The sequence below is a fragment of the Campylobacter gracilis genome (assembly GCF_001190745.1).
GTDB classification, from domain to species: Bacteria; Campylobacterota; Campylobacteria; order Campylobacterales; family Campylobacteraceae; genus Campylobacter_B; species Campylobacter_B gracilis.
The window spans coordinates 906,022-963,692 of sequence record NZ_CP012196.1; the positions used below are offsets into that span (position 1 = coordinate 906,022).

Sequence of the window (57,671 nt, forward strand, 5' to 3'; positions counted from 1 at the left end):
GGCAGAAGATCGTATCGAATTTGTGCTCGTAAAAGGGCAGATGCTCCACGCCCAAAAGCTCGAATTTCGCGCCGCTGCGGAGGAATTTCTCGATGAAGCGAAACTGCATATAAAATAGCGCGCTCGGATCAAACCCCACTAGCCGCGCAGGCGCTAGCTCGCTTGCGCGAAACATGTAGTAGCCGTTGTTACAGCCCACGTCGGCGACGGTTTTGTCGCTCAGATTTAAAAACGGTCGCAGCAGGTTAAATTTCACGAAGCTTTGCCATTCGGCGTCGATAAAAAGATCGTTCAGCGCAAAAGGCCCCTTGCGCCACGGCTTTAGCGCTCGCGCGATACGCAAAATTTCATCTCTTTGCTCCGCGCTTGCGTTAAAACTCGCCCGCACAACGTCGCCGCACTCGCAGTCGCACTTGTCTATTTGCAGCGCCTCGATCGCGCTTAAAATTTCGCGGTTTTGCCCGCTTTGCAGCTTTTTAAAGTTTTCGTCTCTGATTTTTTGCAGATCCATTTTAATCCTAAAATTTCAAAATTTAGCGCCATTTTAACATAAAATTTTATCCATTTTAAGGCGCAAAGAGATAAAATCGACTTGCAATTTAAGCAAAGGAGCAAAAATGCAAGAAGCAAAAACGAGAAAATTTAGTCTCAGGTTTAATCACGAAATTTCAAGTAGCGGCGCAGAGGTACGGCTTTGGTTGCCGTTAGTGTTGCAAGAGCCGTATCAGAGGTTGCTTGGCGAATATCATGCCCGCTCAAATGCACAAGAGTCGGCTATCTGCGGAGATCATATAAGCACGTACTACGCGTGCTTCGCACCCGATAAAGAGGCAAGAGCGGGCGTCGGCAAATACGGCGAGCAAGGTGTCGTAGGCGAAGATGACGATTATTTTGAGCTTAGCTTCGATATTGAAATTTCGGAGCGAAACACCGATTTTAGCAAGGTAAGTTTTAATGAAAACGAGCGCTTGAGCCCTGAGATCGAGGAGTTTTTAAAGCCATCAAAGCTAATTCCAGTAGAAGGCGCTGCGAAACAAAAATCAGACGAGATCACCGGCTCGCTTAAAGGCGATCTGGAAAAGGCGCGCGCGATTTATGAGTGGGTCGCAAAAAATATGAGCCGCGATAATAGCGTGATCGCATGCGGCAGCGGCGATGCAGCGGCGATTTTAAGCAGCGGCAAGCTAAGCGGCAAATGCGCCGATATTAATAGCGTGTTCGTTGCGCTCTGCAGGGCAGCTGGCATTCCTGCGCGCGCTATTTACGGCATCCGCACGGGCGCGGCGCAGAAATTTTCGCCTGAAATGGGCGTCATGGGCGCTCTAAGCGGCGGTGCGCTTGAAATTTCCGGCGCGCAGCATTGCAGAGCGGAATTTTATCTAAAAGGCCACGGCTGGATCCCGGTTGATCCCGCGGACGTTACAAAGGTGCGATTGGGCGAGAACTTAAGCGAGGATGATTCCAAGCTGGCGCGGGTGCGCGAGTATCTTTTCGGTAACTGGGAGCCGTGCTGGCTGGGCTTTAACTACGCTCGCGAAATCGTGCTAAATCCGCGCCCGGCGCACGTTCCGATCGAAATTTTTTCGCATCCGTATTGCGAAGTGGGCGGCACGCCGAAAGATCCGTACTCGCCTAAAAATTTTATCTACGAGTATTTTTCGCGAGAAATTTAATCCTCTGGTGGCTTGCATTTTACCGCCGCATTTTGCTTAAGCTAAGCTACCGCGCTTCGTCGAAGCTTAACCGTTTCATCGAAGCGCACGCTTGGCTTTGCGACAGCGGCGCTTTTGCGTGGTTTTGCCTACGCCGCCGTATACCGCCTGCGCGCCTAGTTTGCGGGCTATCATACCCGCTTTGGCGAAATTTCGCGCTATGTCTTTGGGCGAAATTTTGAAATTTTAAATATGGATAGAATTTTAAAATTTACGGCTTGCGGAATTTTAAATTTAGCGATTTCAAAGCCGCAAAAGGCTAAAATCAGCGCGTAAATTAGGGCTAAGGCTTGGCCATTTTATTTTGAAGGCATTTCATGCAAAGACGCGATTTTTTAAGAAACACTGCGATTTTAGGCGCCGTTATGGCAACTCCGAGTACCATTTTGGGCGGGGAAAAAGTCATTGGCAAAAAGAGAACTTTCGGGCTATCGCTAAATCACGAAATTTTGGAAGAGGGCAAGCAGACGCGGCTTTGGATACCGCTTCCTCTTATCACGAAATATCAAAAGGTAAGCGACGTAAAATTTGACGGCAATTTCAACGATCCGTCCGTGGACTATGGCGAAATTCCGACGCTCTATGCCGGCTACGTCGGTGTGGCAAAGCCCACGCTAAATATTAAATTTAGCGTCGAGACCTTTGAGCGAAATACCGACTTTAGCAAGGTAAAATTTAATCCGAACGAAAAGCTTAACCCCGAGGTAGCGAAGTTTTTAGAGCCTAGTGCGCAGATTCAAATCGACGGCGTCGTTAAGCAAAAATCAGACGAGATCGCAGGCGGCATCAAGGGCGATCTGGAAAAGGCGCGCGCGATTTATACGTGGGTGGCAAACACTATGCAGCGCGATAACAGCGTGCTAGGCTGCGGGCTAGGGGACGTGAAGCAAATTTTAAGCAGCGGCAAGTTAAGTGGCAAATGCACCGACATAAATAGCGTTTTCGTCGCACTTTGCCGCGCGCAGGGCATCGCCGCAAGAGAGATGTTCGGCATCCGCGTCGGTGCGTCGAGATTTAGCGCTCAAATGGGCGCCGCGCCTAAAGACGGCGTCAGCCATATCTCGGGCGCGCAGCACTGCAGGGCGGAATTTTATCTAAAAGGCCACGGCTGGATCCCGGTCGATCCTGCGGACGTTACAAAGGTGCGATTGGGCGAGAAGCTAAGCAATGACGACAGCAAGCTCGCTAAAATCCGCGAGTATTTATTCGGCAACTGGGAGATGTGCTGGATCGGCTTTAACTACGGCAGAGACTTCACGCTAAGCCCACGCCCAGCGCAGTTTCCGATCAATAATTTCGGCTATCCTTACGGCGAAGTGGACGGCAACACGCTAAATTACTATTCGCCGAAAGATTTCAGCTACGATTACAGATCGAAAGAGTTGTAGCGGTTCGCGTTTTGCTATGCGGCACGTCGAACTACTTGAGCTTTTTGAGTAGGTATACAAGAAAGGCTTCCCGCTAGACGACTTTGGGCGGATGTGTAAAAGCGCGCCTAATCTACGTGCTGCCGCGTCTGCATTGGAAAAAAATTCTGCGCTTTATTTGGCGTGGAATTTTAAAATTTTTTAGAATTTTGTGAGCGGCGAAATTTTAAAATTCCAAGATGAATAAAATTTTGAAATTTTTCGGCGCGCAAAATTCTGGAATTTACGGCTTGCAGAATTTAAAATTTCGCCTCTTTGCGCGAAATTTTGCGGCGGATTTGCGAGTAAATTTCGCGTGCTGGACTAGCGGCGGCACGGCAATACCTATACTGAAAGGTAAAATTTGAAAACCGAACTAGAAAATCCCGCGCAAGAAACCCCAGCGCAAAAGCGAGAATATCCTGGCAAAAATCGCTTCAGCACGCGCAGTCTGTGGCTGATATTCGCCGCGATTTTTAGCGCGGTTGCGGCGACGTTTTGCTGCCTGCCCGCGCTTTTATTTTTGATTTTCGGCGCGAGCTTTTCCATTTTTTCAGGCGCGGAGGCGCTGGAAGGTTACCGCGCGCCACTCTCTGTGCTAGCGCTTTTTTGCTTCGCGCTCTCGGCGTTTTTCTTTTTCAAAAAGCCGCGCGCATGCTCGCTGCAAAGCAGGCGCAAAAAATGGATTCTGATCTACGCGCTTTTAGGAGCCTTGCTTGCCTTTATGCTTACATATCCCGAAATTTTAGGAGGGCTTTATGCGTAAAATTTTGTTTTTGATGCTTGGATTTACGGCGCTTTTTGCCGACAAAGAGGTTAAAATTTACGTGGAAAAAATCCACTGCCCGCTCTGCACTACGATCGTGCGAAAGGCGCTTTTGCAAACGCCAGGCGTGATAAGCGCGAAGGTTTCGCAGCAGAGCAAAACCGCGACCGTCGCGGCAAAGGATGATGCAAACGAGACCGCGATGCTTGAGGCGATCGCTAAAACGGGCTATGAAGGCGTAATCGTAAAATAAAAATCCCCGGCAAAATTCTGACTAAATTTTAAATAAAATTCTTGCTAAATTTCGGTAAAATTCATGCGACTTTGCATAAAATTTCATTTTGCGCGGCTTGCCTGCAGCGTAAGCTAGCGCGATTGAAATTCTGCGCGTATTTTGCGGAAGCGCTATGTCGGCGCGGTCGCGTTTAAATTTAGCAGAATTTCGCAAGCGCTTAAGCGAGTGCGGTTGCTTTTAAATTCAACGGGCGTGTCGCAATAACGCGCGAATATAATAAATTCAAAAGGAGCAAACATGCAAAAAAACGAGGTTATGAATGATTTTAAAAAGCTGTGCGAGATACCTCACTGTAGCTGCGAAACGGAGCAGATGAGGGGGTTTTTAGCGGATTTTGCGCGCTCCCAGGGCTTTAGCGTAAACGTCGATGAGGCGGGTAACATCCACGCCGTAAAGGGCGAGCCTAAAATCTGTCTGCAAAGCCACTACGACATGGTTTGCGTGGGCGCAGCGCCGAATTTGCAGCTCATCGAAGAAAACGGCATCCTAAGGGCGAAAAACTCGAGCTTGGGCGCTGACGACGGTATCGGCGTGGCGATGATGATGGGCGCGATGCGGGAGTTTGCGAACTTAGAGTGCCTATTTACCAACGACGAAGAGGTCGGGCTCGTGGGCGCAAACGCATTTAAGGGTAAAATTCTATCGCCTAATCTGCTAAATTTAGACAGCGAAGAGGACGACCGCGTGACGCTGGGCTGCGCCGGAGGCATAAACGTAAGCGCAAAAATCAGCGCGCAGACTGTCAAAAAGAGCGGTAAAATTTACGAGATCGGCGTCACCGGGCTTAGCGGTGGGCACTCGGGTAACGAAATACACAAAAATATCCCAAATGCGACGAAGCTGCTAGCGAAATTTCTCGCCGAGGAGGGCTGTGAGCTAATCAGTCTGGATTTTGGTGAGAGGAGCAACTCGATCCCCGCAAACGCCGTGTGCAAGGCGCTCTGTACGCATGAACCAAAGCAGCGCGGCCTCGCGTGGGTAAAGAGCCTGGGCGAGGGCGAAGCGGACGTGCTGGTAAATAGCGGCAAAATTTTGGCGCTCATCAACTCTTTTGCCCAGGGCGTGCGCAGCTACGATACCGAGCTTAATATGGTAAATGAAAGCATAAATCTCTCGACCGTTAAGCAAAAAGAGGGCGTGATCGAGTTTGACTTTTTTGGACGCGCGATGAAGCGCGAAGGGCTCGAAAATCTAGGCTTTGAGACCGCTACGCTGGCTGGCGCGCTTGGTTTTGAGGTCAGAGTAGCCGACCGCTCGGCGAACTGGGCGCCGTGCATCAGCGACTTCGCGCATCTAGTACTTGAGGAACTGCAAAAACAAAAGCCGCAGGCTAAATTTGCCGCCGTGCACGCAGGCCTTGAGTGCGGCGTACTGGTCGCAAAACAGCCCGAGCTGCAAGCCTGCTCCATAGGCCCAAATATCCACTCGCCTCACTCCGTAAACGAGCACTGTGAGATAGCGTCGGTGGAGATGATAGCGGAAGTCGTAAGAAGCATCATTGCTAGACTACAATAAATTTAGCGGCTTGTCTTTTTTCTTTATACGTCGTTGGAAACTCGGTCGGCTTCGGTCACGTATTGCGTATACGCTTCCTCGCCTCCGTCGTTTCCGCCTAGTCTAAAGAAAAAATACTTCGCCATTAAAATTTAACGGCGACTCCTCTTTTGAGCGTCTTTATAGAAATTACGCTTGCGGCGTCGCTACGCTGATTTTGAAATAAATTTTGAAAATTTTAATCTAAGATAGGCTTTATGCCTAGCCTTAATTAAAATTTTCTGCACGACTTTCAAAACGACCTCACGATACTTTGTCTTAGCTTCTTGCATTACAAATTTGATTTTAAAATTTGCAGCGATTTTTATAAAATACAGATCATAATAAACACAGCTACCAAGAATCAAAATTCTAAAATTCCGTCAAATTTAAGCCCGTAAATTTAAGCTCGCATCTGCAGGCCAAAATTTTACGGAAAATTCTTATCCTTGCTGCTGCACAGCTCGTTTAAAAAGCACTCCTTGCAGTTCGGCTTTATCGCTTTACAAGTGTAGCGGCCGAAAAGCACCATGCCTTGATGCAGCTTGCCAAGATCCGTCTTAAAAGCCTCGCTTAGATCGCGCTCCGTAAGCTCGGGCGTCTTTGCACGGCTCAGCCCCAGGCGATGCGCGACGCGAAAGACGTGCGTATCCACCGCCATCACGTTTGCGCCCGCGCCCTCTAAAAGCACGACGTGAGCGGTCTTTTGCCCCACGCCCGCAAGAGATTTTAGCCCCGCTTCATCAAGCGGCACGACGCCGTCAAAGTCGCGAACCACCGCTTGCGCCATTTTGATTAAATTTACCGCTTTGTTGTTGTAGAAATTGCACGAGCTAATTAGCAGCTTTACGCTTGCCAGATTGGCTTTTGCAAGCTCTGCAACGCTAGGAAATTCCGCAAAAAAGCGCGGCGTGATCAAATTTACCCGCTTGTCGGTACACTGCGCGCTAAGCATCACACAGACCAAAAGCTGATAGTTATCTTTAAATTTCAGCTCGCTGCGCTCTTCTGCGAAGTTTTGCAAAATCCTCTTTTTTATCTCTAAAATATCTTTTTTACTTCTCATTTGCATTTCCTCAAGGTGGAATTCTACCCTAAAATTCTAAAGTACAGTTTGATTGTTAACAACTTTGAGTTATAATCGTCATTAAAATTTTTTTAAGGAATTATGATGAAAAAAGTTTTATTTACAGCACTTAGTTTGGCTGCCGCTATCAGCCTTAACGCTACCGTTTACGCTACCGTAAATGGCAAAGACGTAACCGAAAAAGAGCTTGCTCCGCTACTTCAAGGCATAGGCAATGTAGATATTGCCGCTCTTAATGCAGAGCAAAAAAAGGAGCTTATCGATAAAGGCATCGATCTGATGCTGCTAACGGATGAAGCTAAAAAATCTGGCGTTATGGACGAAGACGTTTATAAAAAAGAGCTTGAAATCGTAAAAGATAACTTAGCACTTCGCGTATGGCAGGCTAAAGAAGCCAGCAAAATAAATATCGACGATAAAGAAATAGCCGATTTTTATAACAAAAACAAAGCGCGCTTTACCGAGCCTGCGAGAATCAAAGCGGCTCAGATCGTAGTTAAAACCGAAGCTGAGGCAAACGATATTATTAAGCAGTTAAAAGGGCTTAGCGACAGTGCGCTATTTACTAAATTTGCAGAGCTTGCCAAAGCTAAATCTATCGATCCGCAGGCCAAACAAACTAGCGGCGAGCTAGGCTGGATGCCTAGTGATCAGGTCAAGCCTTTTGCCGATGCGATCTCTAAGATAAAAGATGGTCAAATCACTACTAAAGCGATTAGAAGCAGAGTCGGATATCACGTCGTGTTAAAAGAGGAGTCTCAAGCTAAAAAGCAGTTAAGTCAAAGCGAGGCAAAGCCTTTTATTGAGCGCGTGCTTAGACAGCAAAAAGCGGCAAAAGTAGTCGAGCAAAAAGCGGCAGATCTTCACAAAAACGCTAAAATCGAGTATAAATAATATAGGAGCTAAAAATGGGCGTTTTAGATATAGTAAAACCGGGCGTTTTAAGCGGCGATGACGTAAGTAAGGTCTATGCGTATGCGAAGCAGCAGGGCTTTGCGATCCCTGCGGTAAACGTAGTGGGATCAAATTCCATAAACGCCGTCTTGGAAAGCGCTAAAATCGCAAATTCGCCCGTAATAATTCAGTTTAGCAACGGCGGCGCAGCGTTTTATGCGGGTGCTGCTTGCCCTAATGCCGCAGTTTTGGGCGCTATCGCAGGCGCGCATCAAGTGCATGCTCTGGCGGCTCATTACGGCGTTGCGGTGATTTTACATACCGATCATGCTGCAAGAAAGCTGCTTCCGTGGATCGACGAGCTTATCAAAGCTAATACCACTCATAAAAAAGCTCACGGCGTGCCGCTTTTTAGCTCGCACATGCTCGATCTTAGCGAGGATGATTTGGAGCTAAATTTAGCGACCTGCGAGAAGTATTTGGAAATTTTAAGCGATCTTGGAATTTCGCTTGAGATCGAGCTTGGCGTCACAGGCGGCGAAGAGGATGGCGTCGATAATACCGGTGTCGATAACACGCGGCTTTACACCCAGCCCGCAGATGTCGCACTCGCCTATGAGCGACTTGGCAAAATCAGTGATAGATTCAGCATTGCAGCGAGCTTCGGTAACGTCCACGGCGTGTATAAGCCGGGCAACGTCGTGCTGAGACCTGAAATTTTGAAAAATTCGCAAAAATTCGTGCGCGAGAAATTTAACCTACAATCTGAAAAGCCCGTAAATTTCGTCTTTCATGGCGGCAGCGGCAGCGAGACCTCTGACATCAAAGCGGCCGTTAGCTACGGCGTCGTTAAGATGAATATCGACACTGACACGCAGTGGGCGTTTTGGGACGGCGTGCGCGCTTATGAGGCCAAAAATCGCGGCTATTTGCAAGCTCAAATCGGCAATCCGGAAGGTGAGGATAAACCGAATAAAAAATTCTACGATCCTCGCAAATGGCTGAGAGCAGGCGAGCAGAGTATGGTGGCGCGCTTGCAGGTCGCATTTGACAATCTAAATTGCCTAAATAGGAACTAATATGGATCGCCCAAATAACGAAGTGCTCGATATTACGCTACCTGAGGCGAAGGAGCGCTCGCTAGCGGGCGTTTTTTTTAAGATCGCAGCTCTGCCGATCGCGGTTTTTGTGGTGTTTTTGCTGGGCTATTTGGGGCTTATCGGGCTGAAGGTAGAGACGCACTCGATCCTGATGCTTGCGGTTTTGCTCATTATTGCACTAATTTTAGCTCGTCATAATGCAGAATATGGTTGCTTAAATTTTCAAAATAATATCGATGATTTCAAGCGCGAGCTAAAGAATTACATCGTCGCCAATCTTCTAAGCATTGGTGGTAAGAAAAAATCAGATGCTAGCTTTGATCTTTTTGTGGACGAATACGGCTACTCGCTGCGTAATCAAAACTACGCTTCCGTCGCATCGGCAGTCTTTCCGATGCTTGGAATTTTAGGAACTTTCATCTCGATTGCGATTTCGATGCCGCACTTTTCCTCAAACAACATCGATGGGCTCGAAACCGAGATCGCGCAGCTTCTAGGCGGCGTAGGTACGGCGTTTTACGTCTCGATCTATGGAATTTTTTTAGCGCTTTGGTGGATATATTTTGAGAAAAAGGGCATTAGCAAATATGAGCGACTGCTCATCAAATACAAAAATTCCACTAAAAATTTTTTCTGGAACAAAGACGAAATAACACAGGGCTATCTGAGTGAAATTTTAAACGCTAATTCTGAAATTTCGCGCTCGTTTGCAATGATGAGCTCTACGAATTTTACCGAAAGACTAAACCGCCTAATTGATGAAAAAATCGGCGCTTTTGAAAGCGTGATGGAAGCCGAGAAGCGAAGTATGGCGATTACACAAGAAGAGCTTGAAAAAGCAGGAGAGATGATCCAAAGGACAAATCTCGCTCACGGTGAGCTAGATAAGAGCTTCGCTCAAATTTTATCTGCGCTTAAGTCCGTGTCTGCAAGCCTAATCGAAATTCAAAATGGAATTTCCGCGCAGTATCTAAGCCAGTCTAAGGCTTTAACGGACGGGCAAGGCGAGCTGGCTAACGTTACGAGTGCATTAAGCGCTCAAATCAAGAGCCTAAATGCCTCCTTAGGCGGGTTTGCGGGCGAAATTTCAAGTTCGCAGAATGCTTACGCTGCTAAAATTGACGCTAGCTTTAAGGGGCTAAGCGCGGATTTGAAGGCACTTTTAGCTGGAGAGGACACTGCGCGGACGAGCAACGAAAGCATCATCGAAGAGCTTCGAAAAACGCTTGCGAGCATCGATGAAAAAGCACTTTTAGATGAAAACGAATAACGAAGAAAAAGAGACCTTTTGGATCGCGTATGCCGATTTGATGGCGGGGCTGCTTTTTGTTTTCGTGCTTTTAGTAGGCGGCATCATCGTCAAATACTTCCTCACGCAAAGCAACCTGCAGGAGAAAGAAAGCCAAATTTCAAGCGCGCTAGCAAGCCTTCAAAGCCAGGAGAAAAAAAGCGCCGAGCTTGAGGCGCTGAATAAAATTTTTAGCGACCAGCTCGAGAAGCTAAACATCGAAAACACCGACCTTCGCAAGCAAAATTCCATCTATTTCATACAGATCGAAGATCTAACCGAGATGGCGGAAAAGCTGAAAAAAGAAAATTTAGACATCAACTCGCTTCTGCAAAAAGCGCGCGAGGACGCCAACGCTACGATCAGCCAAAACGAACTTAAAATCGCCTTTTTGCTTGATCAGCTCACGAAGAAGGAGAGCGATTTTAATAAAATTTTACAAGACCTCAACGTCACGAAAAACCGCATCCGTAACCTAACCGGAATGAAGGTTAAGATCATCGCCGATCTGAAGGAGAAGCTGGGCGGCAAGATCCGCATCGATAACGAAAGCGGCGCGATGACGCTAAGCTCGTCGATCCTTTTCGACAAGGGCTCAAGCGAGCTGAAAGAGGGCGCCAAAGAGACGCTCCGCTCGACGCTACAGAGCTATTTCGCTGCGCTTTTGAATAACGACGAAATTCGCGAAAATTTAGATCAGATCATCATCGAAGGGCACACGGACAGCGACGGCGGGTATTTGTACAACCTTGAGCTCTCGCAAAATAGGGCGTTTGCCGTGATGGATTTCATCAACTCGTGGAATAAAGATGAGCGGCTGCAAAAATATCTCATCGCCAGCGGTCGCAGCTACACGCAGCCCGTGATGCGCAGAGGCGTCGAGGACAAGGACGCCAGCCGCCGCATCGAGATAAAATTTACCCTTTCAAACAAAGAGGCGATGGATGAGATCAGGAAATTTTTGCAGTTCGACGCGAACGCTACGAATTAGCGGCTCGCCTTTAACGGCTCGCTCGAAATTTTAGCCCGCAAAGGGGAGGCTTAAAATTTTAAAATTCTTAAAGAATTAACGGCTCATCTGAAATTTTAACGGCGGCGAAACGCATCCTTTTATTTTGGCGCAAATATCGTAAATAGCGCGCGCTAAATTTTACGCAGCGCCTACGCAGCGCCTACGCAGCATCTGCCGCGGCAAAAAGAGTTTAAATTTAGACTCGCGCATTTTGACGCGCTTTTAGTACCGCCGCGCGGATAATATAGTCTAAATTTATACTTTTAATTTAAGCCACAAATTTAAGCGAACTTCGCGAGCGGCTTCAAATTTAAATGAATTAAAATCCTTGCTCGTTTAATTTTTTATAGGTGTAGCAACTACGCTTGATCCCTAGATTGCAGGCTTTACCATAGTATTTTTTCGCCATACTCTTATCTTTTTTTACCCCTTTGCCAGATTCATATAAATATCCAAGATTATTGCACCCTTCGGCAATTTCTAAATCACAAGCCTTGGAAAATAATTTATTTGCTATTCGGTAATCTTGTTTTACACCTTTACCAGATTCATATAGATGTCCGAGGCCATCACACCCTTCACCGGCTTCTAAATCACAAGCCTTAGAAAACAATTCGCTCGCTTTTTCGTAATCTTGCTTTGTGCCTGCGCCTGAATAATATAAAAATCCAAGATTATGACATCCTATACCATATTCTAAATCACAAGCTTTGGAATATAGTTCACTTGCTTTTTTATAGTCTTGGTTTACACCGTAGCCTGAATGATATAAAAATCCTAGATTGTAGCACCCTTCGGCAATTTCTAAATCACAAGCCTTGGAAAATAATTTATTTGCTATTTGGTAATCTTGTTTTACACCTTCTCCCTGTTCATATAAAGCTCCTAAGTTGACACACCCTAGTCCATCTCCAAGATTGCAAGCTTTAGAATACAGGTCTTTTGCTTTTTCAAAGTCTTGTTTTACACCTTTACCAGACTCATATAGAACCCCGAGACTATTGCAACCTTCACCGACATCCAAATCGCAAGCCTTAGAATATAGTTCATTTGCTTTGTTATGGTTTTGCTCTATGACTTTCCCTTGCTCATATAAAACTCCTAGATCGCTACATCCTAGCCCGTTTCCCAAATCGCAAGCTTTGGAATATAGTTCACTTGCTTTCTTGTAGTCCTGTTTTGCACTTTCGCTGGAACTATACAAAACTCCTAGACTATAGCATCCTGTGCTATGCCCTAAATCGCAAGCTCTAGAATATAAATTTATTGCTTTTTCAAAGTCTTGTTCTATGCCTTCGCCTGAGGCATACCAAAACCCTAGAGCATAGCATCCTATGCTATATCCTAAATCACAAGTCCTAGAAAACAATTCATTTGCTTTCTTATAGTCCTGCTTTGTATGATTACCCAAATAGTATGAAGCTCCAAGATTGTAACATCCTTCGGCAACTTCTAAATCGCAAGCTTTAGAATAGAATTGATCCGCTTTTTGGTAGCTTTGTTTTACGCCTTCCCCTTTTTCATATAAAATTCCAAGATTATGGCAGCTTTCGCCATGTTTTAAATCGCAAGCTTTCAAATATAGCTCGCTTGCTTTTTTATAATCCTGTTTTGCGCCTTCGCCCGAGGCATATAAAAGCCCGAGATTGTAGCATCCGCGGCCTTCTTGCAAATCGCAAGCTTTGGAAAGCAGTTCGGTTGCTTTTTTGTAATCTTGCTTTACTCCTTTGCCTGAGTAGTATAAAACACCCAGATTGCCGCAAGCTATGCTATTTTTTAAGTCGCAGGCTTTAGAATATAGTTCAGTTGCTTTTTTATAATCTTGCTCCGCGCCCTTGCCGTATTCATATGACGCCCCTAAGGTGGTACAACCCCAGCCGTCGCCCAAATTACAGGCTTTGGAGTTTAGCTCCTTAGATTTTTCATAATCCTGCTTCACACCATCCCCTGAATAGTATGCCATGGCGAGATTTACGCATGCTAAGGTGTTGTTATTATCGCATTTGCTTCGCAACTTGCTTATACCGGGATCCTCTTGTTCCGTCGATGACAAAGCTGTGGCTTCTGCTAGCGATAAAACCGCCGTGGCGATCAGCGCCAAAAATATCTTTTTCATACATCGCTCCGTTTAAAATTTTGGCTATTTTATTTCATTTTCGCTTAATCTTTTGAAAATCGGTGAGCTGTAAATTTACGCAGTCGTAAGCTTAAAGGCAAAATTTAGCAAAAAGCGTTAAAATTCCAAGCAAAACAAGGAGCGAAAATGAAAATTTTAAGAAGCACGGACGCAAATTTCAAAGAGGAATTTGCGAGGTTGGTGCGCCGCGGCGAGACAGATATGAGATCGGTAACGCCCGTTGTTAGCGGCATCATCGAGGAGATCAGAGCGCGCGGCGATGAGGCGCTAGTTGAACAGATTGAGAAATTTGATAGATGGCGCGTACAGGGCGATTTGGCTATCACGCAAGAGCAGATGAGCCGTGCATATGAAGGCTTAACTGCAGAGCTAAAAAATGCGCTTCAGATCGCATACGAGCGCATCTACGCCTATCACGAAAAGCAGCTTGAGAGAAGCTGGTTTAGCTTCGATCCAAGCGGCGCGATGCTTGGGCAACAGATTACGCCGGTAGATCGCGCGGGGCTGTATATCCCGGGCGGTAAGGCGGCGTATCCGAGCTCGCTTCTTATGAATGCGATCCCAGCAATCGTCGCGGGCGTGGAGGATATCAGCGTCTGCACCCCTGCCGTGGGCGATGTCGTAAACGAGCTACTGCTTGCGGCGATGCATGTACTGGGGATCAAAAAAGCCTACAAGGTGGGCGGCGCCAGCGCGATCGCGGCGATGGCATACGGCACACGCACGATCGGTAAGGTCGACGTCATCACGGGCCCCGGGAATATCTTCGTCGCAACCGCTAAAAAGCTCGTATTCGGCGACGTAAATATCGATATGATCGCGGGCCCTAGCGAAGTGGGTATCATCGCAAACGCCGCGGCAAATCCGCGCAACATCGCCGTGGATCTACTCAGCCAAGCCGAGCACGACGAGATCGCGAGCAGCTTTTTGATAAGCGACGATGAAAAATTCGCTCTTGCCGTTGCAGAGCACATCGAGCGCGAGCTTCCTACGCTCGCGCGTGAGCCGATCGCCCGCGCCAGCGTGCAAAACAAAGGCGCGATCATCATCGCGCGCGATATGAACGAATGCGTGGAGCTGATGAACGAGCTTGCAGTCGAGCACCTCGAGATCGCGACCGAGAACGCCTACGAGCTGCTTCCGCGCATACGCCACGCAGGCGCGATATTTTTGGGTCACTACACGCCAGAAGCGATGGGCGATTACCTAGCAGGTCCCAACCATACGCTGCCGACCGGCGGAAGTGCGCGATTTTTCTCGCCTCTGGGGGTTTATAACTTCATCAAACGAAGCTCGATCATAGCGCTAAATAAGTGCGCCATAGACGAGCTAGGCGGCGCGTGCATGGCGCTAGCAGATGCCGAAGGGCTGGGCGCGCACAAAAAATCGGTGCAGATTAGATTTGAGGAGAAGTGATTTTGCAGCGGTAGCGAAATTGCGAAATGAAATTTTAAAAAAGCGGCTCAGGGCTTAAAATTTGCCCGCATGTAGCTTAAAGCGGTTCGCATGCAGCTTAAAAATTGCGAAGCGAAATTTTAAAAAGCACCGGCGGCAGTTGCGAAACCAAGAGCTTAAATTTTAAAATTTAAAGACAAGTTAAATTTTAAAAAACGTAAGCGTCGCGGCGAGAGTAAAATTTTAAAATTTCAAAAGCGCTATAAATTTAAAAAAACGGTCGTATTTGATTAAAATTTAAGGCAAATTTACTAAGCGAAATGATATACTTTCGCTGATTTTTTACAAGGAGAGAAAAATGAAAAAATCACTTTTAGTTTTGGCTAGTTTTGGCTTTGCGCTAAGTCTTAGCGCCGCAGATCTTTCAGATAGCTGCAAAGAGTATTTCGCAGATCTTGATAAGATGGTCGATACCTACAAACAAGCCGGTCAAGAGCAGCAGGTCAAGATGTATGAGGATCAAAAAAAGCAGTCTATGGATCAGATCAGCGCGCTTCCTAAGGAGCAGCAAGAGGCCACTTGCAAGCAAGCTAAAGAAATGTTTAAGCAGATGATGGATCAGATGAAACAACAAGGCGTTATGAAATAAATACCTTCGCGGGCACGATGATGCCTTCTTCAGTCGCGGCGATGCGATATCGTCGCGATTAATTCTTTTTAAACTCACACTTTTATTTTAAAAATTTTTAAATTTTAAAATTTGGATGTTTTATCCTCGTTGCTTTCAGGGCGCACTAAGAATTTCAGATTTTGATATTTAGCTTGTTGCAGGAAGTCAAAACCAATAAAGCGCTCGCCGTCGTTAAAATGCTCCGTAAGGCGATGCATCTTGGCATGGTGCCTGCAGCGCACTTAAGATTTACGAGCCGTTTTGGCGCGGCTCGAAACAGCGCCTCATCAATGTGACGAATTCAAGGCTCGGTTTAAGCGTTATTTTATCGCGATTTGAAATAGCCGTGGCTCATAGATAGAGCGAATTCACGTCTCAGTTTACGGCTCTGCCTATGAAATTTACGGCCAAAAACATCTCGCAAAATCGCCTCGGATTTTAATCCTTAGTAACGATCGCGCCGTTTTTTATTTCGTGCACGCAGGTATTTCCGTGCAGCTCCTTACCGGCATCTAAAGTATAGTAGTGCGTTGTTACTGTGCAGCGTAAATTGGCGTCGATAACAAACTCCTGCTTGGCGCGCATCGGCGGCTTGCTTTTACCGCAGTGCACGTAATCGGCGTAAATTTCGCGACAATCGCTTATGCGAAATGCGTCGTTTAAAAGGCACATAAAAACGTATTCGTGCCCGCGTTCGCTATCTTGAAAATCCATCAGATAAAGCCTTAGCAGAATTGTTTTAGCGCTCTTTTCGGGCAAACGACAAGCTCTTATGTCTTTGATCCTCTTCCGATACGCGCTTAGATTGTCGATTAAAAAATTCTTCTTTGCGAACGAAAACAGCTCATTTTTATCAAGTAAATTTTTATCGATAGCCGCTAAGGGCGAAATTTCTCCCGGATAGCGCATTGGCAGTTGCGCGATCGGTAGATCGTCGTAAATATATTTCATACTCTGATAAATCTCTAGCCGCGGCGCATCGTCTCCCTTAGCCGCGGCATTTTCCATGCCGCATAGCGCAAGTAGGCACAGCAAAGATATCCACACCTTCTTCATAGCATTCCCCCTTGTTTCGGTCGTGATCCCTTTTCTCCTAATCATACTGCAAATTTTAAAGCCTTAATATGAAGAAAAAGATCAAAAATCAAAGCGCCGCTTTTACAGCCATCCTTAGCCGTCTTTTTTTCTATTCTGCCCTTGCTTTTGGGCCAATTTAATCCGAGTCCTCTTGTTCTTGTGTGAAACGGACGATGCGCGGCTATTCGCCTTCCGTAGCCTTTTCGGTGAAGCTAACAATGTGCGGAGCTGCGATGCGCGCGTAATCCTGTGCGTTTAGGATGATCGAGTGATCGAGCAAGCCCGCGTTGAAAGCGATCTCTTCAAAGCGTCCGAACAGCGACGGATCGGCGATTAGCAGCAGCTTGTCGTGGAAGCTAAAGGGCGGCACCGAGCCGATGACGCAGTCCGTGAGATCGCCCACTTCATCGGGGCTTACGAGCGATGCTTTCGTGCCGCCGAGCCCCTGTGCCAGGCGCTTTAGATCTGTTTTGTGATCGGCTGCGAAGACCGCTAGGACGTAGATCCTGCCGTTTCTGCCCGCGGGTTTGTCGCTAGGAAGCTTCAGCTGCTGCGGCACGTTTGCGCAAATTTGATCGGCGGTTAAAGTTAAATTTCCCGCGCAGGCGCCATTTTCGCAGCCTTGAGCGCTCGCAACGCAGGAAGCGTTGGGGTTTTGCGCGTTATCCGCTAAATTTAAATTTTGCGCGAAAGAAATTTGCCCGTCCTTAAAGCCCTTGATCGTGCAAACCAGCGCCTTTGCGCCTTGACCTAGCTGCGTGCCGCGGATTTTGGCGACTTCGGCGGAGGTGCCCGCGCTTTCGTGAGCTACGAGGCGGAAGCACGCCCCCTGCTGCGTCAAAAGCTCTTTTAGGCTTTCAAAAATTCTCTCTGACATGCTCTCTCCTTGTTTTTGCGAAATTATACTAAAATTTTAACCAAACGACGCATCGGCGCCAAATTTTGCAGCCTTGTCGCCTTCACCGGCGCAATGCTGGCCGCCGCCGCGCGAGCTATGTATGTCGCGCATTTTACGGCTAAATTTTTAAAATTTAAAAAGCGGATAGGCTAGGGCTCGCTAAATTGCGATGTACAGATCAAGGGCGCTAAATTTTGGCGCACAGGCGAGAAAAGGAGGGCTGCTAAATTTTACGGACGCAATCTACGCAAAAGTGCGATGAAATTCTACCGCACGCAAAATTTGCGCACAGATGCAGCAAAATTTCGCGATTAAAATTTACGCAAAGGCGTAGCCTGGTTTTTAAAAATGGCGGTTAAATTTTCTGCGCGCAGTTCGGCTAGCTAGCTCGTTTGCGAACGGCTAGGCTTTTCTGCGGCGCGGACATCTATCGGCGGGTCTCAAAAGCGGACCGTATATCTCATTTGCAGGCGGCTAGGCTTTTCTGCGTGCACGCACCCGCGCGACGACCTGCCAGAGCCCCGCATCGCTTCGCAGCTCCTTCCGCCACGAAAACGACGCCTCGCTCATCTGTGAAAAGAGATAGCGCATCGCCCCCTCGCCGTTTTGCACGAGCACGATCTATTCCGCTTCCTTGTGCGCAGTTAGGCGAAGTGCCGTGCCGACACAGCCGTAAAAAATATCCCACGTCCCGTTTGCGGGCTCATAAATCCTTATCGTCGTGCCGTATTCGGCGTCCGCTTGCGGATTTGCGAGCCGTTGCGCGCGCGAGGGCACGATAAACACGTCCTGCACCGCGGATCCGTCCAAAACTCGCGCGAAGAGCCACTCGCCTCTGACTTCGCGCGGCGTGCCGCTCTGCAGACCGTCCGTCCACCATATATCCCAATCGCCGATGAGCGGTGCGAAAAAATCGTGCTCGCTCGGTATCTTTGCGCTCCGCGCGTCGCTGCACAGAGCCTTTGCAAATCCGCTTTTTTGCATTAACACTCCTGCAAAATCATTTCATCTTGCGGATTTTAGGCTCTTTGCTCTCTACGAGCTCGTAAATTTTAAGCTCGACCTTGACGTCTTTGGGCGCCAAAATTCTAATTTCGCCACCGTCGTAGGCGAATGGATGCGTGAGCTCGTAATAGATCCGCCTCTTTTGCTTCTTGCCGTCGCAGAGCATCAGCGTCTGAGCAAGCTCATCGCCGCCGCTAAACTCGTAATAAAGCCCGTCCGAGCCCTCTTTTTGCTCTATTTTGCCGCCGATCAGATACGCGTCGTTGCAATCGGCTTTGATCTCTTTCGAAAAGATCGCTTCGACTTTAAATTGCTGCGGCGGCATCTTTGACGGCGTTAGCTGAAAGACGTTTAGCTGCTTTTGCGCCTCGCCGCCGAATAAAAACAGCGGCAACAAAAAGAAAAATACGCTTTTTCTCATTTTTTGCTCCTTGAAAAGATATTTTTATTCAAAATTTTAGCGAAATTTTTACTCATTAGTCTGAAATTTTAATCGACTTCGTTTTTTCCTATAATACAGATGATGTTTTTTAGCGCCTCCGTCTCTGATTTTAACGCCTCGCTATCGGTTTTTTGCGCGGCACTCTTTTTGTTTGCTAAATTTTTGCTAGAGCTTTTCGGCGAGGGCTTTTCGCGCGAGTTTAAAGCCTTGACGGCGTTGCGCGATATTTCGCCCTGCGTCTGCACGGCGGAAATTTCGCCGCTAGCCTCGCCAGCCTTGCTCGCGTGGCGGCTTAGCACGCTTTTGACGCGTATCTTTTCGCCTGCGTAAAACGCCTCGCAAAGCCCTCTTTGCGCCTCATAGTCGGTTACTTTGACGCCGCCTTCTTGAAATTTATAAAATTTTACCCGTTTTGCTCCTCGTAGCTCCCGGGCTCCGCCCCATACGCCGGCCTCCGCGTCCAGATCCGCGAGCGAAAATGCGCCGTCTGCCGCCTTATACATATTGCCGAGCCTTATCGGTATGCGTTCGCCGCTCTTTTTGGTAAGCACGAAGCCGATCTTTTCGCCCTCTTTTGGGTGCGGGCGGAATTGCTTGGAGAAAAACGCCGTGAAAAACGCGACCTCCTTGACCTCGCCGTCGGTGTCTAGGTATCTCGTCCAGCCATCTTCGGGCACGTCGATCTCGGCGACGTCTCGTCCGTCTTTTGCGCCGCATTTTAAGCTCGCGCAGCCGCTAAGCGCTAATGCCGCAAGCGCGGCTAGAAATAGGTTTTTCATATCTTCCCTTCAAATAAATTTTGGCTCAGAGTAGGGCGCTCAGGCACGTAATCCGTAGGGCATTATTTTAGGCTTGCGGGATAGCCGCTAAATTTTTCGATCCAGCCGTCCTCGCCGTAGAGCTCGCCGCAAAGCCCGTCCGAGAGCTCGGCTAGATTTTCGCCCGCCTCGTCCACAAGCCGCCAGCGCTCGCTTTGCTCGAAAAAGCTTAGCGTCTCATGCAGGACGTGATCGGTAAGATGCGCGCAAAGCGTCCTTAGCGTCTCCCTCTGCTGCGGCGAAAAGTCCGCTATCGATGCATATAGTCGCTCGCATCGCGCTCCTTTCATCCGCCCGTTCATGACCCCGTCCAACCACGCCAGCGACCCGTCTCTGAGCTGCCGCACATACTCTCGCCCGAAACTCTGCAAAACATCCATTTTTCACTCCTTGCATTTAAATTTTAAAATTTTTGGTACCTCGCCTAAATTTAGATCGAAATTTACTCCCTAAGCTCGTTTAAGCTTTTTGCGTCCTAAATACGGCGCGCCGCATTCAACTTTTATAAAATTCTACTTAGCGAGCGCCGTTTTTTATCGTTTGCGCTGCTATTTTATCGCGCCGCAAAATTCGCGCTGCACCTCAAAGCCCAGCGTCGTTTAAATTTTAAAATCCGAAAGCTCGCGACCGAAATTTTAAAATTTAGGGCTTGATGAAATGCGTTTCGGCGCGACGGTATGCGCCGCTTGAAACTTTAAATTTTAAAAACTCGCACTTCGCCTCAAAGCCCGCTAGCGGGGCTAAATTTATCAAGCCGATGTCGCCCAGATACGTAGAAATCGCTGTCCGCTCGCCTCAAACGAGCACTCCTGCCAATCCCAGTCGTTCTCGCCGCCCATTGCGAAATTACGAGGCTCGTCTGATAGAGCCGCCGCGCTCAAAGCAGCCGCTATACGCTCTTTCATAAAATCATCGGGCTCGCAGGGCGTAAATTTTTCAAATTTTATCTCGTAAAGGGAAGCGAGCCCAAAGTCCGCGCGCACGAGCTTGCCGCACTGCTGCGCGAACTCCGCCGCGCTATGTTCGTGCTTTGGGGCGTAGTACCAAACCTCCAGCTCCTCGATGCTCTCGCCCTCAAATTTTATGGATTTTATCATTTCGTCTCCCATTTCGCTAGTCGCGGCGGTTTAAATTTCGTCGCTTAAAATTTCACTTGCTCCCATACGGCGCAGGTCTTACGCGCAAGATAAAACCTTCGCCATTCGGCGCAAGCGCGCTGCGCGGTCAAATTTTAAATTTATCCGCCGCGTTTTAAATTCAGACGCCGAAGTCCGCCCGCATCCCCTCTTTGCCCCTCGGCGTAAAATAGCAAACGACGTAGCAGAGCATTCGGTCTTTGCAATCGTATTTGGCTTCGAGGCCACGGGTAATGCTCGCAAATTCCTGCGGCGGCTTGTCCGCAAAGGCGCCTCGCAGCTCCTCTGCGGCGATATGTCTTGGACTAAGGAGCAGATACGCTGCGCCGCCGTCCCCGTCCTCGCTGATGGCGCGTAAAATTTCATCGCTTGCGCGAATGCCCCTTGCCGTCCCACTCTCGCAGGCTCAAAAAGGTCGTGCCGCCGTCAGCGTCCAAAGCCTTTTCTGTTGGAATTTGAGCGCGTAAGGTGCCTTCATTTAAGCTCTCCTCGCTCGCGACCTCGATAAAAACGTCCGTGCCGAGCAGATAGCTGGTCCGCTCAAACTCGCTTTCGTACTCCCAGCCGTCAAATTTAGCGGCAAATTCGCGCACCCTCTCGTCCGCTTCGCAGCCGAACATCATCGCGTCGCTATCTGAAATTTTAACGATATAAGGCTCGTTCATGAGGTTTTCCAAAATTTTATTGCGGCTCGCACTTTCCGTAAACCCACTCGCGAGTTTCGTTTAGCTTATACTCGCCGTCCTTTAGAAAATACTGCTTGCTGCTTTTGATCGCGTTTTCGCCCGTAGCTATGTAGTCGCCGATGAAGCCGCGATCCAGGACGTCGCGCGCTAAAATTTCAGGCTCAAAGACGTTTTGCGTCCTTTGCGTCTCGTGCCATTTGCCGCTCTCATCAGGCTCGCGCAGGATGATCGAGATGTTATTGCCCGCCTCGTCGTAGTCGTAGATGTACTCGTACTGCTTGCCGTCGGAGGCCGTGCGATTTTTTATCACGTTGCCGCTCGCGTCGTAGCTAAACTCGTTTTCAAACACGACCTCCCAGCGCTGCGACTCCTCCCGCCAAAGCGCGGTTTGCTCGCGTAGAGGCCTGCTCTCCTCGGTCTCCTCGTGCACGTTTTTGTAGTACTCTCTCCACTCGCTTTTTGCGGCGTCCCAGCGCGATCTTAGCTCGCTAAAGCGCCTATACTTGGGCTCGATCTTGCGCAAGATCTTTTCATCGCGCCCCCAGGCGCCGTCGCGCCACACAAAATTTATCTCGCTGCGCGTCCCGTCCGTGGCCGTAAAGACGGTATGTTTTGTAAGCGGTACCCATTTGTCGCGCCACGCGTAGCCTTCGGAGCCCGTGTAAACGTCGCCGTTGTAGTGATATATCGATTTTTCGTACGGCATCCATTTTTTCGCTTTGGCGTTCCATTCATAGGTCGATACGAAATTGTTTCTGTCGCTTTCATCGACAATCCTTTTTGTAAGGTATGTCGGCGTCCATCTACCCTTTTTTAGCGTGAAATTTTGCAAAATTTCCGTTTTGCCCTCGCGCTTTTCGACGACTTTTTCCCCATCGTATGGCTTGCCGTCCTTGCTTTGCAGGCTGAAATAAATTTTTGAGCCGTCCTTTGCGATCTCCTGCTTGCTTATCGCCGTTTCGCGAAATTTGTTTGTATTCGCGTCCCAGTCGTATTCGACATTTTCGATCTCGCGCTCGCCGCTTTCGTCAAATTTGCTAAAGCTTTTCGATACGGACGCTCCCTCTTCGCTGCTTTTTCTGTAAATTTTTTCTAAGCGGCGGGTTTTGGCGTCGTAGTTTTGGCTCACTTCATATTCATAGCGCGGCACGGCTCCGCCTTCTGTTTTATAGCTCGTCTTTTGCAGGCAAATTTTATTCGCCGCCGAGTGTTTTGCTGCCGCCTCGGTCGCGCCCGCAGGCATCGCGAGCGCTAATGTCGCCGCCAAAATAGAGCCTGCTAAAACTGCCGTCCGCGCCCGAAGCTTGTCTGCCGAAACCGCCGTCTGCACCCCAAAAGCACCCGCCGAAATAATCGCTCGCGCCTTTAAATTTGCCGCCGCAAAATCTGCCGCATCCTTGGGTGAAATTTTAAAAACACCTCTCATGACCGCTCCTTTTATTGTCTAAATTTTAATCCATGCTACGTCCGCTAAATTTAAACGCAAAGCTCGCGCAACGCCGCGTCCGCATAAATAGCGCCGATTTAACCGCGACGTTCGCGCGACGCCACGCCTGTCAAATTTAAACGCGACGCCGCACCTGCTAAATCTAACCGCGCAGCACTCGTAGATCGCGCAGATAAAATTTAGCCGCGAAATTTTACCTGCGCATCTTCAAACGCTACTTTATCTTTTTATATTTCCACGTCTGCTCCGTTATGAGCTCGGACTTGCCGTCTTTAAGCTTAAATTCCTTAAAGCTCGTTATCGCGTAGATGCTAGGCATCTCAAACATCATCAGCGCGGCTCCGTATCCCACGCTATCAGCCGGGATTTGGGTATCGTAAGTGGCCTCCGAGCGCCCGGTTTGCACCCATTTGCCGCTCGCGTCGAGTTTGTAGATATCCATCGCGGTATTGCTGCCGTGCTTGTCGTAGCTATAGACGTATTTGCCGCTACTGGAATTTGATTCGTGGCTTTGCACGAGCGGGCGCTCGCCCGATTTATCGTAAATTTCGCCGTTTGAGTAGCTTTTGACCCAATCTTTAAGCTGCTCATCCCACAGATAAGAGGTCATATTAAGATCCGCGCCCTTCTTGATAGCGGTCTGTTTGCTCATATTATCCCACGCGCGCTTCTCGTCGTTCCAGATGAAGCTCGTAACGATCTCCTCGCCCTTTGCGGCATCCAGCTCGTGCTTGCTCATCGTCGCGTTTTGCCATGCGCCGTTTTGGAAAGTGCTGCGGATCTGCTCGTAGCTGCCGTTTCGATCGCCGTTAAGCATCTCTCGCTCGCTGTTTTGCCACGCGCCATTTGCAAACTCGTAGGTTACGTATCCGCTCATCTCTCCTGAGCCGTCGTAGAAAATTTCGGTCTTATCTTTGGGCTGCCAGCTCTTGCCGTCCCATTTGAAGCTTATCGTAAGCTCCTCCTTATCCCACGCGTTTTTTACGGATCTGTTCATACTCTCTTTCTGCCATTTGCCCTTTGCAAGCTTATATCGCACATCTTCGGTCGCGTTGCCGTCGTAGCTGGAGACGGTTTTGCTGGCATTGCGCGTGCCATCATCCGCTATCGAATTGCTCTCGCGCGTCGTGATGCCGTCTTTGACACTTTCCGTGTAGTCTTCTATTTTTTTCCACTTGCCGCTTTTAAGATCGAGGCCAAATACTTCAAATTTAACCATATCCCCCTTTTCGTCAAAGTAGCTGATCTCTTTGTAGCTAGAGCCCAGGCCGTCCGAGGAGTTCGTATCTCTTACCTGCTCTAGCTTGCGCGCCGCCGCGTCGTAGCTTAGATGCGTGCTCTCCTTGCGCTGTCCGAGTGAGCTGTAGCTCATGCTTTGCACCATATACTCATACTCCTTGGCAAACGCCGCCGCACAGAGCAGCGCAAGTATCGTAGCGAGCTTTTTCATCCTCTCTCCTTGGAAAAAATTTTGATAATTATATAATGTTCGTATATAAAAACGGATAAAATTTCGCCGCGCGGCTAAATTTAAAAAACTTCGATTTTTAGGCGGTAGCGGTGAAATTTTACGTCGCCAAACTGCTGGAATTTTAGTAATATTTTGATCTGATTTTGCGTTAGTTGTCGATATAATTTATGCGAAATAGAATTGCGTGCGAGCTTCTGCTAAATTTTAAACAGATCTAGGCTGATTTATATCAAAGCTTCACTGCGTGCCGTTAGTGATAAAATTCTACGTAATAAAATTTTAAATTCACGCGCAGATCCGTTTGAGGAGATAAAAATGCAATACTAAATTTTTGGCAGCTCAAAATTTCAAATAATGCCGGTTTTTAAAGAGTGCCGCTGATTAGGCGATACTAATCGCAGAAGCGCTTATCCGCGTTATTTGCTTTGCGCTTGGCTAGGAAGTCCGCCTTTTTAGCGGGGTCTGCGAAAAACTCGTCCTGCCTAAGTAGCGCGGCGTCCATTTTGTCCTCGGCTGCCTTGAGCGCGGCGGCGCGATCTACGAAGCGAGACGGAAATTTCTCATCAAATATCGCTTTATACGGGTGCGCCTTGACCCAGTCCCTAGCGCGTGCCGCCGCATCGCGCTGTTTAGCGAGATCGCAGAATGCGTATGGATTTACCACGTTGCCGACGAGCTGTAAAAACGCCGCATTCGCGGACTCGGTCTGGCGAAACATCTCGTCCTTGATGTCGATGACGCGAGCGAAGGTTAGGAATCGATTTTTGCCTGCGTAGAACCAAAACACCGCATCGTCCTTAAGCCCTAGATCATAAGCGCGCGCAGCGACCGTCATCAGCGTGGTCGGAGCGACCATATCCGGGGCGTCTTCGATAATTTTGATCGCCTTTTTTAGGCTCGCCACGTCGTTTTTCATCAACAGATCGTCGATCGGCTCGTAAACGTGCACGTATTCGGGCTTGCCCTCCTTAGCCGAATAAAACGGCGAAATATAGATGTCGATCGAAGTGATTTTTTCTACTTTATCCTCACCCTGGGCGCTCAAAGTCGCAGCCGCCGCACAGAGCAGCAATGAGCGAAATTTTTTCATGGTCTCTCCTTCGGTTAAATTTTGTAAATTTCCTCGTAATTATACCCTTAAATTTAAGAGCGCGAGCTTGATTTTTAACGAATATATTTTTGCGGAATTTTAATTTTTGCAGCAGCTCTATTTTCTTTTGATTCGGCTTCAACGCGACGCTTTACGCGGCTGAATTTAAGCCTTGCTAGTCGTAAAATTTAGCTTATAATTTAGATCGTATGAAATCGCTCGAAGCCTTACTAAAATTTTAAAATTTTACTCTTTTAAGCATCGTATGCTAGTCATTTATCGCTGAATGCGGCTATAAACTGGTCGTGGCGCGCCGTGCAGTATCGCACAAGAAAATTTGCCAGTCCGCGGTAAGCCATGAAATCAAAGGCATAAGTGTTCTCGTGCTGGTTCTTGATATGCGCGAAATAAAGCCACCGAAGCGCCACCAAAGTTTTAGTTGCTAGAAAATACTGCTCCGTCATTTCGCAATGGAATTAAATTTAGCAAATTATATCACGACATAAACGCGACGTTGCTGCTCGTAATCTCGTAGCGAAATTAAATTTATCTGCAGCCTCTGACTTTACGGTCTTTGGCTACGCTTTAAATTTTACTTTCAAAGCCCGTTTCTGCCGCGTCGCGGTAGAAATCGATCTGATCTTTTTTGATGATGCGGATGTAGTCGGTACTGCCCGGATGTCCGCTTTGAAAGCCCGCCGTCATCACGTAGGTGCCGCCTTCTTCGATGAGCCCGCGCTGCAGAGCCTCGCTTATGATACGTGCGAGCAGCGAGTTGATGCTCGTTTTTTCCTTAACCATCGCGGGATTTACGCCCCACACGAGACTTAGCGCGTGCGCGGTCTGCTCGTCGTGCGCGATTGCGATGATGTCGATTTTGGCGCGGTTGCGTGCGAGTTTGATCGCCGAGCGCCCCGAGCCCGTGATCGAAAGTATCGCGCCCGCGCCCAGCCTTGCGGCAAGCGCTGCGGTGCTTGAAGTGATCATATCGGTCTCGTCGTAGAAGTCGTAATCGTTAAATTTATCGTAAGGATAGATCTTTTCGGTCTCGCGGATCGTCTTGCTCATCGCGGCGACTACGGCTGCGGGGTTTTTGCCGATAGCGCTTTCCTCGCTTAGCATCACGGCGTCGGTGCCGTCTAGCACGGCATTTGCGACGTCGCTGATCTCGGCTCTAGTGGCGCGCTCGTGCTCGGTCATGCTAAGCATCATCTGCGTGGCGGTGATGACGGGCTTTGAGCGGGCGTTGGCTAACGCTATGATGCGCTTTTGGATGCGCGGGATCTCATAAAACGGCATCTCGATGCCCAGATCTCCGCGCGCGACCATTATGCCGTCGCTTGCCTCGATGATCTGCTCTATATTTTCGACCGCGTCGAATTTCTCGATCTTGGCGTAAATTTTAGCTTTTGAGCCCAGCGAGTTTAAAATTTCGCGCACGCGCAGGATGTCGTTTTGAGACTGCACGAAGGAGATGCCTACGAAATTTACGCCGTGCGCCGCGCCCCAGCGCAGATCCGCGAGGTCTTTTTGCGTGATGACGTCGATATTTAGGCGGGTGTTTGGGAAGTTCACCCCCTTATTCGAGCTCAAAAAGCCGTCGTTTTCAAGCACTGCTTGCACGCCTTGCTCGCTTACCGCGACTACTTTGGCGCGGATCGAGCCGTCGTAGAGGTAGATAAACTCACCCGTCTTCATCAGCGGCAAAATTTCAGGGTGGTTGATACACAGCTCGTATTCGCCCGGGGCGGTCTTTTTGCCGATGATTTCGCGAGGAAGGAAGGTGATCTTATCGCCCGTTTTTAGTTTGAAATTTTCCTCGAGTTTGCCGACGCGGATTTTTGGGCCGCTGATGTCCTGAAAGACGCCTACACGCACGCCCAGACTTTTTTCTACGGCGCGAATTTTGTTTAAATTTGCCTCGTGATACTCGTGCGTGCCGTGGCTGAAGTTCATCCTAAAGGCGTTGCAGCCCGCCTTTACCATCGCGCTCATCATCTCTTCGCTGTCGCTTGCGGGCCCGATGGTCGCTAGGATTTTAGTTTTTTTAAGCATCTTTTCTCCTTTAAATTTAAAATTTATCGCCGCATTAGGCGAAATTTTGCGCAAAATTTTGAAATTTCTAAATTTTAAAATTCGCTAGGCGAAGGAATTTTAAAATTTTATGGCGCGAGAGAATTTTAGAATTCCAAGGCACGGCGAAATTTTAAAATTTCATAGCTTGCGGTGCAGGTTAAATTCTAAAAATTCGCGTTTGAATGAAATTTTTAAAATTCCCTATATACGTAAAGCGCGAGCAAAATTCTAAAATCCTCGCCGAAGTAAAATTTCAAAATTCTTGCCCGAGCGAAATTTAAAAATTCCTCTTTATTGCATCATTTCCGCGTCAAATTTTGCATCATCAAAGCTCACTCCTAAATATTCGCAGGCACTTTTTGCGTCGCGAAGTGCGTTGCCTAGGCAGCTCGTAGCGCCGGGACTTGGGGTCATATTAAAGATAATCCCTGGATTTTCGCCTATTCTAGCTTCGCCTAAAAGCAGCTTTTTTTGCGAGTGTGAGATTACTTGCGGGCGCACGCCGCCAAAGCCCTTGGCATAGTAAATATCCTCCTCGCGGATGCTAGGTATGATTTTGCGCGCATTTTTTACGAAAAGCTTTTTGCCTAAAATCGGTATCTCAAAACCTATATTGCGGATTAAGAAATCCCTTACCTCGCTATCGCCAAAATTTTGCCAAATGACCTTGGCTACGTCCATGTCAAAATTTAATGACTGAAAAAATTCCGGCACCGAACGACAGCCCTTGTAGCGCTCGAGCTTCGGCATCGTAAGTGCGGTAGGACCAAATCTCGTGCAGCCGTCTGCCAAAAGATCGGGGTCGCCGTGAAGCGCGGCAAATGGAAGCTTTGGGTTTTGCACCATGTAAACCTTGCCGTTTAGAAGCTTTTGCTTGGTTAGATAGAAGCTGCCCGCGATGCAAATCGTGCTAAGATCCTGCCCAAGCCCCATTTTGTGCGCTAGCCACAGCGAGTGAGCGCCTGCATCTACGACTACGAAATCAGCGCTTAGCGAGAGTCTATTTGCTGTGCGGATATAGAGCTTATCGCCTACTTTAGTGATGTTTTGCACCTCGGTGTTTAGGTATAGATCGCAGGTTTTGCCCTCCACGTTTTTAGCGTTTTGCACGAAGGAATTCGCCATCGCGCCGTAATCGATCGTCGTGTAAACTTCCGATTGCACGCCCATTGCTACGATATCCTCCGCTCGCTCCTCGCCGCGCCCGTCAAAAACTAGCTTAGGCTCGATTTTTTTGAGCTCTTCTTTGCCAAAAAGCTGCAGATACGGATAAAGCTCTTTAAATTTCTCAAAGCGCTCTTTAATTAGCTCTACCTCGCTTTCGCCCACGCCAAGAGCCATTTTCTGCCCCTGAAATAAAAATTTATTCTCATATCCGTGCTTTTGGCAATATTTCACGATCATATCCGCCTTGCGCTTGACTTCGGTCGCTTTTTGCAGATCGTAGTTGGTCTCGATGTCGCCGCAATGAATCGTCTGAGAGTTTGCGCTGGCTTTAGAATTTAGCGTCGCAAGCCCTTCGTATTTTTCAAGTAGAGCAATATTTTCGATCCCGCTAAATTCTGCCAGCACGTACGCTAGCGCACTGCCCGTTATACCGCCGCCTATGATGATTACGTCGTAATGTCTTTCTTGCATGCCCTTTCCTTATCGAATTTGGTTGCAATTGTGCGAAAATTTCGCTTAAAAGCTAGTTATAAAAGCGTGAATTTAGATGATTTTATATAAAATTCGCACCATTTCATTTTGGGAGTAGTATATGAAAAAATCGATTCTTGTCGGATTAAGTTTGATTATAGCCACGTCGCTGTGGGGCGCGGATAAGAAAGTTTATCGCCTCAAGCTAGCTCAGACTTACGAGCTTAGTATGCCTATCGTAGGCGATGTCGCCAAGCGTATGGCAGATCTTGCAGATAGTATGTCTGATGGCAGACTAAAAATCAGCATTGACGCGCCTAGCAAGCATAAAGCGCCTTTTGCAATCTATGACATGGTTAAAAATGGACAATACGATTTAGGCTATACTGCGAGTTACTATTATAAAGGCAAAAATAGCGCGAATATGCTGTTTACGACGGTGCCTTTTGGTATGACGAAAGACGAACAGCACGCTTGGTATTACTTTGGCGGGGGTAAGGAGCTAGCGGATAAATTCTATGCTAAAAGTAATCTAAAGGTCTTTAATATCCTAAATAGCGGCATGCAGATGGGTGGCTGGTTTAAAAAAGAGATTAATACGCTAGATGATCTAAAAGGGCTTAAATTTAGAATTCCAAGCTTTGGCGGAGAGGTTATGAGCCGCCTTGGCGTCGCAGTCGCTACGATACCGGTAGGTGAGCTATATATGGCGCTAGAGATGGGTACCATCGATGCGGTCGAGTGGGCAAGCCCCAGCTTTGATATACCTCTAGGCTTTCATAAGGTCGCAAATTACTATTATACGGGATGGCAAGAACCCGCTAGCGAGCAGCAGATCGTGATAAATCTACAAACTTGGCAGAAGCTTCCTAAGGATTTGCAAAATATCCTAGAGGCTTCGATCGCAAAGGCGCGCGAATACGCAGAAAACGAGACGTTTTATAAAAACGTAATAATTTGGGACGAGATCAAAAAGAAATATCCGAACGTTCAGATTCGCTCTTTTTCGCCTGAGATTATGCGTGCGCTTCGCAAGGCGACGGATGAAATTTTAGCCGAAGAAAGCGAGAAAAATCCCGATTTTAAAGAGATTTGGGAGAGCCAAAAGGCGTTTTTAGCTAAAGCTAGAACGTGGACGAAGATGGGTGATTTTACATATATCGAAAAAACTGGCGATGTTGAAGCCGAGCAGAATTTTACTGCTTCGGTGAAAAAAATCTCTGTTCCTGAGCCCGTAAATAGCGCAGCCAGCGAGATAAATGCAAGCACTGCCGCACCAAAAAACGAGGATAATCAAACGAAATAGTGCTTCGCTTTAAGTCGCGTATCAAAACCTAGCATCAAGCCAAGAAGTGGCTTAAATTCGGTCGGCGATTTAAGAGATTTAGGCTTAAGTGCAGGCGATTTACTTATTTGCAGCTGCGTAGCTCGGGCGTATCTTTAAAATTTTAATTTATGAAAACGGTGATGAAATTTTATCGCCGCTTTAGCATTTAAGTTAAGGCGCGTAATTTGCATCACTGCGTTTAAAGCCCAATTTAAAAGCCGCTCGGTTGCCGCCGCACAAGGTTAGAATTTTATCAAGCTCCAAGCCCCTTCTATTTTTGCTTTATTCTTTTATCTTTTGCGTTATTTAAGCTTGATATTTCGCCGTGCTTGCTTGCGGGCGACATTGAGCGAGAGAGAATTTAATCTTACTTTTTCATTTTACGTAGTTAGCGGAGGAGCTTTGGCGGAGTGCGCTAATCTGAGATTTTAAATCGGTAGCGCTCATAAATTTTTCATTTTAAAATTTTGGTGCTCTTATGCCGATACGACTTTTAAATGAAATTTACTTCGGGTTAGCAGTGAACTTCAAATAAAATGGCAAAATTTTAAAATTTACACGCTTAAATATCACAAGCAATGAGAATTTAAAATTTTGTCTTTCGTAGATTAGGCACGAAGCATGTTAGAAAAAATTTTATAGGTCAAATTTCATTTTAAGCGATTGCGAATTTAAAAGCTTGCGTGCCAATTTTTTTTAAAGCCTGCTCTAGTTAGAATTTATCGCTAAACTAGACGGGCTCAGCCTTGGAATTTTGCCGTGTCGATTTTAAAATTCTGTGCGAGTTGGGCTTAAAATTTTAAAATTCAATTCTACCTGCGAAAACTCTTCAATTTCACGGCTTAGAATTTTGATACAGAATTTTGCCGCAACGCTATTTCTTGGGATGCGATAAAACTACACGACATGCGAAGCCGCGTAGAATATTGAGCTAGGCTCGCTGCTGCAAGCTTAGCGAATGTCGTAAGCTAAAAAGAGCGCTACTGCAAAGCGTAAATTTTATTTCAAAGCCTTAAAAAGCTCCACGCTATCGAGCTTCTCCCACGGGTATTCGTCGTTTCCGACCTGTCCGCGTGCGGCTACGTCGGCGTAGAGAAAGCTTTCTTTGCCCGGGCGATCAAGGCCGAATTTATCGATGATCCAGCGCGGCGTGAGCGGGAATTTTTCAAGCACGAAAGCAGATAGCTCATCGTCGCTCGCCGCGCCTAAATTCGTTCCCATACAATCGACGCTGACGCTGACGGGCTTTGCGACGCCGATTGCGTAGCTGAGCTGGACGATGCATTTTTTCGCAAGCCCCGCCGCGACGATGTTTTTGGCGATATAGCGCGCCGCATAAAGCCCGCTGCGATCGACCTTGGTGTAGTCCTTGCTGCTTTGAGCGCCGCCGCCTATAGGGCTGTAGCCGCCGAAGCTATCTACGATTAGTTTGCGCCCCGTTAGACCGCTGTCGTGAAGCGAGCTATGATTTACGTAGCGGCCGGTCGGATTGATGTAGATGATAGTCTTGCTTTTGTCATAAAGCTCCTTCGGAAGCCCTGCAGAATCGATTAAATTTCCGATCAGATCTCGGACGCGCTCGATGCTCATACTCTCGACGCATGGCGCGGAAACCACGATCGTATGGATGCTTTGCGGCTTGCACTCCTCAAAATTGCTCTTCGTGCCGTAATCGACGCTAACCTGCGTCTTAATATCGACGCCAAGCTCGTTAGGATGAGACTTTGCATAGGCATAAACGTGATCGCAAAGAAGCCTCGCGTAGGTGATCGCCGCCGGCATAAAATTTTTCGTCTCGCAGCTTGCGAAGCCGAACATTATGCCCTGATCTCCCGCTCCGATCTCGCCGCCCTCTTGATCGACGCCTTGGTTGATGTCGGGGCTTTGCTGGTTTAAAAATACGTCCACTTGCAGATCCTGCGGATGCAGGCACTGCGCGCGTGTGAAATGAGGGTTGTCGTTGTAGCCGATCTCGCTAAGCGCGCCCTTTACGATGTGGCGGTAATCGTCATGGGTAAAATCGATCTTGGCGTTTACTTCGCCGCCGATTACTACGTGTTTGCCCGCGATAAAAACCTCCGCTGCGACGCGCCCGTTTGGATCTTGCTTTAAAATTTCATCCACGATGCTGTCTGCGATGATATCGGCGCATTTATCGGGATGTCCTGGGCTTACTACTTCGCTTGTGAAAAGATACATATCTGCTCCTGATTAAAATTTCGCGTCATTTTATCTAACGAGGTTTTAAGATTGACTAAAAATCACAAAATTCCGCTCAAATTTAAATGCGCTTAAATAAAATTTCGATATATTTCAAACGACGTTTTGATTGAAAGGTAAAAAATGAGTTCGATTCAAAAATTAGTAGCCAGCTACAAAGATAAAAATCTAGTTCTGCGCATAGTTACCGGCTTGATAATAGGCGCTATTTTGGGCTTTGTTGCGCGTTCGGCGGCAGGCGATATTGCGGCAGAGCACAATTCGTTTTTAATAAACGTAGTAGCTTTTGGGGAAATTTTAGGAAATTTATTCGTAGGTGCTCTTAAAGCGGTAGCTCCGATTTTAGTTTTTATCTTGATTTTAAGCTCGATCGTAAATAAACAATACGGCAGTGCAAGCGGCTTAAAACGCGTGGTTGTTCTATATATCGTAGGCACCTTTTTAGCCTCGTGCGTGGGGGTAGCAGCCAGCTTTTTATTCCCTACGGAGCTTGCTCTAAGTAATGTTGGCGCGGCGGAAAATACCGCTCCTGCGAGCGTTTGGATCGTGCTAAAAGATCTGCTTTTTAAGGTCGTAGATAATCCGCTAAACGCTATCGCGCATGGAAACTACGTAGGAATTTTAACCTGGGCGATAGGTCTTGGCGTCGCGCTTAAATTTTGCACTAATGAAACAAAGAAAATTTTTACCGATCTGAGCGAAGCGGTAACTAAAATCGTGCAGTTTGTAATCCAGCTTGCGCCGTTTGGAATTTTCGGTCTAGTAGCTTCTACTGTGTATCAAACCGGCGTCGATGCGCTGCTTGGATACGTGCGAATCGTAGTCGTGCTAGTAGGTGCGATGGCGTTCGTAGCCCTCGTGGTAAATCCGCTCATCGTCTTTGCGGTAATCAAGAAAAATCCGTATCCGCTCGTATTTACCTGCCTGCGCGAAAGCGGCCTCACGGCGTTTTTCACCCGCAGCTCGGCGGCGAATATCCCGGTAAATTTAAATTTATGTAAAAAGCTCGGCATCAGCGACGAGCTAAGCTCGATCTCGATCCCTTTGGGAGCTACGATAAATATGGCGGGCGCTGCGGTGGTAATCGCGATCTTGGCGCTTGCTGCGGCTCATACGCTTGGCGTGCGCCCCGATTTTTGGACGGCGCTACTGCTTTGCGTGGTCTCGGCAGTCGGTGCGTGCGGCGCTAGCGGCGTGCCTGGCGGCTCATTGATGCTGATACCGCTTGCGTGTTCGCTCTTTAATATCTCAAACGATATCGCAATGCAGGTAGTCGCGATCGGCTTCATCATCGGCGTAATCCAAGACTCTGTAGAAACTGCGATCAATAGCTCCACGGACGTGATTTTTACGGCGATCGCGTCGCAAAGTATGCAAAAATAACTAACCTTAAAATTTTACCGCGAATTCCGCTTAGACGGCGGATTTTGCGGTTTTTAAAATTTTACTTATTCTTTTTTGATAAAATTATCCAAAAATTTTAAAAGGAAATCGATGAATTGGAATTTAGGCGAGCTGTTTGCAAACGAAGCGGAATTTAGCGGCGCGATAGATAGCGCCTCCGCGCAGGCTAGGGATTTTGAGCTTAAATTTAAAGATAAGCTGCACGCCCTTAGCGCGGAGGAGTTTTTAGACGCGCTTGAGCTTTATGAGAGCATCAGCGAGCAGATCGGCAAAATAATGAGCTTTGCGCATCTTAGATTCGCGCGAGATACGAGCCTTGGGGCGCAGCAGGCCAAGACAGAGCAGGCTTGCAACGACATTTCGCAGAGCCTGCTTTTTTTCGAGCTTGAGTTTAACGAGCTTGACGCCGCAAAACAGGACGAGTTTATCGCAGGGGGCGGGAGATTTAGATACTATTTGAGCCTACTTAAGCGGCGCAAGGCTCACCAGCTAAGCTTGCCGCAAGAAAGCGTGCTTTTAAAAACTTCACCCGTAAGCGGTGAGGCGTTTTCGCGACTTTTTGACGAGAGCATGGCGCGGATGAGCTTTGATTTTCGCGGGCAAAAGCTTGGCGAGGAGGAAATTTTAAGCCTGCTTCATAGCTCCGATCGCGAGGTGCGAAAGGACGCCGCAGCCTCGCTAAGTGCGGTGCTAGAGCAAAATTCCCACCTGCTTGGCTACATCTACAATATGATCAAAACCGATCTTAAAATTCGCTGCGAGCTGCGCGGCTACGATAAAGCCGAGGCGGTGATGCACGAGGAAAATCAGATAAACATCGCAAGCGTCGATGCGCTGATCGCAGAGACGGAACGAAGCTTCGCTCTAGTCGGCAAATTTTACGCTAAAAAGCGCGAAATTTTAGGCTACGACGCGCTGTATGATTACGACAGATACGCGCCGCTTGGGGGCGATGAGAGCGAGTTTAGCTTCGGGCAGGCTAAGCAGATCGTGCTTGCGGCATTTGAAAAATTTAGCCCGAAATTTAAGCAGATCGCGCTGATCGCGTTTGAGCGAAACTGGATCGACGCGATGCCTACGCAAAATAAGCAAAGCGGCGCATTTTCGCATTCGGGCTCGCGCGATACGCACCCTTTCGTGCTTTTAAATTTCACGCGCAAGCGCCGCGACGTATTTACCCTCGCGCACGAGCTGGGGCACGCGATACATCAGTATCTAAGCTACGGCGTGGGCTATTTTAACTCCTTTACGCCGCTAACGACGGCAGAGACTGCGTCGGTTTTCTGCGAGATGCTGGTGTTTGATTATATGCGCGAAAATTTTTCAAATTTAAACGGTTTGTCGAATTTCAAAAGCACCGCCGCCTTGGACGGCTCGCAAAATTTTAAATGTAGCGCTTCGCAAGAGGCTCAGGGCGGTGAAATTCCAAACGAGCGCGCCGTAAAAAACTCCGCCTCGCAAGACTCTGCGGGTTCGTGCGAGCTTGCTGCGAGCGATACGGATACGCCCTCGCAGACTGCAAACGATAAAGCCGCGCTGCGAGCGATGCTTGCGGCAAAGATCGAGGATATCTTCGCTACGCTTTACCGCCAGATCGGATTTACGACCTTTGAGCGGCGCGTGCATGCAAGCGCGGATGAGCTAAGCATCGAGCGGCTGGGTGAGCTGTGGATGGAGGAGTCGCGCAAGATGTTTGCCGGCGAGCTAATCTTGCAGGATCATTACAAAAGCTGGTGGAGCTACATTCCGCACTTCGTTCACACGCCGTTTTACTGCTACTCCTATGCCTACGCGCAGCTTTTGGTGCTCGCGTTTTACGGGCTGTATAAGAGCGGCAGGCTCGAAAATTTCGTTCAAATTTACACTGAGTTTTTAAGCTCGGGCGGCAGCGACGCGCCGCAAAAGCTGGTGGCAAAATTCGGCTTTGACATCAATAAAAGCGAGTTTTGGCGCATCGGCATAGAACAGGTCGCGGCGCTTGTAGATGAGTTTGTGAGGGGTTAGGATGATAGATAAAATTTTAAAAGACGATAAATTTATCGCTGCGAGTAGTGCAAATATAGGCGCGGTTTTGGATTACGTTTTGGCTCTTGGATATGGATTTGGCATCGTTGCGAGGACGGATCAGATAAAATTTGACCCGCCGCTGCCGGAGGAAATTTTAAAAAGCTTCAAAATGCCCGCGATCTTTTTGCAGCTGGAGGAATACACGCTTTCTAGCGCGCATCTTAGCAAGGATGAGCTGGTTTTCGAGGCGGGATTTGGGCCGCAGGATTTTGCAAGCACGCTTAGCGTGCCGTTTTACGCGGTCTTGCAGATCGTCGTGGACGGCAAGCCTATCGCGGTAAATTTCTCCCAGCCCGAGTCCGAGTGGCTTAAACGCGAAAAATCGCGTAAAATTTTCTCAAAATGAGTGATATTTTAGAGGGTCTTAATCCTACTCAGCGCGAGGCTGCGAGCCACGTGGATGGAGCGATGCTAATCTTAGCGGGTGCTGGTAGCGGCAAAACTAAAACGATCACCGCGCGTCTTGCCTATCTGCTATCAAACGGCGTGCCTCCGGGAAATACTCTCACGCTTACGTTTACGAACAAAGCCGCCACCGAGATGCGCTCGCGAGCGCTTAATCTGATAAGCGGGTTAAATTTAAGCGGAGTGCCGCTTCTGTGCACATTTCATAAATTCGGGCTTTTGTTTTTGAAATTTCATATTAGCGAGCTTGGGCGCAGCGCAAACTTCCAAGTAATCGATACCGACGATAAGAAAAAGATCATCAAGGGCTTTGAGATAAATTTGCCCACATCGCTATTGGCAGCTAAAATTTCAACTTACAAAAATTCTCTAATCGGCCCCAAAGATATCGACGAGCTTCTAAAGGGCGAAGAGGACGAGCTAAGCAGGATGTATAGCGGATTTTACGCGCATTGCGCTGATGCATATAAGCGCTACGAGGCGTATTTGGCGGCGAATAATCTTGTAGATTTCGATGATCTGCTGATATTGCCGTATAAAATTTTAAGCGCCAATGAGCGGCTATGCGATGAAATTTCGCGCCGTTACGTCTATATCACGGTGGATGAGTATCAGGACACCAACGACATTCAATTCAAACTGCTGCAAAAGCTTTGTGCCGCGCACGAAAACCTCGTGGTGGTGGGTGATGACGATCAGAGTATCTACGGCTGGCGCGGCGCACGGATAGAAAATATCTTAAATTTTAAAGATCAGTTCTCAAACGTAAAATTTATCAAACTCGAGCAGAATTACCGCTCCACAGATGAAATTTTATCTGCTGCCAACGAGCTCATCTCGCATAACAAAAACCGCCTCGGCAAGAGCCTTACTAGCATGAACGGCGGCGGCGAAAAGATCGAAATTTTGCGTTCAGACGAGGAGAGTATCGAGGCGGCAAAGATCGCAGAAGCTATCAAAAAGCTACTTTCAAGCGGAGTAGCGCCCTCTCAAATCGCCGTGCTTTACCGCGTAAACGCTCTGTCGCGCGCGCTGGAAGAGGGGCTGAATCGCGCCAAAATCCCGTATAAAATGGTAGGCGGCGTGAAATTTTACGAGCGCGCCGAGATCAAGGATACGATCGCCTATCTGCGCTTAGTAAACGACGAGCACGACGACTTTTCGATGAGGCGGATCATAAACGTGCCCAAGCGCGGCATCGGCAAGGTCTCGCTGGCAAAGCTCGAGGAGCTTTCGCGCCTGCGACTCATCAGTCTATTTGATGCGTTTAGTGAGCCTGATGCGGGGCTTAGCGCCAAGGCGGCGCAGGCTCTAGCGGAGCTTAAAAGCGGCATCGCTTCTATTTCCGCACTAGCCGATACTATCAAAAAAATAGAGGCGCTAGAGCCCACTTTCGGGCTAAAGGCTTACTACGCCTCGCTTCCGGACGGCGCCGATCGGGTAGCGAACATCGACGAGTTTTTAGCTATGCTAAAGGACGAAGCTAGCAATAAACCCGATTTTGATCTGGCGGAATTTTTAAACGAGCTAAGCCTTCTTAGCGATCAGGACGCCATCATGGGCGATGCGATAAACATAATGAGCGTGCATGCTAGCAAAGGGCTTGAGTTCGAGCATCTTTTCGTAATCGGGCTGGAGGAGGGGTTTTTCCCGCTTTTGGGCGACAGCAATGACATCGAGGAGGAGCGCAGACTCGCATACGTAGCGATTACGCGCGCCAAGCGCACGCTTACGCTTAGCTTTGCTGCTAGCCGCTTTTATCGCGGCAAGCGCGAGAGGCTGGACGCTAGCAGGTTTATAGCCGAGGCGGGTTTGGTAGCCAAAGAGCCGCCGCGCGAGCAAAGTAGCGGCTTTAGCAAGGGCGAGCTGATCAAACACAAACTCTTTGGTATCGGACAGATCACGGCGGTAAACGGCGACCGACTCACTATAAATTTCGGCGGAATTTCGCGCGTGATAATGTCAAATTTCGTAGAAAAGATCGGCTCTTATGAATAGATTGTTTTTGGCGGACAAGCCCGCGGGCATCGGCAGCAATAAATTTTTAAGCGCTCTTAAGCGCAAATACGGCGTGAAAAAGGCTGGCTTTAGCGGCACGCTCGATCCTTTCGCGAGCGGCGCGCTGATTGTCGCGTTCGGGCAATACGCGCGCTTTTTTAGATTTTTAAAAAAGGAGCCAAAAATCTACGCTGCGACGCTGTGGCTGGGCGCGCAAAGCCCAAGCGGAGATAATGAAAATATCGAGCGTGTGGAACAAATCCCGCCGCTTTCGCGCAAGGTTTTAGATGCCGCGATAGCGCAAATGCGCGGTGAGATAAAATTTATCCCGCCCGCTTTCAGCGCCAAGAAAATTGACGGTGTGCGCGCATACAAGCTCGCTCGCGCAGGCGAAGAGGTGAGCCTAAAAGAGAGCTCGATGCGGGTTTTTGATGCCGAAATTTTAAGCTACGCTCATCCATTCGTGAGCTTTCGCGTTGCGCTTAGCGAGGGCGGCTACGTGCGCTCTTTTGCGCAAATTTTAGCAGAAAAACTAGGCGTTTGCGGTACGCTAAGCGCGCTTAGGCGGGAGAGCGAGGGGGCTTTCGATTTGAAAGATCCGCGTTTTGCGGATGAGGCGGCGCTAAATCCGCTCGAGTTTTTGGACCTCGCGCCGAACTTTTACGACGGCGACGCGCGCGACGTGATCTTGGGTAAAAAGCTTGCCGCAAAGGATCTGGCGAGCCGCGCAGACGGGCGCTATCTGCTTATCTGCGGCGATTTTTACTCGATCATCGAGATAAGCTCGGGCGAGGTGCGCTATCTTTGGAACGACGTTCCGATCGCAGGCGGCGCGTTTTAATCAGCGGCTCTAGCCTGCGGCGGAATTTTGATCGGGCGGCCCTGGCTTGAAATTTGAGCGGTTATAAATACGGCGCGTTTTAAATTTACTTGCATAGCGCGCTGCTATGTGCGGTTAAATTCTATCGCAGACGGCGGCGACTCGAGTGATCGCGCTCTTTTGTTGTGCACGGATCGCAAAATCTGCCTCAGGCGGTGTAAATTTAAACGCGCGGCTAGGCGGGCGGCGCTCGCTTGTGAAAAGGCATAAATCCGCGGGGGCTAAATTTAAACGCGGCGAATCCGGCGGAGCGGCGTTTCGATTTGCTTTTCGGTGCGCGATGACGGCTCGCTGCGAGATTAAAATTTCGCGATTTACAAAGCGCGCAGGTCGGGGCTTATCGCGGCGCGCCAAGCGCCTCTGCCGAATGAAATTCTAGCTTGCGGCGGTGCGTAGTCTGCGCCGATAGGTTTGATTTTACGGCGGGCGGCGTACTGCTAAACTAAATTTATGATCTAGTGTGGCGTGCAGCGACGCGGCTAGAATTTTGCCGGCTTGGAATTTTAATCGCTAAGATAGATTTGCGCCGCGAGTTGAAATTTAGCTGCGTGCGTTGCGGATTAAAATTTCGCGCTTTATAAAATTTACGTATCGGGTGCCGCGATCGCGGGCTAAATTCCGCGGCGCGCACTTTACGGCACGCGGTTTTAAATTTTGATCGCACTGGACGGGGCGTGCCGCAGGCTGAAATTTAACTCGCGTACGGATTGAAATTTTAATCGCGCTAAATGGGCTTGCGGCGGGCTAAATTTAACGAAAATGTGCCAAATAGCGGCAAAGGAGTAAAATTTTGAAGGCCTATGCAAAGATCAATGTTTTTTTAAAAGTCGTCGGCACGCGCGGCGGTTACCACGAGATCGCCTCGCGTTTTGTACTGCGCAGAGAGCTTTTTGATGAGATAAGCTTTGAGCGCGCGAGCGGCTTTGCGCTTGAATGCGACGCCGCACAGATCGCGGACAATATAATTTTAAAAGCCAAGGCGGCGCTTGAGCGGGCGGGCTTTGCGCGCGAGCTTGCGGAGTTTTTCAGCTCGCACAAGATCGTGCTTAAAAAGCGAATTCCGATCGGCGCGGGTCTTGGGGGCGGCAGTAGCGACGCGGCGGCGTTTTTGCGGCTTGCGAACGAGGAATTAAATTTAAAAATTTCGCGCGAGCGGCTTACCAAAATCGCGCAAAATATCGGCGCGGACGTCGCGTTTTTTGTTAGCGGGCTTGAGGCCGCAAACGTGCGCGGTATCGGCGAGATCATTGAGCCTTTCGAGGACAGCTTGCCCGCGATCGAAATTTTAACGCCCGCGATCTTTTGCTCTACCGGCGCGGTTTATAATGAGTTTCGCGCAAGCTTTATGCAAAATATAGACGCCACACAGGCTCGGCAGATGCTTAGCCTAAGCAGCGAGCAGCTGCTGGCGCAATATGGCGGCTTTCAGCTAAACGATCTTTTCGCGCCGTGCATAAAGCTATATCCGCAGATGGATAGGTATCGCGATATGTTTCTAAGCGGCAGCGGCAGCAGCGTGTTTTTCTTAAAATAAGAATTCCAAGGCGCGCGGTTAAAATTTAAAAGCTAAATTTAAAGATAAAATTTAAAATTCGCTCGCCCGCTTTTAAATTTAAGCAAAAACGGGCTAAGCTTAGGACTAAATTTAGAAGGAAAAAGATGAAAGAACTGAGTAAAAATCGCAAGGCATTTCACGATTTTACGATACTTGAAAGCTTTGAGGCGGGCATCGTTCTAAAGGGCAGCGAGGTCAAAGCTTTGCGCGCGGGCAGGGGCAATCTCAAAGATAGTTTTTGTCGCGTGATCCGCGGCGAGCTGTTTTTGCTAAATGCCCATATCAGCTATCTTGAAAGCACTAACGCGCATTTTCGTCCAGACGAAGGAGCCGCGCGAAAGCTTTTAATGCACCGAAAACAGATCGACAAGCTTTTAGGCGCGGTTAGCAAAGAGGGCCTTACCATCGTGGTTTTGTCGCTGTATCTGAATGATAAAAACCGCGTAAAGGCGCGTATCGCTTTGGCAAAAGGCAAAAATCTGCACGACAAGCGTGAATCGCTAAAGCGCAAGGAAGCCGACCGCGAAGCGCAAAGCGCGATGAAGCGATACGACAAGCATTCATTTTAAATTCACAAAACTTTGGTTAAAATGCGGGCTTAAATTTAAACTCCAAGGAAATTGAATGAAAAAATTTTTACTATTATGCTTGGCGATTTTTGTCTTAAGCGGCTGCGGAGATGATTCGCAGAAAAAGACGGGCTCTGCGGGAGAGAATCCTGCCGCGAGCGAGAATCAGATAGTAAAAAATTCCGCTCAAGATAAAAATGGCGAGCGTATTGGTGGAGAGAGCGGCGAGGAGGTAGCTTTTACGCCGTTTAAAACGGGCGAGCGATTTACGCTTAAAAGCGTCGTAGGCGGCGAGGTAACGATTGAGCGGACAGAAAAGGGCTTTAAGCTAGCGGACAGCGATAAAATTTTAATGTTTGATATTTTTGGTACTTACTGCCAGCCGTGCCGCATCGAAGCGCCGCATCTGATGGACTTTCAGCTAAAAAATTCCGCGGATTTTCTGATGGTCGGGCTAATCTATTTCGAGGATATTACCGATGCGCAAGTGATCGAAAATTTTACGAAAAAGTTTAATGCCTATTATTTCATCTCCAATTCAAAACAAAACGAGCGTATAGTAGGTCAAATTTTAAGCGACATCGGTTATCGTCACGCGCTTTCGATCCCTTTTAAGGTAGTACTTAAAGATGGAAAATATCAAAGGCTTACCGACATTAACGAGGGTGATGAGCGGGGCAAGCCGTATTACTTAGGCATGGTCGATACTGATGTGATAAAAAGCGATATCGCCAGGATAAAAAATGGCAACTAAAACCGGCGTGCAGATTCGCACTCGCGCCAAAACAAAATCTTTCGTGCCTCGCCCGTATAAGGTGATTTTACTAAACGACGACGTGACGACGATGGATTTCGTGGTTTATATTTTGATGGAGATTTTCGCCAAAAACTTTAACGACGCCGTAGATTTAATGATGAAAGTGCACAAGCAGGGTCGCGCGGTTTGCGGCGCGTATCCTAAAGAGATAGCCGAGTGCAAGCAACAAGCGGTTTTACAAGCGGCAAAGGCCGCAGGATTCCCTCTTAGATGTGAGATCGAAGAGGATTAAATTTAAAGGAAAGCAATGATAGGATTTTTTTTAAACAAACATTTTGAACAAGCAATCAGCGTTGCAAACGACGGCGAGGACGAATATATCACCACTTCGCACGTAGTTTATGCGATTTTTAAATACAATAAGCCCTTTCATGGGCTCATCGCCAAAGAAATTCCGGATATTAACTACCTAAATATCTTGGATAATCTGGGCGGGCTTTTGGATATGATGCCTAAATCAAGCGGCAAGGCTCCGGCGCAGACGATAGAATTTAAGCAGTTCTATACTGAATTAAATAATGCTAAAGAGCCTAAAAATGAGCTCGATTTTATGCTTAAAATTCTAAATGATAAGGAAAACGACTGCACTAAAATTTTAAATCACTACGGTATCAATGCTGCGATTTTTGAGCTCATCGTGAGAAAGTACAAATCCGCTTTCGATCACCGTGATGAGGTCGTTTCTCGCGATGAAGCCGCAGCGATTAAGCTAAACTCATACGATATCGACGATATCACGCATGCGATGAATTATGACGAAAGCCGTAAGCAGTGGCAGAATACGGAATTTGAGCCTGCGTTTGAGGGCGAAAAGGACGCCATAAACGAGCGCGATATTAAAAAGGATTCGCCTAGCTCGCTTTATACAGCAAACCTCAATAAAATCGCGCTTGAGGGTAAGATCGATCCACTCATCGGACGCGAAAAAGAGATCGAAAAGACGCTGCAAACCCTCTGTCGCCGCAAGAAAAACAATCCTATCTTAGTGGGCGAAGCAGGAGTTGGTAAAACCGCGATCATCGAGGGTATCGCGCTAAAAATCGTCCGCGGCGAAGTGCCAGAGAAGCTAAAAAATAAGGTAATTTACGCCCTTGATGCTGGCGCGCTGATCGCAGGAACTACGCTGCGTGGGGAGTTTGAAGAGAGACTAAAAGATCTCATAGACGAGTTTAGCGCTAATCAAAACGCGATTTTATTTATCGATGAAATTCACACGATCGTTGGTGCAGGCACGGGCAATCGCAACGAACTTGATATGTCAAACATCCTAAAACCTTCGCTTGCAAGCGGCGAGCTATCGGTCATCGGCGCTACTACATACGGCGAATACCGCTCGTTTTCGCAGGATAAAGCGCTTAGCCGCAGGTTTTGCAAGATCGACGTGAGCGAGCCTAGTATCGACGATAGCGTTGAAATTTTAAAAGGCGTAGCCAAAAAATATGAGGAATTTCATGGCGTAAAATTTAGCGACGAAATTTTGCGTGATAGCGTAACGCTTGCTAAAAAATATCAAAGCGATAAATTCCTTCCCGATAGTGCCATTGATCTTATTGACGAGGTGGGCGCGAGCTTTGCGTTTAAACCGCACGAAGCTCCGCTTGAAATCAGCAAGGATGATTTAGTAAATACACTTTCGATTAGCGCGAATATCGCAAATTTAAGTAGTAGTGTCGATAATAAACAGGTACTAAAAAATCTAGAAGCCAATATCAAGCGTGAAATTTTCGGTCAAGACGAGGCGGTTAGCAGCCTTTGCAAGGCGCTTTTGCGCTCTTACGCCGGGCTTGGAGGCGCAAGCTCCCCAATCGGCGTATTTTTGTTCGCAGGTAGTAGCGGCGTGGGCAAAAGTGAGCTAGCCAAGGTCTTAGCCGCGCAGCTTGGAGTACATTTTGAGCGCTACGATATGAGTGAATATATGGAAGCTCACAGCGTCTCGAGGCTCATTGGCGCGCCTCCCGGATACGTGGGCTTTGAAAATGGCGGAATTTTAACGAATAATATCAAAAAGCACCCATATAGCGTCATTTTATTTGATGAGGTAGAAAAAGCTCATCCTAGCATGACGAATATTTTTTTAGGAATTTTCGATAACGCGAGTCTTACCGATAACAACGGCGTTACGACCGATTTTAAAAATACGATCATAATAATGAGCTCGAATTTAGGCACGAAAGAAGCGCCGCAAGTTGGATTTACGAAGGACGAGAGCTACAAAGTAGATAGCGCCATAAAAAGCTTCTTTGCGCCGGAATTTCGTAACCGCATCGATAAAATCATAAATTTTAACCGCTTAAGCGGCGAAATTTTAGAAAAGATCGTGGATAAGACTATCGGCGAGCTGGAGTCGCAGCTAAAAAACGTAAAGATTAGTCTAAACAAGGAAGCAAAAGATTTGATTATCTCGCGCGGCTATTCAGACGAGTTTGGCGCGCGAAATTTAAAGCGCGAGATCAGCTCTCAGATCAGCGATCATATAAGCGGCGAGCTGCTTTTTGGCGCGCTACAAGAGGGCGGCTTAGTTAGCGTGAGCGTAAAAGATGGCGAGCTAAGCTTTAGCTTTGCTTCTACGCCTTTGCCACAGATAGAAAAAAAGCAACCCGCACTAGCTCAAAGCAGTGTCGTTAAATAATGGCTCGGTTTTACGATTTTCCAGATCCTATGGATGCGCCCGATTTTGCGCCGCTTGCAAGTGGCGGCGATCTGAGCGAGAATTGCTTGCTTAGCGCTTATAGCGCAGGGATATTTCCGTGGTTTAATGAGGATGAGCCGATTTTATGGTGGTCGCCCGATCCGCGCGCAGTGCTTGATCCGCGTGAAGTGCGCGTGCAAAAGTCCATCAAGCCCTATCTTAAGCGATATGAAGTAAAATTTGACGCAAATTTTAAGGGATTCATCGAGCGCTGCAAAGACGTGCGCAAAAAAGAGAGCGACGGCACGTGGATCAGCGAGCAGATCGTGCAGGCTTACTCGCGTTTGGCAGCAGACGGTTACGCTCACAGCGTCGAAGCATACGAGGACGGCGAGCTTGTGGGTGGGCTATACGGGCTAATTTTTGGGCGGGTATTTTGCGGCGAGAGTATGCTGAGCCTAAAGAGCAACGCTTCGAAAGTCGCGCTGATTAGGCTTTGTGAGGTGCTTGCAAATTTCGGCTTTCTAATCGACTGCCAGATTATGAACGAGCATCTGAAATTTATGGGCGCTAAAGAGATGCCGCGAGCGGAATTCCTCGCTCTATTTGCTGAGCTTAGCGCGCAAGATAGCGGCTTTGAGCGCTTTGCGGATCTTAAAGTTCCGCGCGGAGCGTAGCATTGAGCCAAAGCTTGAAATGCAGCAGCGTAAAAAATACGCGGAATTTAGAATTTTAAAGAAATAAGATGTGGCAAAGAGATAAAAGCTCCTCAGTCGGTATGATTATCGTGATGTTTATATTCGTGCCGGCGGCGCTTTTCGTATTTTTGGCGATTTTATATTTTTGGGGCAGCACCGAACGCAAATTACCGCGCCTGGATGTTAATGAAACCAACAGCGCGATCCGCGGCGCGATAATCGCAAAAGACAACTACGTCGCGGCAAATTCCGTCAAACTCTACAAAGTTAGCGTCGATGCGCGAAGCATCGATAAAAACAAGCTTGATCTTTTCGTGCGGCTCTATTGCATTTATACGGGCGATAGCGAAAAGCGTGTCAAAAGCGCGATCGAGGGCTCTGGCGGCACGACCGTGCTGTCGTATAAGATCGACGCCAAAACCGCCGTGCATCTAAAAGAGCTTGCGTATAAGCTAAATTTAAAAAAGGTATTCGTTAGCTTCATGGGCTCAAACGGCAGGCTAAATCCGCCTATTCGCATGAGCGTGAGCGAAAGCGGCGAGAAGCGCAGCTACAATGTCGGCGATTCACTCACTCCGTTAATCGGCTATATCAATAAAAAAGAGGTTGATGGTATCACCAAGGTTAGCGGAATTAAGGGGATCGAGAAGTACTATGAGTATTATCTAGCGCCCGTTAGAGATGAGTTTATCGTGGGTCCGCGCGATATCGGCGGCAACATCATTCTAGAGCGCAGTAGCAAAAAAACGGGCAGGATCGACGGCTACAATGTCCGTCTAAGCGTGCCGCTAACGCTGCAAAGAAAGATAGAGCGCCTAAGCGATGAGGGCGCTGATAATTACGATGCGCGAGAAATCGTGGTAGGCATTATGAACTCTAAAACGGGCAAAATTTTATCCCTCGCGACCAACGCCCGCTATGATCCCTCAAACATCACAAAAAACGATCTTAAGAATTTAAATTTTACCGCGAGCGAATACGCCTACGAAGTGGGCTCGATTATGAAGCCGATAATTTTCGCAATCGCCTACGACGCCAAAGCTGTCAAACCGGGCGAGATTATCAATACCCATAACGGCAGCTATAAGCTTGGTACTCGTACGATCCGCGACACGCACCCGGCTAAGCAGATGAGCGGCGAGGAGATCATCATCCACAGCTCAAACATCGGAATGATTAAAATTTCAGAGCGGCTGGAGGGGCAGGCTATTTATGATGGGCTTATGAATTTTGGTATGTCGCAAAAAACGGGCATTGATCTGCCGTATGAGCAAAGCGGAAATATCCCAAGCATCAAAAGCCTGAATAATAAAATTTACAAAGCCACGATCAGCTACGGCTACGGCGCACAGATGACTTTCCTTCAGATGCTCAATGCCTACACCGTCTTTAACAACGGCGGTGTCATGATTAGCCCGCGCCTAGTCGAAAATCTAGAAAATAACGGCAAAACTTACATCGTCAACGAAAGCGAAACCCGCCAGGTCATCTCTAAACCTACCGCTGATGTAATAAAAGGAATTTTAATCAAAACGGTTGAGAGTGGCACGGGGCGCAAGGGGCGAGTGGCGGGGCTGCAAATCGGTGGCAAGACGGGCACTGCGCGCATCGCCAAGGGAGGCGGCTATTCGAGCGCCTATAACAGCTCGTTTTTTGGCTTTGCCAACGACGCGGACACCAGCTACACGATCGGCGTTTTGGTGCGCGAGCCTAAAAGGGGCAGCTACTACGCCGCTCAAAATGCGCTGCCGATCTTTAAGCGGGCGGTAGGAATTTTGATTGAGGAGGGCTATCTAAAGCCCGCAGCCGACGCAAACGCCACGCAAAAGGTCGAAATCAAGGATGAGGCAGTTGAAATTAAAGATTAAATTTGCTAAATTTCGCGAGGTTTTTTGAAATTTTGCGGCTTGCGGCGACGAAAATTCGTGGAATTAGGCGCGGCTTTTTGAAATTTTACGGCGTTTAAATTTTTGCGACGCGGAATTTTGGCGGCATAGAATTTCGCGGCGCAAATTTTAACGGTACGGAGATGGAATTTTATCGCGATGCGGGATTTTGGCGCGGCAGTAAAATTTTATCACGGCTTGGAATTTTGCATGGCGCCGCTCGCTGAGCTAAGGCATTGGAATTTTATCGCGATACGGAATTTTGCCACGGCGTAAAATTCCGTATCAAGGCAAAATTTTAAATTTGCCGTCGCGCAAGTAGCGCAAGTAAAACGGCGAGCGAGCTTAGCTGCTTAAATTTAAAGACGCAACGCTATAAATTCGCGCCGTATGTCTGCGCAACTGCGAAATTTAGCGAGTTCGGCTGCGGAATTTAACGATGAAATTTAACGCAAAGAAAAGAGGAAAATATGAAAGCAAATGAGGGAAAAATGAAAATAGCGATAATCGGGCTTGGCTACGTTGGGCTTCCTTTGGCGGCAGCGTTTGCCGCGAAACACGAGGTCGTGGGCTTTGACGTCTCGCAGGAGCGCATAGACGAGCTGCGCGGCGGGCACGATCGCACACTGGAGCTTAGCGACGAGGAGCTTGCTGCGGCGATTCAAAACGGGCTTAAATTTAGCGCAAAGTTAGATGATATGAGGCAGAGCAATTTTTATATCGTGTGCGTGCCGACGCCCGTAGATAGGCTAAATCGTCCCGATCTCACGCCGCTAATCAAGGCCAGCGAAAGCGTCGGAGCCGTGCTTAAAAAGGGCGACATCGTCGTGTATGAAAGCACCGTCTATCCGGGCGCTACGGAGGAGGACTGCGTGCCGGTTTTAGAGCGCGTAAGCGGGCTAAAATTTAACCGCGATTTTTTCTGCGGATATTCGCCCGAGCGGATCAATCCGGGCGATAAAATTCACACCGTCACTAAGATTAAAAAGATCGTCTCGGCAAGCACCCTGGAGGCTTTAGACGTCGTAGATAGCGTCTATCTTAGCATCCTGCAAAACGGCACCTTTCGCGCTAGCAGCATAAAGGTCGCCGAGGCCGCGAAGGTGATCGAAAACACCCAGCGCGACATCAATATCGGCTTTATCAACGAGCTTGCGATCCTGTTCGGCAAGCTCGGTATCAACACCAACGACGTCATCGACGCGGCGGCTACGAAGTGGAATTTCTTAAGCTTCCGTCCGGGGCTCGTGGGCGGGCACTGCATCGGCATCGATCCGTATTATCTGGCGCAGAAAGCGACCGAGGTGGGCTATCACCCAGAAATCATCCTCTCAAGCCGCCGCATCAACGATAATATGGGAAGCTACGTCGCTACGGAGGTCGTTAAGATGATGATAAAATACGACGAAAAGGTAAAGGGCGCGAAGGTCTTGATCTTGGGGCTGACGTTTAAAGAAAACTGCCCCGACACCCGCAATACGCGCGTCGTGGATATGATAAACGAGCTTAAAAATTTCGGCTGCGAGGTAAGCGTCTATGATCCTTGGGCGAGCGCTGCCGACGCTAAGAGATACTACGACATCGATCTGCTGCAAAAGCCCGATTTGCGCAAATTTGACTGCGTCGTAATCGCCGTGGCGCATAAGCAATTTTTCGAGCTTGATTACGCAGGCTCGCTGGTTTACGACGTGAAAAACGTCTATAAAGGTGCGCAAGGAAAGCTCTGAAATTTAGCTTGGGGGTTAAATTTAGATTTTATCAATGTAGTTTGCTTTTTAAGTTTGAAGCTCAAACACGATGCTAAGCTACAAAAATAGATAAAATTTTTTGGTATAAGTGAAAGTTAATCCTCATCGTTATATAATCGCGGCACTTTCGGGGAACAAAACGAGTTGTCGCTTTAGGTTTTGCTTAAAAGCTAAAGCTATTTACAGGCTAGTGTTTTAAGGCTAAAGGATCAAATTTGAAGACCTTTTTGAAGACCTTGCTTAAAATCATAAAAAACATCTTCAAAGGCATATTTTATACAGCCGTTTTTATAGGCCTTTTTGCTTTAGCACTCAAAGTTCAGACCGGCAGATTTAAATCAACCTCCTCTCACTATACCGTCACTGCAAATACCAAAGTAGATCCTAACTCCGAGCTAGCCAAATACGTAACGCAAAAGGAGATAAACGCAGTCGGCTATAGATATTGGGATATAGACGAAGAGGAGGTCAGAGATAATCCCACGATGGAACTTTTGCGCAGGAGTTTAAAATCAAAAGATACGGATAAAATTTTAAAATTTATGCAGGATAATAATATAAGCGTAGATACCCCTCTTCATTTCGGCGTTACCCCTTTGATGTATGCTAGCTTTTACGATGATGAAAAAACCGCAAAAAAGCTGATAGAGATGGGTGCCGATCCTCATAAGAAAGATAATTACGAGCTATCTCCTATGGCATACGCTATGGAAAATAACGCCACTAAGTCGGTTAGGCTTTTGCTAGATAGCGGAGTTAAGTTTGACGAAGTAGAGATCGTGCAGGAAACCTACGGCATTATGGACGTCGAAAACTGGATAGATTCTGTAAGCTTTGACGAAAACGCTACTCCGATCATACATTACCGCACGAAAGAGGTTCTTTTTAGCGGCGGAGGCGAGCCGTATTATTTTATCAGCCACCTAGTTAGAAACAATATGTACGATATAATGAAAATGGTGCTAGAGAGCGGTTATAGACCATATACCTACTCCACTTTCAATATGGGAGAGGTCTCCGTTTCAAATAAACTAGAGGAGATACCCGGCTATAAAAATATAAAAAATACTAATAAGGAGTATGGGGTAGAGGAGTTTAGACTTTATATGTCGGTATATGGAGGGTTGCTGGACGTACCCGAGCCCGGCGCTATGATAGATCTACTTTTGCAATACGATATCGGCGGAATACCGAACGATGAATTTTTAAAAAGAATGTATGATGATAAGTGCTATGAAACATATAGGTATGATATAGCCGTAGGATACTATAAAATGGGAAGTATGTTTGACTCGGCATTTTTGCAAAAACATTGTTCCGACAAGAACGCTACCTTTAAAAATATCAAAGAGTATATACTATTTGCGGTAGGGCAAAAAAAATTGATGAAATAGAATTTGCAGCAAATAGAAAGCATATAAAAAACCCCAACTTTCATATATCTAAAGAGGAAGTCGAGAGGCTAACTAACGACTATAAAGAATATAAAAGAAATTTATTTAGTAAAGAAGCGGAAGGTCAAAAATAATAGGCGGCTACGCAACTCGCTGCGAAATAATTAAATTTTAAAATTCTATCCAATTAACAAAAGATAAAATTTCGCCGATTTTATTGGCATTGTGTTAGGCTTGCAAACTCCGCAAAAAGTTTAAAAGACTCGAATAGAAAAGCTAAATTTAATCTCTAAATTTACAACGCTTGCGCGAGTATAAATTTCGCAAAATCCTCGCGGGAGTTCGGGCATTTGCACACTTCGTAGTATTCGTAGCCCAGCTCGCGCGCCTGGGCCCTATAAAAAATATCCAGCTCGAAATCGGTCTCGGAGTTATCCACGCAAAATGCGATCGGAAATATGAGCGCTTTTTTGCTCTGCAGATCTCGCAAGACGTCCGCGACATTAGGCTCTAGCCACTTCACGGGACCCAGGCGCGATTGATACGCCAAAATGATCTCTTTAAATTTAATCCCGCGCGCAGCCAGCAGATCTTTTAAAATCTCCACGTGCGCCTCTACCTGCGCCTTGTAGGGATCGCCCGCGGCTACCATTTTTACCGGCAGCGAATGCGCGGAAAATATTAGCGAAATTTGCGAAATTTCATCCACGCTAAATTTCGCAACGCACCCTGCGATTAAATTTAGCAAAATTTCGTTGTAAGCGGCGCTGTCGTAGAAAATATCAACTATCTTATAATTTTTTATCCCGAGCCGCTTAAGTGCCGCTTCGGCAGAGCACAGGCTCGATTGCACCGTAGTTTTCGAGAAGTGCGGATACAAAGGCATTAAAATTATCTCGTCAAAATCCGCGTATTTTTTAAACACATCCTCCGCAAAAGGCGGCGTGTAATTCATCGCATAATCGCAAATTAGCTCGTCTATCGGTTTTTTATCCTGCGGCGCCTCGTTTTGTAGCGGCTCGCCATGCGTCGGGACGTCTTGCGGCGGCTTGCTCTGCAATGAAATGTCTTGCAGCGGTTCATTTGCAGCGCTCGCATCCGCCGCGCCTTCAAATTTTAACCGCGCGCTTAATTCGGCTCGCGCGAGTGAATTTACACGCTCGCAAAGCGCTTCGGTAATGGAGCATATCGGCGAGCGTCCGCCCAGTTTTTCGTAGTTGCTAAGCGCCGCTGCCGCTCTACTTCTTACGATGAGTGCGGCCAAAACGCTACGCCAAAAATCACTTTTAATGCCTAAAATAAAGGGGTCGTTAAACATATTTTTTAAAAAAACTTCAACCTCGCTCAGATTGTTCGGACCGCCCATGTTGAGTAAAATTAGGGCTTTTTTCATGAGATGATTTCTCTGATTTTTATCGCATCCTCTACGCTTGCAAGACCTGCGTTAGTGCTGCTGTCGCACATCGCGCAAAACGCTTCGTGTTCGCGGCGTAGCGAAAAGTCGTCGCGATCGACGCGCAGATTTACGCGCCCGTCAGGCGTAATTTTAAAAAGAGTTATTGAGATTAGATCGCCGAAATATACACCGCTGTCGGTGCAAATCTCGATACCGTGGCGTCTGATCGGATAGAGATTGGACTGCATTAGCGTGCAATAGCAACCGCTTTTTGTGTGGAGTGTCGCGCATGCAGCTAGAGTGCGCTCTTTAGAGATATTTTTGCTAAGTTCTATGCAGGCGATCTCGCTGTGAGAAAGCAGCCGCACAAGATCGATATCTCTAAAAAGGGCATTGGCTACGATATCTGCTCTATCGTCGTTTGCAAAGCCGCTTACGAAGCTCATCGAAAAAATTTTATCCCCCTTGGCTAGCTCGCGTAGCAAGGATACGATGACAGGATTGTAGCGGTCGGAGTAGCCTACGGCTAGGCGCGTGCCGTTAGTAGTGACTGCGTAGTTTATCTCTCTAGCTTCGGCTAGGCTTTGTGCGAGCGGAGATTCTACAAAGATATTTTTGGTAAATGGAAGGCATTTTAAAATCAGCTCTTTATGCGATGGCGGGGGAGCCGTGATGACTACGGCGTCGGGCTTAGCTACGTTAAAAAGATCGGTTAGATTATCAAAGATCGGATAGCGCGGGCCGAAATTTTCGCTGCTGCCCTTATGATAAAGCGCTACAAGCTCGAAATAATCGCTCCTTCTTAGCTCGCTGAAGTGCTTTTGACCAAGCTCGCCCATGCCTATGATCGCTATCTTTTTTTTCATCGCCATGCCCTAAATTTAATCTTTCGCGCCATTATAACTAAGAATGGTTAAAATTTATAATTTTTAAAATCTAATTTGGCTAAAATGCGCCTTTAAAATTTAACTTGAAATAGGACAAATCATGGATATTAGAAGCGAATATTTAAATTTCTTTGCGAGCAAGGGGCATCAGATCATCCCTAGTGCGCCGCTGGTGCCAGATGATGATAGCTTGCTGTTTACAAACGCGGGCATGGTGCCCTTTAAAAGCATATTTACAGGAGCCGTTCCGCGCCCGACGCCGCCTATCCGCACGAGCTGTCAGACCTGCATCCGCGCCGGCGGCAAGCACAACGACCTAGACAACGTCGGCTACACCGCGCGCCACCATACGTTTTTTGAGATGCTTGGCAATTTCAGCTTCGGCGAGTATTTCAAAGAGCAGGCGATCGCCTATGCGTGGGAGTTTATCACTGAAATTTTAAAGCTTCCTAAAGACAAACTCTATGTCACCGTGCACGAAAAGGACGACAAAGCTTACGAGTTCTGGGCACGCCACATAGCGCGGGAGCGCATATATCGCTTCGGTGATCACGATAACTTTTGGGCGATGGGCGATACCGGACCGTGCGGGCCGTGCAGCGAAATTTTTTACGATCAGGGTGAGGAGCATTTTCACTCGCCAGAGGATTATATGGGCGGCGACGGCGACCGCTTTTTAGAGATTTGGAATTTAGTTTTTATGCAGTATGAGCGCAGCAAAGACGGCAAGCTTAGCCCGCTTCCAAAGCCTAGCATTGACACGGGCATGGGGCTTGAGCGCGTCACGGCGATTAAGGAGGGCAAGTTTAGCAACTACGACAGCTCGCTTTTTATGCCGCTAATTGATGAGGTTGCAAAGCTTTGCGGCAGGCCTTACGTTTATGAAAGCGGCGCGAGCTACCGCGTCATCGCCGATCATATCCGCTCGGTCGTGTTTTTGCTAGCGCAGGGAACGAATTTTAATCGCGAGGGCAGGGGATATGTTTTGCGCAGAATTCTGCGCCGCGCCGTGCGTCACGGCTATCTGCTCGGCATCAAAGAGCCCTTTATGTATCGCCTCGTGGATAAAGTATGCGAGCTAATGGGCGGGCACTATGCCTATCTAAACGAGAAAAAGGAAGCCGTAAAGGAGCAGATCAAGCTCGAAGAGGAGCGGTTTTTTGCCACTTTGGCAAACGGCATCGAGCTTTTTAACGAGGAGCTTGCGCGCACTAAAGAAATTTTTAGCGGCGAGGTCGCGTTTAAGTTATACGATACCTACGGCTTTCCGCTCGATCTGACCGCTGATATGCTGCGCGAGAAAAATTTGCGCGTGGATGAGGCTAAATTTGACGCGCTTATGAGCGAGCAAAGGCAGATAGCTAAAGCCGCATGGAAGGGCAGTGGCGATAAAAACGTCCGTGGCGATTTTAAGGCGCTGCTAGAGAAATTTGGTGAGAATAAATTTAGCGGTTACGAAGAGCTTAGCCGCACGAGCAAGGTTTTAGCGCTACTTAACGAGGATTTTGCGGAAGTGGATGAGCTCAAAGCCGGCGATATCGGCTGGGCGATGTTTGATGTGACTCCGTTTTACGCACAAAGCGGCGGTCAGACGGGCGATAGCGGCGAAGTGGAGTCCATAGCCGATGTGTTTGATACGCAGAAATTTTATGGGCTAAATTTATCCCACTTGCGCCTTAATCGTAACCTAAAAATTGGCGATATCGTCGGGCTCAAGGTTTCTGAGGAGCGTGAGCAGATTGCACGCCATCACAGCGCGACACATCTTTTACACGCGGCGCTTCGTGCGGTGCTAGGGGCTCATATCGCTCAAGCAGGAAGCTTAGTCGAAGCAGATCGCTTAAGATTTGACTTCTCGCATCCTAAGGCGCTTAGCGACGAGGAGCTAGCTAAAATCGAGGAATTTGTAAATAATGCCGTTTGCAAGGGCTGTGCGGCAAAAACTGAGATTATGGATATAGATGATGCTAAAAACAGCGGCGCGATTGCGCTTTTTGGCGAAAAATATGGCTCAAAAGTGCGCGTTGTGAGTTTTGGAGAGATTAGTAAGGAGCTTTGCGGCGGAATTCACGTGCGTAATTTAAGCGAAATAGGGTCGTTTTTTATAGTCAAAGAAAGCGGTGTAAGTGCGGGTGTTAGGCGTATCGAGGCAGTTTGTTCGCGCGCTGCTTTAAATTTAGCGCTTCAAAATCGCGCTAAGCTTGCTGAAATTTCTGCGGAGCTAAAAGGGATTGAGCCTCTCCGCGCGATTGAGAAATTAAAAGATGAGATCAGATCGCTAAAAGATCAGATCAAGCATGCAAGCAGTTCCCATGCACTGGCGTTTTTAAATGTTGGCGATACCAAACTTTGCGTAGCCTCGGTCGAAAGCGGCGATATAAAAACTATGATAGATGAGTTTAAAAATAGCCACGAAAAGGCGGCGATAATGCTGATGCAAGTAGGCGCCGACGGTAAAATTTCAATTGCAGCAGGCGTTAAAAACGCACCTATTAAAGCAGGTGAGTGGGTTAAGCTCGTAGCGCAAATTTTAGGCGGCGGCGGCGGCGGACGCGATGATTTTGCAACCGCAGGCGGCAAGGACGTGCTAAAAATCGAAGAAGCGATCAAAGAGGCGATCTCTTACGCAAAAGGCAAAATTTGAACGAAATCGATACCGGCTTCATCAAAGCCTCGCAAATTTTGCCGCTGATTCACATTTTAAGTGTGATTTTTTTGGTCTGCGCGCAGATCTGCGTATTTTTGATCGCACGGATTTTTATGAATTTAAGCAGTAAAAGCCAAGCGGATGCGAAGGATGTAAAATTTACAGAAATTTTGCGATATATGAAACGCTACGAGCAGTTCTTTGCACTATTTTTGGCGATCGTTTGCGTAAGTGGATTTTTTCTTGCGGACGGCGGAGGTTTTAAATTTTCAGATCCTATGGTAAAAGGCGCGATTGCCACGCTGTGGGCTGGTGCCGGCTTTATACTACTAAATTTTATCTACATGCATTATAAAATTTCATCTTTGAAGCGAGCTTTGGATGCGGGAGATGAGCTTGAGGCGAATGAGCATTTAATCATCGTCGTTAAATATTTCATCCCGTTAAATATCGTAGTTACGCTGATTTGCGTTTATCTAGGCGTGACGGTGGGTGAGTTTTGATGATTTATTTAGCTTCCAGTTCGCCTACTAGAGCGCAAATTCTAAAGGATAACGGCGTAGAATTTACGCAAATTCCTTTTAATTTCGATGAAAGCGGCATTAGCAAGGATGATGCACGCACCTATGCTTACCGCGTTACCGTAGCCAAAAAAACGCAGTTTTTTAAAATTTATAAAAATTATGATAGAGTGCTGTTTGCCGATAGCTCCGTGCTTGCTGGTGGCGAAATTTTAGGCAAGGCGCGTGATGAAGCAGACGCGTTAAGGATGCTGCAAGCTCAAAGCGGTGCTAGCTGCGCCGTTTATACTGCGATGATTTTTTGCAGTAAGGCGTTAGAGCTTTCGGCACTTAGCGTCGCAAGCTTTGAATTTGCGGAATTTAATGAAGCAGATTTAAAAGGTTATATCGCTAGCGGCGATTGGTGCGGCAAGGCGGGTGCGATGAGTATCGAAGGCTTTAACGAAAAATATATCAAAAGCTCGCGTGGGTCAAAATTTACGGCGATGGGGCTTGATCTGGAAATTTTAAAGAGGTTTGTATGGTAAGAGTTTTATTTAGTTTTATTACGGTTTGCGCGTTTGCTGCAGGCGGAATTTTTTTGTATTTTTACTCGCAAATCCGCTTGGAATCGGACTCGATCATCGATTATCATCCCGAGCTTACGACTAAAATTTATGACCGCAATGGCAATTTGATAGCCAATGTTTTTAATGAACAAAATAGAATTTACGTAAAATTCGACGAGATCCCAGGCCGCGTGATCGAGGCACTCGTAGCTATCGAGGATACGGCGTTTTTCGAACATGGCGGTGTGAATGTCGAGGCGATTTTTAGGGCGATTATTAAGGACGTCAAAGCGATGAAATTTGTCGAAGGGGCTTCCACGATTACGCAGCAGATCACGCGAAATTTAGTTCTTTCGAGTGAAAAGAAGCTTGATCGCAAGATCAAAGAAGCGATCCTATCGCTTAAGATAGAAAACGCTCTAAGCAAGGAACAAATTCTAGAGCGTTACTTCAATGAAGTGTATTTTGGGCACGGATATTACGGTATCCGCACGGCGGCTTTGGGATATTTCAAAAAGGATTTGCAAGATTTAAGCCTTAAAGAGATCGCGATTTTAGTGGGCTTGCCGAAAGCTCCTAGCAGCTTCGATCCTACTAAGCACCTGGATTTGTCGCTTTCGCGCGCCAACAACGTGATTTATAGGATGCATGAGCTCGGCTGGATAAATAAGACCGAATATGAGCTCGCGATGAACGAACAGCCTACGATCTACAACGAAACGCTCACGCAAAACGTAGCGCCGTATGCCGTAGATGAGATTATAAAAGAAGCCGAAAAAATTCTACCGGACGTCCGCACGGGCGGATACCGCATAGATACGAGCCTTGATCTAAAAGCGCAGGCGATGGCGCAAGAGGCATTAGTTTTCGGCTACAATGAAATTTTAAAGCGCAACAAAGACGCCAATGCAAGCAACGTAAACGGCGCTATGATCGTCACACATCCCCAAAATGGCGAAATTTTAGCCTTAGTAGGCGGCGTGGATTACGCGAAAT

General features: G+C 47.7%; 51 protein-coding genes (2 of these 51 only partly in view). 31 read left to right on the plus strand and 20 right to left on the minus strand.

What is annotated here, in order from left to right; translation table 11 throughout:
* Positions 1-511 carry the 5' portion of a tRNA 5-methoxyuridine(34)/uridine 5-oxyacetic acid(34) synthase CmoB gene (gene cmoB / locus CGRAC_RS04695; protein ID WP_005871840.1) on the minus strand. 383 nt of this gene lie to the left of the window's left edge, so 511 of the gene's 894 nt are visible here — the first part of the coding sequence; the start codon lies at positions 509-511; the stop codon falls past the left edge of the window.
* Between the two features lie 106 nt (positions 512-617).
* On the opposite strand from cmoB, the gene CGRAC_RS04700 reads away from it, so the two are divergent.
* The 6 genes from CGRAC_RS04700 to CGRAC_RS04720 all read left to right on the plus strand — a co-directional run bounded on the left by CGRAC_RS04700 (position 618) and on the right by CGRAC_RS04720 (position 5,694).
* Complete coding sequence (locus CGRAC_RS04700; RefSeq protein ID WP_005871838.1) at positions 618-1,673, plus strand: transglutaminase-like domain-containing protein; 1,056 nt, start codon at positions 618-620, stop codon at positions 1,671-1,673.
* A gap of 356 nt (positions 1,674-2,029) precedes the next feature.
* Positions 2,030-3,100 (plus strand): transglutaminase-like domain-containing protein, encoded by a 1,071-nt coding sequence (locus tag CGRAC_RS04705; protein WP_005871835.1) that lies wholly within the window; start codon positions 2,030-2,032, stop codon positions 3,098-3,100.
* A 218-nt stretch (positions 3,101-3,318) separates the two neighbouring features.
* Positions 3,319-3,486, plus strand: coding sequence for a hypothetical protein (locus tag CGRAC_RS12285; RefSeq protein ID WP_005871834.1), 168 nt, complete (start codon positions 3,319-3,321; stop codon positions 3,484-3,486).
* Positions 3,483-3,884: a hypothetical protein gene (locus CGRAC_RS04710; RefSeq protein WP_005871833.1), complete on the plus strand. Its 402-nt coding sequence runs from the start codon at positions 3,483-3,485 to the stop codon at positions 3,882-3,884. The genes CGRAC_RS12285 and CGRAC_RS04710 overlap by 4 nt, the downstream gene beginning before the upstream one ends.
* Positions 3,877-4,137, plus strand: coding sequence for a heavy-metal-associated domain-containing protein (locus tag CGRAC_RS04715; protein WP_005871832.1), 261 nt, complete (start codon positions 3,877-3,879; stop codon positions 4,135-4,137). Before CGRAC_RS04710 ends, CGRAC_RS04715 begins: the two co-directional genes overlap by 8 nt.
* A gap of 279 nt (positions 4,138-4,416) precedes the next feature.
* The gene (locus CGRAC_RS04720) at positions 4,417-5,694 is read left to right on the plus strand and encodes a M20/M25/M40 family metallo-hydrolase (protein ID WP_005871829.1); all 1,278 of its coding nucleotides are present in this window, start codon (positions 4,417-4,419) and stop codon (positions 5,692-5,694) included.
* Positions 5,695-6,142: 448 nt separating this feature from the next.
* Here the strand turns inward: CGRAC_RS04720 and CGRAC_RS04730 are convergent, their stop codons facing one another.
* On the minus strand, positions 6,143-6,778 hold the full coding sequence (locus tag CGRAC_RS04730; protein WP_005871825.1) for an endonuclease III domain-containing protein: 636 nt from the start codon (positions 6,776-6,778) through the stop codon (positions 6,143-6,145).
* Between the two features lie 105 nt (positions 6,779-6,883).
* On the opposite strand from CGRAC_RS04730, the gene CGRAC_RS04735 reads away from it, so the two are divergent.
* From CGRAC_RS04735 to CGRAC_RS04750, 4 genes are read left to right on the plus strand one after another with little or no spacing between them, the layout of a single operon-like run.
* Entirely contained in the window at positions 6,884-7,693 is an 810-nt protein-coding gene (locus CGRAC_RS04735) for a peptidylprolyl isomerase (protein WP_005871823.1), read from the plus strand.
* Between the two features lie 14 nt (positions 7,694-7,707).
* Complete coding sequence (fbaA, locus tag CGRAC_RS04740; protein WP_050346317.1) at positions 7,708-8,772, plus strand: class II fructose-bisphosphate aldolase; 1,065 nt, start codon at positions 7,708-7,710, stop codon at positions 8,770-8,772.
* Between the two features lies 1 nt (position 8,773).
* Entirely contained in the window at positions 8,774-10,063 is a 1,290-nt protein-coding gene (locus CGRAC_RS04745; RefSeq protein WP_005871820.1) for a MotA/TolQ/ExbB proton channel family protein, read from the plus strand.
* Positions 10,050-11,072 carry an OmpA family protein gene (locus CGRAC_RS04750; protein WP_005871819.1) on the plus strand — a complete coding sequence of 341 codons (1,023 nt, stop codon included), beginning with the start codon at positions 10,050-10,052 and terminating at the stop codon, positions 11,070-11,072. Before CGRAC_RS04745 ends, CGRAC_RS04750 begins: the two co-directional genes overlap by 14 nt.
* 340 nt (positions 11,073-11,412) lie before the next feature.
* On the opposite strand, the gene CGRAC_RS04755 is transcribed toward CGRAC_RS04750, so the two are convergent.
* On the minus strand, positions 11,413-13,209 hold the full coding sequence (locus tag CGRAC_RS04755; RefSeq protein WP_005871817.1) for an SEL1-like repeat protein: 1,797 nt from the start codon (positions 13,207-13,209) through the stop codon (positions 11,413-11,415).
* Between the two features lie 147 nt (positions 13,210-13,356).
* Here CGRAC_RS04755 and hisD point away from each other — a divergent pair, with 147 nt between their 5' ends.
* Both hisD and CGRAC_RS04765 read left to right on the plus strand, forming a co-directional pair.
* On the plus strand, positions 13,357-14,646 hold the full coding sequence (hisD, locus tag CGRAC_RS04760) for a histidinol dehydrogenase (RefSeq protein ID WP_005871813.1): 1,290 nt from the start codon (positions 13,357-13,359) through the stop codon (positions 14,644-14,646).
* A gap of 337 nt (positions 14,647-14,983) precedes the next feature.
* Complete coding sequence (locus CGRAC_RS04765) at positions 14,984-15,274, plus strand: DUF5339 domain-containing protein (protein WP_005871812.1); 291 nt, start codon at positions 14,984-14,986, stop codon at positions 15,272-15,274.
* Positions 15,275-15,733: 459 nt separating this feature from the next.
* Here the strand turns inward: CGRAC_RS04765 and CGRAC_RS04770 are convergent, their stop codons facing one another.
* From CGRAC_RS04770 to CGRAC_RS04830, 14 genes are all read right to left on the minus strand, one after another.
* A complete protein-coding gene (locus CGRAC_RS04770) occupies positions 15,734-16,351 on the minus strand; it encodes a hypothetical protein (RefSeq protein WP_005871809.1) in 618 nt (205 codons plus the stop codon).
* Positions 16,352-16,553: 202 nt separating this feature from the next.
* Complete coding sequence (locus tag CGRAC_RS04775; protein WP_005871808.1) at positions 16,554-17,249, minus strand: YbaK/EbsC family protein; 696 nt, start codon at positions 17,247-17,249, stop codon at positions 16,554-16,556.
* Between the two features lie 495 nt (positions 17,250-17,744).
* Entirely contained in the window at positions 17,745-17,888 is a 144-nt protein-coding gene (locus CGRAC_RS12290) for a hypothetical protein (protein WP_005871806.1), read from the minus strand.
* A 3-nt stretch (positions 17,889-17,891) separates the two neighbouring features.
* A complete protein-coding gene (locus CGRAC_RS04780; protein ID WP_005871805.1) occupies positions 17,892-18,254 on the minus strand; it encodes a hypothetical protein in 363 nt (120 codons plus the stop codon).
* A gap of 16 nt (positions 18,255-18,270) precedes the next feature.
* Positions 18,271-18,696 (minus strand): ecotin family protein, encoded by a 426-nt coding sequence (locus CGRAC_RS04785; RefSeq protein ID WP_005871804.1) that lies wholly within the window; start codon positions 18,694-18,696, stop codon positions 18,271-18,273.
* Between the two features lie 68 nt (positions 18,697-18,764).
* Entirely contained in the window at positions 18,765-19,496 is a 732-nt protein-coding gene (locus CGRAC_RS04790) for a hypothetical protein (protein WP_005871803.1), read from the minus strand.
* Between the two features lie 62 nt (positions 19,497-19,558).
* The gene (locus CGRAC_RS04795) at positions 19,559-19,915 is read right to left on the minus strand and encodes a hypothetical protein (protein ID WP_005871801.1); all 357 of its coding nucleotides are present in this window, start codon (positions 19,913-19,915) and stop codon (positions 19,559-19,561) included.
* A gap of 369 nt (positions 19,916-20,284) precedes the next feature.
* Positions 20,285-20,632: a hypothetical protein gene (locus CGRAC_RS04800; protein WP_040304058.1), complete on the minus strand. Its 348-nt coding sequence runs from the start codon at positions 20,630-20,632 to the stop codon at positions 20,285-20,287.
* 401 nt (positions 20,633-21,033) lie between these two features.
* Complete coding sequence (locus CGRAC_RS04805) at positions 21,034-21,336, minus strand: hypothetical protein (RefSeq protein WP_005871795.1); 303 nt, start codon at positions 21,334-21,336, stop codon at positions 21,034-21,036.
* Positions 21,337-21,352: 16 nt separating this feature from the next.
* Positions 21,353-22,783: a hypothetical protein gene (locus CGRAC_RS04810; protein ID WP_005871794.1), complete on the minus strand. Its 1,431-nt coding sequence runs from the start codon at positions 22,781-22,783 to the stop codon at positions 21,353-21,355.
* Between the two features lie 235 nt (positions 22,784-23,018).
* Positions 23,019-24,254 carry a hypothetical protein gene (locus CGRAC_RS04815; protein ID WP_005871793.1) on the minus strand — a complete coding sequence of 412 codons (1,236 nt, stop codon included), beginning with the start codon at positions 24,252-24,254 and terminating at the stop codon, positions 23,019-23,021.
* Positions 24,255-24,666: 412 nt separating this feature from the next.
* On the minus strand, positions 24,667-25,365 hold the full coding sequence (locus CGRAC_RS04820) for a hypothetical protein (protein WP_040304056.1): 699 nt from the start codon (positions 25,363-25,365) through the stop codon (positions 24,667-24,669).
* 585 nt (positions 25,366-25,950) lie between these two features.
* Complete coding sequence (pyk, locus tag CGRAC_RS04825; RefSeq protein WP_040304054.1) at positions 25,951-27,420, minus strand: pyruvate kinase; 1,470 nt, start codon at positions 27,418-27,420, stop codon at positions 25,951-25,953.
* A gap of 312 nt (positions 27,421-27,732) precedes the next feature.
* Positions 27,733-29,079, minus strand: a complete 1,347-nt coding sequence (locus CGRAC_RS04830) for an FAD-dependent oxidoreductase (protein WP_005871787.1) — start codon at positions 29,077-29,079, stop codon at positions 27,733-27,735.
* Between the two features lie 121 nt (positions 29,080-29,200).
* Here CGRAC_RS04830 and CGRAC_RS04835 point away from each other — a divergent pair, with 121 nt between their 5' ends.
* Positions 29,201-30,385 (plus strand): TRAP transporter substrate-binding protein, encoded by a 1,185-nt coding sequence (locus CGRAC_RS04835; protein WP_005871786.1) that lies wholly within the window; start codon positions 29,201-29,203, stop codon positions 30,383-30,385.
* Between the two features lie 1,020 nt (positions 30,386-31,405).
* Here CGRAC_RS04835 and metK read toward each other — a convergent pair.
* Positions 31,406-32,605 (minus strand): methionine adenosyltransferase, encoded by a 1,200-nt coding sequence (gene metK / locus CGRAC_RS04840; protein ID WP_005871780.1) that lies wholly within the window; start codon positions 32,603-32,605, stop codon positions 31,406-31,408.
* 144 nt (positions 32,606-32,749) lie between these two features.
* Here metK and sstT point away from each other — a divergent pair, with 144 nt between their 5' ends.
* The 14 genes from sstT (at position 32,750) to CGRAC_RS04920 (ending at position 50,676) form a co-directional block, all read left to right on the plus strand.
* On the plus strand, positions 32,750-34,009 hold the full coding sequence (sstT, locus tag CGRAC_RS04845) for a serine/threonine transporter SstT (protein WP_005871778.1): 1,260 nt from the start codon (positions 32,750-32,752) through the stop codon (positions 34,007-34,009).
* Positions 34,010-34,120: 111 nt separating this feature from the next.
* Entirely contained in the window at positions 34,121-36,034 is a 1,914-nt protein-coding gene (locus tag CGRAC_RS04850) for a M3 family oligoendopeptidase (protein ID WP_005871777.1), read from the plus strand.
* A 1-nt stretch (position 36,035) separates the two neighbouring features.
* The gene (locus CGRAC_RS04855) at positions 36,036-36,443 is read left to right on the plus strand and encodes a hypothetical protein (protein ID WP_005871775.1); all 408 of its coding nucleotides are present in this window, start codon (positions 36,036-36,038) and stop codon (positions 36,441-36,443) included.
* On the plus strand, positions 36,440-38,500 hold the full coding sequence (locus tag CGRAC_RS04860; RefSeq protein ID WP_005871773.1) for an ATP-dependent helicase: 2,061 nt from the start codon (positions 36,440-36,442) through the stop codon (positions 38,498-38,500). Before CGRAC_RS04855 ends, CGRAC_RS04860 begins: the two co-directional genes overlap by 4 nt.
* On the plus strand, positions 38,493-39,341 hold the full coding sequence (gene truB, locus CGRAC_RS04865; RefSeq protein ID WP_005871770.1) for a tRNA pseudouridine(55) synthase TruB: 849 nt from the start codon (positions 38,493-38,495) through the stop codon (positions 39,339-39,341). The genes CGRAC_RS04860 and truB overlap by 8 nt, the downstream gene beginning before the upstream one ends.
* An 829-nt stretch (positions 39,342-40,170) precedes the next feature.
* Positions 40,171-40,914 (plus strand): 4-(cytidine 5'-diphospho)-2-C-methyl-D-erythritol kinase, encoded by a 744-nt coding sequence (locus CGRAC_RS04880; RefSeq protein ID WP_005871761.1) that lies wholly within the window; start codon positions 40,171-40,173, stop codon positions 40,912-40,914.
* 125 nt (positions 40,915-41,039) lie between these two features.
* Positions 41,040-41,504: an SsrA-binding protein SmpB gene (gene smpB, locus CGRAC_RS04885; protein WP_005871759.1), complete on the plus strand. Its 465-nt coding sequence runs from the start codon at positions 41,040-41,042 to the stop codon at positions 41,502-41,504.
* A 55-nt stretch (positions 41,505-41,559) separates the two neighbouring features.
* Positions 41,560-42,258 carry a thioredoxin domain-containing protein gene (locus CGRAC_RS04890; RefSeq protein ID WP_005871757.1) on the plus strand — a complete coding sequence of 233 codons (699 nt, stop codon included), beginning with the start codon at positions 41,560-41,562 and terminating at the stop codon, positions 42,256-42,258.
* Positions 42,248-42,553, plus strand: a complete 306-nt coding sequence (locus tag CGRAC_RS04895) for an ATP-dependent Clp protease adaptor ClpS (RefSeq protein ID WP_005871755.1) — start codon at positions 42,248-42,250, stop codon at positions 42,551-42,553. Before CGRAC_RS04890 ends, CGRAC_RS04895 begins: the two co-directional genes overlap by 11 nt.
* A 15-nt stretch (positions 42,554-42,568) precedes the next feature.
* The gene (locus CGRAC_RS04900) at positions 42,569-44,950 is read left to right on the plus strand and encodes an AAA family ATPase (RefSeq protein ID WP_005871753.1); all 2,382 of its coding nucleotides are present in this window, start codon (positions 42,569-42,571) and stop codon (positions 44,948-44,950) included.
* Positions 44,950-45,627, plus strand: coding sequence for a leucyl/phenylalanyl-tRNA--protein transferase (gene aat, locus CGRAC_RS04905; protein WP_040304052.1), 678 nt, complete (start codon positions 44,950-44,952; stop codon positions 45,625-45,627). Before CGRAC_RS04900 ends, aat begins: the two co-directional genes overlap by 1 nt.
* A 68-nt stretch (positions 45,628-45,695) precedes the next feature.
* Positions 45,696-47,516 carry a peptidoglycan D,D-transpeptidase FtsI family protein gene (locus CGRAC_RS04910; RefSeq protein ID WP_005871751.1) on the plus strand — a complete coding sequence of 607 codons (1,821 nt, stop codon included), beginning with the start codon at positions 45,696-45,698 and terminating at the stop codon, positions 47,514-47,516.
* Positions 47,517-48,025: 509 nt separating this feature from the next.
* Positions 48,026-49,261 carry a nucleotide sugar dehydrogenase gene (locus CGRAC_RS04915; protein WP_040304145.1) on the plus strand — a complete coding sequence of 412 codons (1,236 nt, stop codon included), beginning with the start codon at positions 48,026-48,028 and terminating at the stop codon, positions 49,259-49,261.
* Between the two features lie 236 nt (positions 49,262-49,497).
* On the plus strand, positions 49,498-50,676 hold the full coding sequence (locus tag CGRAC_RS04920; RefSeq protein WP_005871747.1) for an ankyrin repeat domain-containing protein: 1,179 nt from the start codon (positions 49,498-49,500) through the stop codon (positions 50,674-50,676).
* Positions 50,677-50,971: 295 nt separating this feature from the next.
* Here the strand turns inward: CGRAC_RS04920 and hemH are convergent, their stop codons facing one another.
* Positions 50,972-52,069 (minus strand): ferrochelatase, encoded by a 1,098-nt coding sequence (hemH, locus tag CGRAC_RS04925; RefSeq protein WP_005871745.1) that lies wholly within the window; start codon positions 52,067-52,069, stop codon positions 50,972-50,974.
* Positions 52,066-52,938, minus strand: a complete 873-nt coding sequence (locus CGRAC_RS04930) for a Gfo/Idh/MocA family protein (protein WP_040304050.1) — start codon at positions 52,936-52,938, stop codon at positions 52,066-52,068. Before CGRAC_RS04930 ends, hemH begins: the two co-directional genes overlap by 4 nt.
* A 121-nt stretch (positions 52,939-53,059) precedes the next feature.
* On the opposite strand from CGRAC_RS04930, the gene alaS reads away from it, so the two are divergent.
* The 4 genes in view from alaS to CGRAC_RS04950 are tightly spaced (each overlapping or abutting the next) and all read left to right on the plus strand, a layout consistent with a single transcriptional unit that may run on beyond the window.
* On the plus strand, positions 53,060-55,603 hold the full coding sequence (gene alaS, locus CGRAC_RS04935) for an alanine--tRNA ligase (RefSeq protein WP_005871741.1): 2,544 nt from the start codon (positions 53,060-53,062) through the stop codon (positions 55,601-55,603).
* Positions 55,600-56,109 (plus strand): hypothetical protein, encoded by a 510-nt coding sequence (locus CGRAC_RS04940; protein WP_005871739.1) that lies wholly within the window; start codon positions 55,600-55,602, stop codon positions 56,107-56,109. Before alaS ends, CGRAC_RS04940 begins: the two co-directional genes overlap by 4 nt.
* Positions 56,109-56,654 carry a septum formation inhibitor Maf gene (gene maf / locus CGRAC_RS04945; protein ID WP_050346318.1) on the plus strand — a complete coding sequence of 182 codons (546 nt, stop codon included), beginning with the start codon at positions 56,109-56,111 and terminating at the stop codon, positions 56,652-56,654. The genes CGRAC_RS04940 and maf overlap by 1 nt, the downstream gene beginning before the upstream one ends.
* A protein-coding gene (locus tag CGRAC_RS04950) for a transglycosylase domain-containing protein (protein WP_005871733.1) crosses the window boundary here: on the plus strand, positions 56,648-57,671 show its 5' portion. Its footprint extends 887 nt past the window's final position; 1,024 of the gene's 1,911 nt are visible here — the first part of the coding sequence; the start codon lies at positions 56,648-56,650; its stop codon lies beyond the right edge, outside the window. Before maf ends, CGRAC_RS04950 begins: the two co-directional genes overlap by 7 nt.

What these genes read in the sequence shown, in the direction of transcription:
- CGRAC_RS12285 (WP_005871834.1), top strand. Translation starts at nt 3,319, where the DNA reads ATGAATAAAATTTTGAAATTTTTCGGCGCGCAAAATTCTGGAATTTAC.
- CGRAC_RS04700 (WP_005871838.1), top strand. Translation starts at nt 618, where the DNA reads ATGCAAGAAGCAAAAACGAGAAAATTTAGTCTCAGGTTTAATCACGAA.
- CGRAC_RS04895 (WP_005871755.1), top strand. Translation starts at nt 42,248, where the DNA reads ATGGCAACTAAAACCGGCGTGCAGATTCGCACTCGCGCCAAAACAAAA.
- CGRAC_RS04860 (WP_005871773.1), top strand. Translation starts at nt 36,440, where the DNA reads ATGAGTGATATTTTAGAGGGTCTTAATCCTACTCAGCGCGAGGCTGCG.
- CGRAC_RS04765 (WP_005871812.1), top strand. Translation starts at nt 14,984, where the DNA reads ATGAAAAAATCACTTTTAGTTTTGGCTAGTTTTGGCTTTGCGCTAAGT.
- alaS (WP_005871741.1), top strand. Translation starts at nt 53,060, where the DNA reads ATGGATATTAGAAGCGAATATTTAAATTTCTTTGCGAGCAAGGGGCAT.
- CGRAC_RS04715 (WP_005871832.1), top strand. Translation starts at nt 3,877, where the DNA reads ATGCGTAAAATTTTGTTTTTGATGCTTGGATTTACGGCGCTTTTTGCC.
- CGRAC_RS04910 (WP_005871751.1), top strand. Translation starts at nt 45,696, where the DNA reads ATGTGGCAAAGAGATAAAAGCTCCTCAGTCGGTATGATTATCGTGATG.
- CGRAC_RS04810 (WP_005871794.1), bottom strand. Translation starts at nt 22,783, where the DNA reads ATGAGAGGTGTTTTTAAAATTTCACCCAAGGATGCGGCAGATTTTGCG.
- CGRAC_RS04750 (WP_005871819.1), top strand. Translation starts at nt 10,050, where the DNA reads ATGAAAACGAATAACGAAGAAAAAGAGACCTTTTGGATCGCGTATGCC.
- CGRAC_RS04735 (WP_005871823.1), top strand. Translation starts at nt 6,884, where the DNA reads ATGAAAAAAGTTTTATTTACAGCACTTAGTTTGGCTGCCGCTATCAGC.
- maf (WP_050346318.1), top strand. Translation starts at nt 56,109, where the DNA reads ATGATTTATTTAGCTTCCAGTTCGCCTACTAGAGCGCAAATTCTAAAG.
- CGRAC_RS04730 (WP_005871825.1), bottom strand. Translation starts at nt 6,778, where the DNA reads ATGAGAAGTAAAAAAGATATTTTAGAGATAAAAAAGAGGATTTTGCAA.
- CGRAC_RS04930 (WP_040304050.1), bottom strand. Translation starts at nt 52,938, where the DNA reads ATGAAAAAAAAGATAGCGATCATAGGCATGGGCGAGCTTGGTCAAAAG.
- sstT (WP_005871778.1), top strand. Translation starts at nt 32,750, where the DNA reads ATGAGTTCGATTCAAAAATTAGTAGCCAGCTACAAAGATAAAAATCTA.
- pyk (WP_040304054.1), bottom strand. Translation starts at nt 27,420, where the DNA reads ATGCTTAAAAAAACTAAAATCCTAGCGACCATCGGGCCCGCAAGCGAC.
- CGRAC_RS04815 (WP_005871793.1), bottom strand. Translation starts at nt 24,254, where the DNA reads ATGAAAAAGCTCGCTACGATACTTGCGCTGCTCTGTGCGGCGGCGTTT.
- CGRAC_RS04790 (WP_005871803.1), bottom strand. Translation starts at nt 19,496, where the DNA reads ATGAAAAACCTATTTCTAGCCGCGCTTGCGGCATTAGCGCTTAGCGGC.
- CGRAC_RS04820 (WP_040304056.1), bottom strand. Translation starts at nt 25,365, where the DNA reads ATGAAAAAATTTCGCTCATTGCTGCTCTGTGCGGCGGCTGCGACTTTG.
- CGRAC_RS04745 (WP_005871820.1), top strand. Translation starts at nt 8,774, where the DNA reads ATGGATCGCCCAAATAACGAAGTGCTCGATATTACGCTACCTGAGGCG.
- CGRAC_RS04900 (WP_005871753.1), top strand. Translation starts at nt 42,569, where the DNA reads ATGATAGGATTTTTTTTAAACAAACATTTTGAACAAGCAATCAGCGTT.
- CGRAC_RS04720 (WP_005871829.1), top strand. Translation starts at nt 4,417, where the DNA reads ATGCAAAAAAACGAGGTTATGAATGATTTTAAAAAGCTGTGCGAGATA.
- fbaA (WP_050346317.1), top strand. Translation starts at nt 7,708, where the DNA reads ATGGGCGTTTTAGATATAGTAAAACCGGGCGTTTTAAGCGGCGATGAC.
- CGRAC_RS04890 (WP_005871757.1), top strand. Translation starts at nt 41,560, where the DNA reads ATGAAAAAATTTTTACTATTATGCTTGGCGATTTTTGTCTTAAGCGGC.
- hisD (WP_005871813.1), top strand. Translation starts at nt 13,357, where the DNA reads ATGAAAATTTTAAGAAGCACGGACGCAAATTTCAAAGAGGAATTTGCG.
- CGRAC_RS04780 (WP_005871805.1), bottom strand. Translation starts at nt 18,254, where the DNA reads ATGCAAAAAAGCGGATTTGCAAAGGCTCTGTGCAGCGACGCGCGGAGC.
- metK (WP_005871780.1), bottom strand. Translation starts at nt 32,605, where the DNA reads ATGTATCTTTTCACAAGCGAAGTAGTAAGCCCAGGACATCCCGATAAA.
- CGRAC_RS04705 (WP_005871835.1), top strand. Translation starts at nt 2,030, where the DNA reads ATGCAAAGACGCGATTTTTTAAGAAACACTGCGATTTTAGGCGCCGTT.
- CGRAC_RS04805 (WP_005871795.1), bottom strand. Translation starts at nt 21,336, where the DNA reads ATGAACGAGCCTTATATCGTTAAAATTTCAGATAGCGACGCGATGATG.
- hemH (WP_005871745.1), bottom strand. Translation starts at nt 52,069, where the DNA reads ATGAAAAAAGCCCTAATTTTACTCAACATGGGCGGTCCGAACAATCTG.
- truB (WP_005871770.1), top strand. Translation starts at nt 38,493, where the DNA reads ATGAATAGATTGTTTTTGGCGGACAAGCCCGCGGGCATCGGCAGCAAT.
- CGRAC_RS04850 (WP_005871777.1), top strand. Translation starts at nt 34,121, where the DNA reads ATGAATTGGAATTTAGGCGAGCTGTTTGCAAACGAAGCGGAATTTAGC.
- smpB (WP_005871759.1), top strand. Translation starts at nt 41,040, where the DNA reads ATGAAAGAACTGAGTAAAAATCGCAAGGCATTTCACGATTTTACGATA.
- CGRAC_RS04795 (WP_005871801.1), bottom strand. Translation starts at nt 19,915, where the DNA reads ATGGATGTTTTGCAGAGTTTCGGGCGAGAGTATGTGCGGCAGCTCAGA.
- CGRAC_RS04915 (WP_040304145.1), top strand. Translation starts at nt 48,026, where the DNA reads ATGAAAATAGCGATAATCGGGCTTGGCTACGTTGGGCTTCCTTTGGCG.
- CGRAC_RS04855 (WP_005871775.1), top strand. Translation starts at nt 36,036, where the DNA reads ATGATAGATAAAATTTTAAAAGACGATAAATTTATCGCTGCGAGTAGT.
- CGRAC_RS04770 (WP_005871809.1), bottom strand. Translation starts at nt 16,351, where the DNA reads ATGAAGAAGGTGTGGATATCTTTGCTGTGCCTACTTGCGCTATGCGGC.
- CGRAC_RS04775 (WP_005871808.1), bottom strand. Translation starts at nt 17,249, where the DNA reads ATGTCAGAGAGAATTTTTGAAAGCCTAAAAGAGCTTTTGACGCAGCAG.
- CGRAC_RS04755 (WP_005871817.1), bottom strand. Translation starts at nt 13,209, where the DNA reads ATGAAAAAGATATTTTTGGCGCTGATCGCCACGGCGGTTTTATCGCTA.
- aat (WP_040304052.1), top strand. Translation starts at nt 44,950, where the DNA reads ATGGCTCGGTTTTACGATTTTCCAGATCCTATGGATGCGCCCGATTTT.
- CGRAC_RS04835 (WP_005871786.1), top strand. Translation starts at nt 29,201, where the DNA reads ATGAAAAAATCGATTCTTGTCGGATTAAGTTTGATTATAGCCACGTCG.
- CGRAC_RS04830 (WP_005871787.1), bottom strand. Translation starts at nt 29,079, where the DNA reads ATGCAAGAAAGACATTACGACGTAATCATCATAGGCGGCGGTATAACG.
- CGRAC_RS04785 (WP_005871804.1), bottom strand. Translation starts at nt 18,696, where the DNA reads ATGAGAAAAAGCGTATTTTTCTTTTTGTTGCCGCTGTTTTTATTCGGC.
- CGRAC_RS04800 (WP_040304058.1), bottom strand. Translation starts at nt 20,632, where the DNA reads ATGATAAAATCCATAAAATTTGAGGGCGAGAGCATCGAGGAGCTGGAG.